Source organism: Methylomonas defluvii (assembly GCF_033949435.1).
In the GTDB taxonomy this organism is placed as follows: domain Bacteria; phylum Pseudomonadota; class Gammaproteobacteria; order Methylococcales; family Methylomonadaceae; genus Methylomonas; species Methylomonas defluvii.
This window is the reverse complement of record NZ_JAXARY010000008.1, coordinates 1-57,671: the sequence shown is the minus strand read 5'-3', so window position 1 is coordinate 57,671 and position 57,671 is coordinate 1. Positions and strand designations below refer to the sequence as shown.

Sequence of the window (57,671 nt, the reverse complement as noted above, 5' to 3'; positions counted from 1 at the left end):
TGATGACAATTTCGTCACCCGCGCCAATGTTTTGCTTGCCCCAACTTTTGGCAACCAGGTTGATGGCTTCGGTAGCGCCACGCACGAACACCACTTCATCGGCGGACGAGGCATTGATAAAACGCGCGACGATTTGTCGTGCGCCTTCATAGGCATCGGTAGCTCGTGCCGCTAATTCATGCGCGGCCCGGTGGATGTTGGAGTTTTCGTGCTGATAAAACTCGGAAATCCGATCAATCACTACCTGCGGCTTTTGCGTGGTCGCGGCGTTATCCAGCCAGGCCAGCCGATAACCGTTTACGCGCTCTTGCAAAATCGGAAAGTCTCGCCGCACTGCATGCACATCAAATGGCGGATGCGCAGAACCTAAACCCGGTATTTGCGCCGCGCGAGCCAATGCCGATACGTCGTTTAAAAAATAAAACGATGAAGCGCTGGGCGTGGTGGGTTGGCTTTTACCAAACGGTGTGGCAAGGGCCGTTTGCAAATCCGCTGTACCAGGCAAAGCAAAACTGCGTTGCACCAGGGCTGAGATAGCCGTGTCGTCAATGCCGGGCCGGGAGTCGAAACCGGAGCTGACGTTATTAAACGGTACGGCAGTTGCCGCCGAGACCGGCACGGTATCGATGGCTTCGCCAGCATTAGGCACTTCCAGGAAAATCTGATTGGCCAAGCGCGTCAATTCGGCGGCATCCGGCAAGCCCGCGGGCACGGTGCCGCCGCTCAGCGCTTGTTGCGCCAGGCCAGCCAGATCACTGTTATTGGTAGTCATAGTAGTTGCCTATTTCGACGTTCTCCAATACGCCGATGGCGTCCTCGGTCAACACCGCCAGCGAGCAATACAGCGATACCAGATAGGAGGCGATAGCTTTGTGGTTGATGCCCATGAAACGCACGGACAGGCCCATGCTCAGTTCGTCGGTCAGATTGGGTTGATACAAACCGACTACGCCTTGACGGCTTTCGCCGGTGCGCAACAGCAGGATATTGGTTTTGCCGTTGGTGATTTTTAGCTTGTCGGTCGGAATCAAAGGCAGGCCGCGCCAAGTTAAAAATTGCGAACCGAACATGGAGATGGTTGGCGGTGGTGTGCCGCGGCGGGTAGCTTCGCGGCCGAAGGCGGCGATGGCGCGTGGGTGGGCCAGGAAGAAGGCGGGTTCTTTCCAGACTCGGGCAATCAACTCGTCCAGATCGTCAGGAGTTGGCGAGCCTTTACGGGTTTGTACTTTTTGCGCGGGCGCGACGTTGTTTAACAAGCCGTATTCGGCATTGTTGATCAGCTCGCTTTCTTGACGCTCTTTGACGGTTTCGATAGTCAAACGCAACTGTTCGTGGATTTGGTTGTAAGGGCTGCTGTACAAATCAGCGACGCGGGTGTGAACGTCCAGTACGGTGTTGACGGCGTTCAAGCGATATTCGCGGCCCCATTCTTCGTAATCCACATAGGTTTGCGGCAGCACTTTTTCATCGAGGCTGGAGCAGTCGACGGCGATGCTGGTTTCGCTTTTAACTTTGTTGACCCGGTAAATACCCGCTTCGACTGGTACCCAGTGCATCAAATGCACCAGCCAGCGAGGCGTGATCGTACCCATCATGGGCACGGTTTTGGTGGCGTTGGATAAGGTGCGCGCAGCGACGTCGCCTAACGCGGTATGGGCTTGATGAATGTCTGACATGGTGATTTTCCTTTCTTAGTGGGTGGTGGTTGGTTAAAGTGTTTTTAGTGACGGATTAATGAATGTTGGTTTGAAAAAGTGCCGATTTGCCGTTGAGTCTTAAATCCCGCCGCCGCCGGCAAATACTTCGGTCCGATACTGGCCCTGGCTTACCAGGCTGTCCGGCGGCACGCTGTGGGTGAGCCAGACGTTGCCGCCTATCGTCGAACCCCGGCCTATCGTGATGCGGCCCAAAATTGTGGCACCGGCATAAATCACCACGTCGTCTTCGACGATGGGGTGGCGGGCGTTACCCTTAACCAGAATGCCGTTGTCGTCCTTGTCAAAGCGTTTGGCGCCCAGCGTGACTGCTTGATATAAACGCACCCGCCGGCCAATGACCGCGGTTTCGCCGATTACCACGCCGGTGCCGTGATCGATAAAAAAGCTTTCGCCGATTTGCGCGCCCGGATGGATGTCGATCCCAGTGGCGGAATGCGCAACTTCGCTGATCACGCGCGCCACCAACGGCAGACCCAATTGGTACAGCACATGCGCTAGTCGGTGATGAATCACCGCGGTGATGCCTGGATAGCAAACCAACACTTCATCGGCGCAACGCGCGGCGGGGTCGCCCTCGTAGGCAGCTTGAATATCTGTGTCGATCAATTGCCGCACAGCAGGCAACTGGGCCGCAAACTGCCGGGTGATGTCTGTCGCTTGGCTGCGAGTATCCAGGGATAGGCCTTGCTGTTCGGCGACAAATTGCAATTCCAGGCCGATTTGCCGTTGCAATTGCCGTAGCAGACTATCCAGCGTGTGGCCGACGAAATAATCGATGCCTTCGTCAGTCAGGTCGGGCATTCCTAGTCGGTTTGGGAACAGCGCCGCGCCCAAGTTGTCGACGATTTGGCTCAAAATCTTACGGGAAGGCAATTTGGGCGGATGCTCGCGGCGATGCCGGTTTTCCAGGGATTGCAGGCGCAGTTCGCGCAGTTCTGCAACCAGAGCATCGATTTCCCAGCGTTGGCCGTGTTCGCTTAAGGTCATAGCGCTACACCTTGCGGGTCAAACAGGCCTTCGAACAAGGCCGAGCTCAAATAGCGCTCGCCGGAGTCCGGCAAAATGACCACAATGGTTTTGCCTTCGTGTTCCGGACGCTTTGCCACCCGTACCGCGGCGGCCACTGCCGCACCGCAGGAAATGCCGGCCAAGATGCCTTCCTCGCGCGCCAGACGGCGGGCATAGGCTATGGCATCGTCGTTGCTCACCAGAGCGATTTCGTCAACCAGGGACAAATCCAGCACATCCGGCACGAAGCCGGCGCCTATGCCTTGAATCTTGTGTGGTGCCGGTTGTAGCGGTTCGCCGGCTCGGAATTGGCTCAGTACCGGGCTGGCCTCAGGTTCCACCGCAATGGAAACGATAGGTTTGCGCTGCTTGAATTTGATATAGCGCGAAACGCCGGTAATGGTGCCGCCGGTGCCGACGCCGGAGACTAAAATGTCGATGGCACCGTCACTGTCGGTCCAGATTTCCGGGCCAGTCGTGAGTTCGTGGATGCTGGGGTTGGCGGGATTTTTAAATTGTTGCAGCAGTACATAGCGGTCCGGATCGGACGCGGCAATTTCTTCGGCTTTGGCTATCGCGCCTTTCATGCCCTTGGCGCCTTCGGTGAGGACCAGTTTGGCGCCATAAGCCACCAATAATTTGCGCCGTTCCAGACTCATGGTTTCCGGCATGGTGAGCGTTAGTGGAATGCCGCGCGCGGCGGCTATGAAGGCTAGGGCGATGCCGGTATTGCCGCTGGTGGGTTCTATCAGTTCTTTGCCGTCGGTCAGCAAGCCGCGTTGCTGGGCGTCGTTAATCATCGCCGCGCCGATGCGGCATTTCACGGAATAGGCTGGATTGCGGCCTTCGATTTTAGCCAGCAAAGTCACCGGCGCGCCGTCGGTAATGCGGTTTAGCCGGACTAATGGGGTTTTGCCTATTGATTGCGAGTTATCTGGATACCAATGCGTCATGACGGTATTACTCCCTGTCGGATTTCTGCGGGCCAAAAAAAAAGCCAGCAGCCTGCTTATCAATTCAGGCGTACTGGCTTCCGGTGGTCCGGTCAGCGATTTTTTTTAAAGTACTTGGTTTAAACGAAGGCTGTCAATACAGGTTCGATTGGTTCGGTTATCTGTAATGCCTATTTGAGATATATAAATCTAAAAATATGATTTACCTCGGTGCAAGGAGCTTGCGGCGGTGGTTGGGCGGTTTGTAAGTCTTTGTTTTTGCGTGAAGGATCGCAAAGTCGAAATTTTTACGGCGGTTCTTATGATAAATATCGAAATCAAAACCGAAATTCGTGCCGGATTTTAATATTCATGCTCCTTGGCGGCTTTGGCAAGCAGCTCGTTAATGAAATATTGCAAATAAGTGGGTAGATATAATTGCTTCAAATAGGCGATTTTCGTCACCGAACGCGGGATCAGGTGCGATAAATCCCTGGCGACCAAATCATTGTCGTTGCGCGCTTCGTAAGACGTACCGGCGATAATCCCCACGCCTAAACCCAATCTGACATAGGTTTTGATAATGTCGGAATCGGCGGCGGACAGCGTTATGTCCAGTTCCTTGCCGGCGTTCTTAAAGGCTTTTTCGATGGTCGAACGGCCGGTATAGCCTTGCGAGTAAGTCAAAATCGGAAATGCGGCCAGCCGGCCCAAGGTCACATCGCCTTGCGCCAAGGGGTGATGGCGCGGCACTACGGCGATGTGTTGCCATTCGTAGCAGGATTTGACGACCAGTTTCTCGTCCTCGTCCAGCTTTTCGGTGCAGATGGCAATATCGGCCCGATGCTGATGGAGCTGCTCTATTAATTCTTGTGGCGAGGATTGCACCATGTAAATGGTGATGCCCGGATATTTCTCCCGGAATTTTTGCACTGGTTCCGGCAGCAAGTATTTTGCTTGAGTATGGGTGGTGGCGATATGCAAGGCGCCGTTGCGATTCTCCCGAAAGTCGTCGGCTATCGACAAGATGTTCTTTTTGGCTTGATTGATTCTGTCTACCTGCTCCATGACCTGCTCGCCCAGCGGTGTCAAACCCAGCAGTTTTTTGCCGTGGCGTTCGTAGAGCGGCGAGCCCAATTCCTCCTCCAATAATTGTAACTGTCGGCTGGCGGCCGACTGCACCACATGCATGATTTCCGCGGCTTTGGATTGGTTGAACTGGGTGTCTTTGAGGACGCGCAATAATTCAAGCTGATTTAGATTCATATCGGTCTTTCCATGGGGTGATTTGAGCGATGGGCAACAATCGCGAACCGGGTCAAATGCCGGTACCGGGCTATGTTTGGCATAGCCCGAACTATGAGGGGTGCTGTCAATTAAACCAATGCGCTTGTTTGATATGCACCGCCACGCGGTCGCCCTTGTTTAAATTCAGTTGTTTGAAGCGTTCGTTGGGCATCTCCGCAAACAGCGTCGCACCGGAACCGTTATGTTGCGGATTGAACAGTTCGATGCGTATCGTCGCGCCCAGATGTTGCCAGTCCTTCAAGGTTACCGGCGAGCCGGAGGCTTCTTCGGCTTTGACGATGTCGATATGATGCGGGCGGACGTGCGCGAAGATGCCTTGCGGTTTTTCCGCCAGAATCCCTGCACGTTGCAGCCAGTTGCTTTCGGTTTCCGATAGATCGAAGACGTTGGTTTGCCCGATGAATTTAGAGACAAAGGCATTGGCCGGGTGATCGTAAATATCCGCCGGGGCGCCTTGTTGCTCGATACGGCCTTGATTCAATACGACGACTTGGCTGGCCACTTCCATGGCTTCTTCCTGATCGTGGGTCACAAAAATACTGGTGACATGGAGTTCCTGATGCAGATTGCGCAGCCATTGCCGCAGATCTTTGCGCACGCTGGCATCCAATGCACCGAACGGTTCGTCCAGTAACAATACGCTGGGCTCTACCGCCAGGGCTCTAGCTAAAGCTATCCGCTGCCGTTGGCCACCTGACAATTGATCCGGGAAGCGGTCGGCCAGCCAATCCAGTTGTACCAACTCCAACAAAGAATGCACTTTTTTGCTGATAAAGGCTTCGGTAGGCCGTTCCTTGCGTGGCTTGACCCGCAAACCGAAGGCGATGTTGTCGAACACCGTCATATGCCGGAACAAGGCGTAATGTTGAAACACAAAACCAATCCCGCGCCGGCTGACATGTTGCTCGGTCTTATCTTCGCCGCTGAGCAGTACCCGGCCGAAATCCGGGGTTTCCAGGCCGGCGATGATCCGTAACAAGGTGGTTTTGCCGCAGCCGGATGGGCCCAGCAAGGCCACCAGCTCGCCTTCCGGAATTTCCAGGTTGACGTCGTATAAGGCGGCAAATTTGCCGAAGTTTTTGCTGATGTTGTTTAGCAGAATACTCATGTTTTTATCTCAATACCGGATGTTAAACGCCTCAGAATGTCGGCGTATTTTCGTCTTTAGGCTCTGGCCTGCTTCCATTCCAAAACGCTTTTCAAAACCAGCGTAACGATGGCCAGGCAGGCTAATATCGAGGCGCTGGAAAATGCGCCGATCACGTCGTAATCGTTGTAACTGACTTCCACATGCAAGGGCAGGGTGTTGGTCACGCCGCGAATATGGCCGGATACCACGGATACCGCGCCGAATTCGCCCATCGCCCTGGCATTGCAAAGCAACACGCCGTACAGCAAGGCCCATTTGATATTGGGTAAAGTCACTTTAAAGAATGTCTGCCAGCCGCTGGCACCCAGCGATAGCGCTGCTTCTTCTTCCTCGTTGCCCATTTCCTGCATCAGCGGAATCAGTTCGCGCGCCACAAAAGGAAAGGTGATAAAGATGGTTGCCAGCACGATGCCGGGCACCGCGAATATCACTTTAATGTCATGCTCGGAAAACCAATGTCCGAACCAGCCTTGGGCGCCGAACATCAGCACAAAAATCAGTCCCGAAATAACCGGCGATACCGAGAACGGCAAATCGATCAAGGTGGTCAATAAGCTTTTGCCCCAAAACTCGAAACGGGTGATGGCCCAGGCTGCGGCGACGCCGAATACGGTATTCAGCGGCACGGTGATCAATGCCACCAGCAAGGTCAGCTGCATCGCGGCGATGGCATCCGGTTGCGCCAGCGCTGTCCAATAGGCTTGCCAACCTTTGGAGAACGCCTGATACAACACCAAACCTAGCGGGACGCACAGAAACAACACAATAAAACCTACCGCGATGCCGACCAGGCCCCAGCGCACCCAAAATGGATCGTGCAGTGCTTTGAAGTGTGCTTGGCCGGTGGCGTCGCTAATCACATGAACATTGGCGTGCATGATGCCTCCTAAATTTGCCCGGAGCGGCGGCGCGCCCAGAGCTGCAATAAATTAACGATCAGTAGCAACAAAAACGACACTAGCAGCATCGTCAGTGCAATCGCCGTCGCCCCGGCATATTGGTACTGCTCCAGTTTGGTGATGATCAACAGCGGGACAATTTCCGAGACATAAGGCAGATTGCCGGCGATAAAGATTACCGAACCGTACTCACCCACCCCACGGGCAAACGCCAGCGACACGCCGGTCAACAGTGCCGGAAAAATGTTGGGAAAGATCACTTGGGCAAACACTTGCAAGCGAGTAGCACCCAGACTGGATGCGGCTTCTTCCATTGTGGTATCAAATTCTTGCAATACCGGCTCGATGGTCCGCACCACAAAAGGAATGCCGATAAAAATCAATGCCACCACTATGCCCAGCGGCTTGTAAGCCACTTGCACACCCAATGAACTCATCAACCATTTACCCAGCATGCCGCTGGGCTGAAAGATGGTCGCCAGGATGACGCCGGCCACCGCCGTCGGTAAGGCAAACGGTAGATCAATTAAAGCGTCCAAAAAACGCTTGCCGGGAAAGGGGTAACGCACCAATACCCAGGCGATGACAAATCCGAACACGCCCGCGACCAAGGCGGCAATCAGCGACGTACCGAAGCTGACCCGAAACGACGATACCACTCGATTATTGCTAATGATGTCTAGATACTCGCCCCAACCTAGTTGCAAGCTCTTAAATACCAGGGTGCTCAAGGGGATCAGTACCACCAGTCCGAGATAGAACAAGGTATAGGCCAGTGCCGGTCGAAAGCCCGGCATGATATTGCTTTGGGTCATGGTGTTTCTCTGGAAACAGTCAGTAGGTGCTGACAGGATAGAGAAACTTAAATGCCAACGGAAATGATATAAATTGAATTGATAATCTTTTATTTAGATAACAAGCGGGCGAATTTTGGCTATTGCGGCCAGGATGGGAGGGTAAATATTCGCCATGTCATATATCCAATTAACAGATATATATTTCTGTTTATATCGTTTTCAATCGCTTTGCGGTTTTTTTACCATTTGTCACACGGTCATTGGCGCTAATGCTGCCAAGACAAGGATTCATCAAACCACGATAACCCACCATACCTCAGGAGGCTATATGGCGATTGAACTTAACGGCCATGCATTGAAGCAAGGCGATAACAAGGAGATTGCATTGCAAATTGCGACGATTGTGCAGGATATTCGGTTTGGCTCGGTTGAAGTCGTGATTCACGACGGCCGCATCGTCCAGATCGACAAGCGCGAACGTTTTCGGCTGGGCCAGCAAAAAGATTCTGCATTAGCGGGTTCCAACTAGACTAAGGCTAACGCCGCTAAATAGTTGTTCGCTTGTTGCCACTCAGCCAAAGGACGGCGAGATGAGCAGAATCTTTTTGTGTACCGGTCATTAACTACTCTAAACCCACAGTTACCCACATGAAACGACCTTTAATTTATACAGTACGGGCAGCAGGTGCACTTGGCTTGTTGCTGGCTTGGCCGGTCCTGGTCAACGCCGAAGATTATTATGTCCCGACCAAAGGCTATCGCGTCGAACCTGCGCCAACCGATCCGCCTTTGTACGTGCGCAATATGAGTAAAACCCAGTTCGAGCAATTTCGCGATGTGAAATGGCTGGATGTTGGGCTGGATTTTCGGACCCGCTACGAATACCGCGAAAACGACTTTAGGCCGCAACGCTCGGGCACCTCAGAGTGGCGGCCCGATGCCGATAACCTGTGGCTGCTCAGGACCCGCGCCTACGTCGGCATCAAAGAAATCCTCGATCCGTTACGCTTTGCGGTCGAAATGGAGGATGCGCGCAGTTATAACGGTTTGTACCCGAAAACCGATGCCGATGTGAACGAGTTTGAGATGATCCAGGGCTATGGTGAGTTGTATTTCGCCAATGCCTTAGGCCATAACCGGCCCCTCAGTATTCGTGCCGGCCGTATGCACTTGGAATTGCTGGATAGGCGTTTGATTGGTAACAACGAGTTCCGTAACACCACCAACAACTTCGAAGGTTACCGAGTACACTTCGGCAAGAAGCAGAATGACTGGGATTTGGATACTTTTGCCTTGCAACCGGTGGAGCGCTACAAATACGAATTCGACCAACCGGATGAAGACACCTGGATCTACGGCGCCGTACTCAGCCTGAAACAATGGTCCGAGTTTGTCACCATCCAGCCTTATTTCTTGGGGCGCAAAACCGACGGTGATCCCGCCAACCGGGTGGCAGCCAATCGCAAGGCCAGTATGGATATTTATGCGCCGGGTCTTAGAGCTTACGGCTTTTTCGGCGGCGGCTTTGATTTCGATGCCGACATCAATAAGCAATTCGGGCGCTTCGGCTCCTTGTCCGGGACGCGGGAGACCTTACGCCAGCACGACGCCTTGGCCTACTCCTTGGAATTAGGTTACAGCTTCGACCACGATTGGAAACCCCGCGCCAGTCTCTATTACGGCTACGGCACGGGCGATAAAAACGCCGGCGACAATATCAACCAACGCTTTGATGCCTTCTACGGCTTTAACCAACCCTGGTCGCGGAATGATTATTTCTCCTGGGACAATATCATCGCGCCGAAGGCCAGACTGGAGTTTTCACCTTACAAAGACGTGCGTATCGATACCGGCTACAACGCTTACTGGGAGGAAAGTGCAGCCGGTGGCTGGAACCGGGCCGGTTTGCGCGACACCACGGGCCGCAGCGGGACTTTCCTGGGACACGAATTTGATATTCGCCTGCGCCATAAACTGAATGCCTATGTGGATTGGAGCATGAGCTATGCACGATTTACCCCTGGCGACTTCACCGAAGCCAGAGCCGTAGGCGTATCGCAAGGCGGGCAGGGCTCTTATACCAGCGAGCCGAGCAATTTCTTCTACTTCGAAGTATCTTTAAACGCCTTTGGCGATGGTAAGCCTACCTACAAATAAACACTCCCGCCGGCGCGGGTGCGACGACATTTAAGAACCCGGCCAATAAGTAGCCGGGCTATTTAAATTAGAAATCCCCCAGGCAGTCGCTATACTCTCAGCACGAGGAGGGTTTATGCGTGAAGCAATGGCGCCTGCATGGCTGAGATGGATAGCTGCTGCCGGGCTTTATATCGTAACGGCCAGATTGGCTTTGTTGTATTTCGCGCCCAATGGCAGTGCCAGTGTGTTTTTTATTGCCAGCGGGCTGGCATTGGCGGCCATTTTGCAGGGCGGCCGCCACTATGTCTGGGCAATATTCATCGGGGCCTTGGCGCTTAATCTGTGGCAAGGCAAAGCATTATTGAGCGCGACCAGCATATCAATCGGTAGCACCTTCGGCGCCTGGTCCGGCGCTTGGTTGCTGCAGCGCATCCGCGGCTTCGACCGTTCTCTGAAAACGCTGCGCGATTATCTGGTGCTGATAAGTGTAGGCGGCGTTGTCGCTTGTTCGTTGACTGCGGCAATCGGCACGTTGACTTTGTTTGTTGGCGGATTTATCGGCGAGGAGACGGTGCTTTCCTCGCTGTTACATTGGTGGATGGGCGATACGCTGGGCGTGATATTGGTTACGCCGCTGATTTTGGTCTGGACTAATAGTGCCTGCAAGCTGCAGGGGGCTAAAGCGTTCAGCGAAGCCATGATGATTATTGCGCTGAACTTTTTGGTGGGGCAGTTGGTGTTTCTCGACTGGTTTCACGACAGCCTCGGCGCTTACGCGAAAAGTTACTGGATATTTCTATTTGTCAGTTGGGCGGCTGTTCGGCTTGGCAGCCGCGCTACCACGCTGATTTTGGTCGTTACCGCCATACAGGCCATGTTCGGCTTGGTTTGGCGACGTTCCGGCCTGACCGATCCCAGCTTGGGGGATAGCCATGAGATCAACTACTGGTTTTTCATGGTGGTGCTATCGGTAGTGGGCATGGCATTAGCCTGCTATTTTTCCGAGCGGCAAAGGGCCTTGGAAACCTTGGCCGACAAAGAAGATTTGCTACGCACCCTGTTAAAGGCCATGCCCGATAAAATATGGCTGAAAGATCCCAACGGCGTTTACCTGCTGTGTAACCCGAGTTTCGAACCCCTTTTCGGCAAACCCGAACATGTTATCGTCGGCAAGACCGATTACGATTTTGTTAGCCGTGAACAAGCCGATACCTACCGCGAACAGGATTTTATAGCCATCGCTGCCGGCGAACCTATTCGCAATCAGGACTGGGTAACCCATGACGACGGCAAGCATAAAGTACTCTACGAAACCATTAAAACCCCGGTTAATTCCAGCGACGGCAAATTGATCGGCGTGCTGGGTATGGCCCGAGACATTACCCAACTGCATGCAACGCAGATCGCCTTAAACGAGCGCATCAAGGAACAAAAATGTCTGCACGCGGTTTTTCGCGCCACCGAGGATTTAGAAAAGCCGTTGCCGGAGGTGCTACAGCTTGTTGTTGACCTATTGCCTGCCGGCTGGCTTTGTCCCGAAGCAACTGCCGCCCGCATGGAATGGGAAGGCCAAAGCTATTTCAGCGGCAATTTCAAACATCCTACCGGCTTGCTGACCGCGCCCATTCAAATCGACGGTGTAGCCTCCGGCAGCATTTCGGTCGCTCATCCACAATCGCAGGCCGGACTGGACGATCAGTTTTTGGGCGAAGAACGACTCTTGCTCGATGCCGTGGCGGAGCGGGTGAGTAGCTTTATAAAACGCCGGATCATCGAGGAAAAAGCCAGAAATCGCGAGCGGATTTTCAGTGCCATCGTCTCGCAGGCCACCGACGCGATTACCCTGATCGATGCTGAAACTTTCGAATTCATCGAGTTCAACGATGCCGCCTGCCAACACTTGGGTTACAGCCGCGAGGAATTCGCTTGCTTGCGCCTGCCTGATATACAGGGGGAATTCGACGCCGCCCAGGTGCGCCAGATAGCGGACGATTTCATGCAAGTCGGCGGTGCGCAATTCGACACCTTACGCCGCCACAAGAACGGCACTTTGCTGAATGTCCATGTCAGCATAAAAGTGATTGAAATCAGAGGCCGTAATTATTTGTCCCTGATTTGGTCGGATATTACGGAACGCAAGCAGATCGAGCAACAATTCCGCCACCTCTTTGATCATAATCCGGCGCCGATGTTGGTCTACGAGCGCGGCACGCTGGCCATGGTGGCGGTGAATGATGCGTTTACCCAGTTATATGGCTACAGCCAAGCGGAAATCGTCGCACTCAAACTCACCGATCTGTTCCCGGAACAACAGCGACAAGCCATTGCAAGCTTGGCGGCCAGTCTGCGCGGTTTTGCCTATATCGGCGAGTGGCAGCATCTTCTTAAAGACGGCCGGGTAATCGACATCATCGTTCGCTCGCACGACATCCATTTTTCCGAGCGTGACTGTCGGGTAGCGGTGATTACCGACATTACCGAACTGAAACAGGCGGAAGCGGAACTGCGCAAACTGTGGCTTGCGGTGGAGCAAAGCCCCAACAGCATCGTCATCACCAATCTGCAAGCGGAAATCGAGTACGTCAATCAGCACTTTACGGCGGTCACCGGCTATAGCCGCGAAGAAGCCATCCGCCAAAATCCGCGGATCCTGCAATCCGGGCACACCGGTCAGGCCACTTATGACGAGATGTGGCATACCCTGACCCAAGGTAAAAGCTGGTCCGGCGAATTGATTAACCGCCGTAAGGACGGCAGCGAATACGTCGAATGGGCGCAGATCACGCCGGTAAGGCAAGCGGACGGTGCCGTCACTCACTATCTGGCCATTAAGGAAGACATTACCGAGAAAAAACGGGTGGAGAGCGAACTGGATTCTTATCGCCACCATCTGGAAGAGCTGGTGGCGGCGCGCACCGTAGAACTGGAACAAGCCCGGCAGGCTGCGGAAGCCGCTACGCTGGCGAAGAGCCAGTTTCTGGCCAATATGAGCCACGAAATCCGCACGCCGATGAATGCGATTCTGGGTATGTTGTATCTGGCGCTGAAGCAGGATTTACCCTCAACCTTGCACAACCATTTGACCAAGGCGCAGAGCGCCGCGCATTCGCTGTTGGGGATCATCAACGATATTCTGGACTTCTCTAAAATCGAAGCCGGTAAGCTGGAGTTTGAGTCTACCGAGTTTGCGCTGGACAGAGTGCTGGAGCAACTCACCGATGCTATCGGCCTACAGGCTGAGCAAAAAGGCGTGGAGTTTTTAATTCGCTACGATGTGAATATCCCCGCCACCTTAAGAGGCGATCCGCTACGCTTAAAACAGGTGCTGCTCAACCTGTGCGGCAATGCCATCAAATTCACCGAACGCGGGGAAGTGGAATTGGCGTTCCGGATGCTCAGCAAAAAGGCTGATGCGGTCATTTTGCAGATTTCGGTTCGCGATACCGGCATCGGCATGGATTGTGAGTTGCAAGGACGTTTATTTCAGAAGTTTACCCAGGCCGATCAGTCCACTACGCGGAAGTTTGGCGGCACCGGCTTAGGCTTGGCGATCAGTAAGCATCTGGTGGAACTGATGGGCGGCAGGATCTGGCTGGAAGATTCGCAACCCGGCCAGGGCACGACGATTTGTTGCACGGTGCAACTGCACATTGCCCAACAGGCCGAGGCGCGTCGCCGGGAATTGCTGGATCAGACCGGATCGTTACTGAAAGGCATCCGGGTGCTGGTGGTGGACGACAACGACATTTCCCGAGAAATACTCGCGGAAATGTTGCGATTTTTTCAGTTGGACGTCAGCGTGGCCGAGGATGGCGCCACTGCGATTCGTTTGCTGGAAACCGCTTCCGAGCATCCCTTCGATCTGGTGTTGATGGACTGGCGGATGCCCGGCATGAATGGTGACGAAGCGACCCGGCGGATTCATGCCGATGCGGCCATTGTGCTGCAGCCTAAGGTGATCATGGTCACCGCATACGGCCGCGAAGACGTGATGTTGCTGGCACACCAAGCCGGGGTGGACGGTTTTCTGATCAAGCCGGTTTCGCCGTCGTCACTGTTGGATAGCATGCTGTCGGCATTGGGGCGCAGCGACGTCCTAGACAGGCAGGAGTCGCCGTATGCCGCCGCTCAGGCGCCGCCGAATTTGCTTGGCCGCCACGTTTTATTGGTGGAAGATAACGCTATCAATCGCGAATTTGCTGTCGAATTGTTGCGCAGTATGAATATCGCGGCGGATGAGGCGGTAAACGGGGAAGAAGCGTTGGCGATGGTGCAGCGGTATCAGTACGATTGCATATTGATGGACATCCAGATGCCGGTGATGGACGGTCTGGAGGCCACGCGGCGGATTCGCGCTTTGGCCGGGCAGGCAGGGGGAGAACGCTTCGCCAGTTTGCCGATTATCGCTATGACCGCGTTGGCAATGGCTCGCGATGCCGAGGAAAGTCGGGCGGCGGGCATGAACGACCACATAACCAAACCAGTGGAACCGCAAAGCTTGTTTTCCTGTTTGGCAAAATGGCTGCCTGCCGCTTCTACCGATACGCTGGCAGAGACATATGCGGTCAATGAAGCGCCGGCACGGGTGGTTTGTTCTCCCGAGTTATTGGGCCTGCAAAGTTTGCAAGTCAGCGAGGGTATTCGCCGCATCGGCGGAAAGGAAGCGGCTTACCGCAAACAACTCAGACGGTTTCGCGAACATTACGCCAACGCAGTGGACGAATTACAGCGTATATTGCAAACCGATAATCTCACGGCCGCTGAAAATTATTGTCATTCCTTGAAAGGCGTAGCCGGCAATATCGGCGCCAATGCGTTTTACGAGTGCATTGCCGGCATCGATGCCGGGCTTAAACAACAGCAACGGCCTGCCGCGGAACACATTGAGCAGCTGCGCGACTTATTGCAACAAGTGATGACCGACATCGATAGTCTTACCCCGCCGCCGACGCCGGCCGAATTGCCGGCACAACCGCTATCGGTCGAGGCCATAAGCGCTAAAATTACCCGCTTAATGGCTGTGTTGGAAAGCGATTTAGGCGCAGCCGAAGCGTTAATCGGCGATTTACGCAAGGGTACGGCCGGAAGCGAGTTCGAAGCCGATTTCGAGGCGATTGCCGCCGAGGTCGATGCGTTTAACATAGATCAAGCCATCGCTATGTTGGTGGCGGTGCAACAACGCCTGCTGGCTGGGCCATCATTAGAGCAGCGAGATTAACATGTCCCAGACGAATAACAGCAAACCGAGTATTTTGATCGTCGATGACGTCAACGAAAATCTGCATGCTTTATTGAGCATTCTGCGCGAAGACTACGCCATTCTTGCCGCGACCAACGGCGAAAAAGCCCTGGAACTGGCGGTGCGCGCCCCAGGTCCGGACCTAGTATTGCTCGACATCAAAATGCCGGGCATGGACGGTTACGAAGTGTTGCGGCGGCTGAAGACCGATCCTATGACGGCCGACATTCCGGTAATCTTCGTCACGGCCCTGTCGGAATCGGCCGACGAGGCCGCCGGCCTTAAATTGGGCGCCGCCGATTACATCACCAAACCCATCAATCCCGATCTACTGAAACAGCGGATACTGACGCAACTGGAATTGCGCCAATATCGCCGCAAGCCGCTAATTTACTTGAACGAACAGATGTTGATCAGAGCGGAGCGGCCGGCACTGCTGCTGGTTGACGATATGCCGGAGAATATCCACGAATTAGCCGAGGCGCTAAAGGAGGAATACCGCATCCTGGTAGCCAACAACGGCCGCAAGGCGGTGGAAATAGTGCTGGGCTCCCATCCGCCCGACGTGGTGCTGCTGGACATTCTGATGCCGGAAATGGACGGGTATGAAGTGTGCCGACGTATCAAGGCCACAGCCGTAGGCACCCGGATTCCGGTGTTATTCGTCAGTGTGGTGGACAAAACGGTGGACAAAGTGCGCGGCTTCTCGATTGGTGCCGCCGACTACATCACCAAGCCCTTTGACATCGACGAAGTGCGGGCGCGGATACGCACGCATTTGGAACTTAGCCGCTTGAACCATCATTTCGAGCAGTTGATTGAGCTGCACACCGCCGAGTTACAACACTTGGATTCCATCGTCTGCCGGTCTCCGGTGGTCGCGATAACCTGGCGCAATGCCGAGGATTGGCCGGTGAGTTACGTCAGTGCCAATATCGCGGATTGGGGTTATCGTCCGGAGGATTTGCGCTTGGGCAAAGTGAAGTATCTGGATTTGCTGCCGCCCGAAGACCGGTTTCGGGTCGAAGCCGAAGTCGCTCAACACATTGCCCATGGTCCGGACGAATATCATCAGGAATACCGCTTATTGCACGGCGACGGCCATTGGATATGGATTGATGAATTTACCCGGCTAAGCCGCAACGAGCAGGGCGAAGTGGAGTCCTTCGACGGTTTGCTGAATAACATCACCGCCCGCGTCGAAGCCGAGCTGGCTTTGCGGGAGCGGGAACATCAATTGCGGGTGATGGGCGACAATCTGCCGGACGGCTATGTGTATCGTTACCGAATCTGGCAGGACGGGCGGACGGCTCTGCAATACATCAGCGCCGGAGTGGAGAAACTGCACGGCTTGAAGCCCGCGCAACTGATCGAAGACATCAATCCGTTCTTTGCGCAAATGGCGCCTGAGTCGCTTCAGCAATACCGGGAAGAGGAAGCCGAGTGCCTCAGGGAATTAAAAGTCTATAAAGGCAGCGTGTTATTCAATCCGCCCGGCGGCCGCCAGTGCTGGATTGCATTTCGGTCCAGCCCAAAACGGCAAGCCGATGGCAGCGTGGTTTGGGATGGTGTGGGCGTTGATGTCACTCAGCGCATAGAGAACGAACAAAAGCTGATTTTACAGGCCCGGCGTGCGCAAGCTTTGTTGGAACTGCCAAAGGCGTCGGAAGACTTGAACGAGGCGGAATTCATCCGGCGCGGCATGCTTCTGGCGGAAGAGCTGACCGCCAGCCAACTGGCTTTTGTATACTTTATCAATCCTGACGAAGACTGTATGGAACCGGTGGCCGAGTCTCGAGCGCCGCAGGAATCAAGCGGGAAAACCATCGCGGACAGCCGTATTCTTCTCAGCCAAGCCGGTATCTTGGGTGAGTCCGTCAAAAATCGCCAACCGGCGGTTTTCAATAATATACCGGTCCATCTCCCTAAAGAGTTTGTCGTAACGGCCAATACAGAAGCCTTTTCCCGGCTTCCTGCTGCTGGTTTTTCCGATGCGCAGCCTGAATTGCGTCGGCTGATTTCCGTGCCGGTGATCGAGAATGGCAAAGTGGTGATGCTAACCGGTGTGGCGAACAAAGCGACCGACTATACCGAGCTGGATGTCGAAACCGTTCAGCTCATCTCGAACGCCCTGTGGCGCATCGTCCAACGCCAGCGCGTCGAGAAAAAAGCCGCCCGTTTCAGCCAGGTGTTGGCGCGTTCCACGAATGAAATCCATATTTTCGATAGCCAGACCCTGCGGTTTATTGATGTGAACCAGGGTGGGCGGGACAATCTGGGTTATTCAACACAAGAGCTTGAACAGATGACGCCGTTGGATATTAACCCTGAGCTAAATGAGGAGGCCTTTGAACAGCTGTGCGCGCCTTTGCGGGCGGGTAGCAAGAGCCGTTGCGATTTCTCAACGATACACCGGCGTAAAGACGGTAGCGAGTACCCGGTTGAAGTTCATCTGGAATTAATCGATGACCAGCCCCCATTATTTGTGGCCATCATTAACGATATGACGGAAACTCGGCAAATGCAGGAGCGCATCGTGCAATTATCGCGGTACGATCCGGTTACCGGTTTGCCGAACCAATTTTTCTTCGAAGATTTGCTGGCCGCCGCCATCGCGCAAGCCGAGCATCAGCAGCACGATATTGCCGTATTGCGTTTGGATATTGAAAATTTCCATACGATTGATGACACCTACGGTTACGAAATCGGCGATCAAACGCTGAAAATCATTGCCAACCGCTTGGTCAAGGCTGCCGGCAGCGAGGGCATCGTCACCCGGATGGCCAAGGACAATTTTAATATTGCCTGTTCGGACATCGATAGCCCGTCGGCAGCCGAACAATTTGCTGAAGCCCTGCGGGCGGCTGTGACGGAATCGGTGGTGCTGGCCCAGCATGAAATTCATCTGGAAGCCAAGATCGGTATCAGTTTTTATCCTTCAGATGCGAAAACGGCCAGCGAGTTGGTGCAACGCGCCGGGATTGCTTTAAATCACGCCAAAGCCGACAAGGTGTCCAGTTTTCGTTTCTTCAAGCAAGACATGAATGAGCGGTTACTGGCCAGAATCGCACTAACCAACGACATGCGCCACGCCATAGAGCGGGAACAATTTGAGCTTCATTACCAGCCTCAGGTCGATCTTGCCAGCGGAAAAATCATTGGCCTGGAAGCCTTGGTACGCTGGAACCACCCAGTGCAAGGTTTTATGCCGCCGAATAAATTTATCCCTTTGGCGGAAGAATCCGGCTTGATCGTGCCTTTGGGGGATTGGATTCTCAAACGCGCCGTATCGCAAGCCAAGGAATGGCGGGATGCCGGGCTAATCCCTGAAGGCTTTACCGTCGCTGTGAACGTCTCTGCCATACAAATGCAGGCGGGTGGCTTGGTCGATTTGCTAAAGCAGTTATTTGCTGACACCGATTTGCCGGCCCGTTATATTGAATTAGAACTCACCGAAAGTTTGTTGATGACGAATGTAAGCGAGACCCTGACGCTGTTGAAACAGCTGAAGGACCTGAGCATTCAGCTGTCGATTGACGATTTCGGCACCGGCTATTCCTCGCTTTCCTACCTCAAACAATTCTCGGTGGACAAGCTCAAGATAGACAAAAGCTTTATCGACAATGTGGTCACCGATTCGAACGATGCGGTGATTGTCCAAGCCACTATCGCCATGGCGCACAGCTTGGGTCTGGCCGTCATCGCAGAAGGAGTGGAAAGCCAGGGGCAAACCAGTTACCTGAGAAGGCTGCGCTGCGATCAGATACAGGGTTATTATTTCAGTCGGCCGTTGCCCGGCGCTGAGATTCGGCAGCTATTGCAGGCCGGAACCCTACTACGTTTACCTTCGGATGAACAAAAACCGCAGGTTCTTATTGTGGACGACGAACCGTATATCATGTCGGCGCTGAAGCGCTGCTTGTGGCGGGATGATTATGAAATTTTGACGGCCGGCAGTGGCCAAGAAGCACTGGAGTTGTTGGCCAATCATCCGGTTATGGTGATTATTTGCGATCAACGTATGCCGGAAATGACCGGTACGGAGTTTTTGTCGCGCGTTAAAATCATGCATCCGCGGACGGTGCGAATGATTATTTCCGGCTATTCCGATTTAAACACTATCACTGAGGCCGTTAACAAAGGCGAAATATACAAATTCCACAAAAAGCCTTGGGACGACGATGAATTACGCAACGACGTTCGGGAAGGCATCGCGCGTTATTACGCCTCTGAAAACATCAGGTCATTGTAGCGGCTTGCAATCGGCGATTTTGTGTAATCCGGCAAAGGGAAATACGACATCTTTGCTGGGCAAGATGTTGTTTAAAACAAGGCCTTTCGCAAACCGGCCAAAACGCCAATAAGTAAGCTTAATTAGAATTTTGCGCACCAAGTTGGATCTGATTTTATTTTTGCTTGCACCACTAAAACGCAAAACGCTGGATTTTGCAGGCGGTGTTATTTTATATATTGTTGATTTATATATAAATTTATGTATGGCATACAGCTTGCTGTATAGAACTACAACACGTGAGGCGCGATCATAAAAGCGCCTTAACAAAATGGTGACTAGGGTTCCGGCTCGATTTCGAGCGTCAGCGACCGAGAGTTGCCGGCTTCTTTCGGGGAGCTACACGGCGGGATAAAAGCCCGGGAGGTCAGACGGTTTTATAAACCGGTCCGCCTCTACGTGTAGCTTTTCAACCCGACTGGAGCTACTCATGACATCTACTTCCTCCCACTGCCTGTCCCGATTAATTGCGCTTGTCCTTGCTGCGGCATTTTTTTGCTTGTCTAAACCGACTGCCGCCGAGGTAAAGGTCGGCGTCAGCGACTGGCCCGGCTGGGTGGCGTGGTATGTCGCCGAACACAACGGCTATTTCAAAAAATACGGCGCCAAGGTCAAACTGGTCTGGTTTGCCAATTACACCGACTCCATCTCGGCCCTGTCGGCCGGCCAACTGGATGCCAATTGCCAGACCTGGTCGGACACCATGGCGCCGCTCAGCAAGAACGTGCCGGTCAAAGCCATCCTGGTCAACGACAACTCCGACGGCAATGACGCCTTGATGGTCAATTCGGCCATCAAAAGCTTCGCCGATCTGAAAGGCAAAACCATCGCCCTCGAACAATATTCAATTTCCCACTTCGTGCTCGCCACCGCCTTGAGTAAAAACGGCCTGAGTTTCGACGACATCAAAACGGTAAACCTGTCGGCCGGCGACGCGGCGGCAGCTTTCTTGAGCGGTCGAGTCGATGCGACCGTGGTGTGGAATCCCTGGGTCAATAATATCCAGGCCAGCGGCAAGGGAGCGGCGCTGTTCACATCCAAAGATATGCCCGGCCTGATCCCGGATTTGCTGGTGGCTAGAGTCAAAGCCATCGAAACCCATCGTGCTGAGTTGGTCGGCATGATCAAAGCTTGGCAGGATACCCAACGCTTTATCCGCGAGCAGCCCGACCAAGCCGTTGCCGTCATGGCCAAAGTAGTCGGTATGAAACCGGACGCCTACAAAGTGTTTCTGCCCGGCACCCGCTTCTTCACATTGGAAGACAACCTGAAAGCCTTGGGACCGGCCAGTGAACCGGCGTCGTTGGCGGAGGTCGGCCCGACCATCGCCGCGTTTTTGAAGGACAACCGCTTGATCGACAGCGTGCCGGATTTAGCGGTCGGCGTCGATGCTTCATTGGTGGCCGAAGCGCTCGCCGCTCATTAGTTCGGGGTGGCGACGATGACTGGCAACTTAAATCCGCGCCGACCATTGTGGGCGATACGCGGCAGTTTGGAACGGCGTACGCATTGGCTGATTGCAATCAGCGGTTTGCTGTCGGCGCTGCTGGCTTGGTGGTGGGCCTCGGCCGGCGGCGCGATAGACCCGGTATTTCTGCCGACGCCGCCTTTGGTGTTGGACAGCGCCTGGGCATGGCTGCACGACGGCGATTTGCTCGGCGACGTGGCGATCAGCGTTTACCGGGTGGTGGCCGGGTTTTTATTGTCGGCGGTGCTCGCGCTGCCCTTGGGCGTGCTGGTCGGTACCTATGCGCCGGTCAAAGCCCTGTTCGAACCCTTGACCGACTTCATCCGCTACATGCCGGCCGCCGCCTTCATTCCACTGGTGATGCTGTGGGTCGGTATCGACGAGGGCGCCAAGATCGCGATTATCTTCATCGGCACCTTTTTTCAAATGCTGCTGATGATCGCCGAAGACGTAAGGCGGGTGCCAATGGAGCAAATCGAAGCGGCGCAGACCATGGGTGCCGACCGCGACGAAATCGTGATGCGGGTGATCATGCCGTCGGCCAAACCGGCGATTTTGGATACCTTGCGGGTGACGATGGGCTGGGCCTGGACGTATCTGGTGGTGGCCGAGCTGGTGGCGGCCAACTCCGGTTTGGGTTTTGCGGTGCTGAAGGCGCAACGCTTTTTGCAAACCGACAAAATCTTCGCCGGCATCATTCTGATCGGACTGTTCGGACTGGCTACCGACCAATGCTTCCGCTGGGCGCATCGCCGCAGCTTCCCTTGGCTGTACCGGAGATAGCAGCGATGACGAATCCCATCATTCAAATCCGCAACTTGCAAAAACGCTTTGCCGCTAACGGCGCGGACATCGTCGCCTTACAGGACGCCGATCTCGACATGGCGCCCGGCGAGTTCGTCACGCTGGTCGGCGCATCCGGCTGCGGTAAATCGACCTTGCTGCGCATCGTCGCCGGCCTGGAGCCGGCCAGCGGCGGTAGTGTCAATGTCGACGGCCTGCCTATCGCCGGCCCCGGCATCGACCGCGCCATGGTGTTCCAGCATTACAGCTTGTATCCGTGGTTGAGCGTGACCGACAACATCAAGTTCTGCCGGCAGTTGAAAGTGCACCGCGACGTATCGACGCTGAGCGATGTCGAGTCCGCCGAAGGCCGGGCCGACGCCCTGATCCGCTTGATGGGGCTAAGCCACGTCGCCAACGCCTATCCGAATCAGTTGTCCGGCGGCATGCAGCAGCGGGTGGCGATTGCCCGGGCTTTGATGGCGCGGCCGCGCATCCTGCTGATGGACGAGCCGTTCGGCGCGCTGGACGCCCAGACCCGCGAGGTGATGCACGATCTGATCCTGCACGTTTCCATCCTGGAAAAAACCACGGTGCTGTTCGTCACCCACGACGTGGAAGAAGCGATTTATCTGGCGCACCGGGTGGTGCTGATGGCGCCGCGACCGGGACGCATCGCCGCGGTGCACACGGTACCGCTGCCGGATCACCGCGACCAGGACATGAAGCAGAACCCGGAATTTATCGCTTTAAAAAAACAAATTTTGGCCGGCATCCGCGACACCTCCGGCATGCAGACCGACTACGAATTGCTTGAGCGCCTGGGCCAGGTTCCGGCGCCATAAACCTATTAGGAGACCAACATGACTTTAGCTGCAATCAATCCTGCAAACCTGCTTTGGAGCGAGACCTTGCCGGGCGGCGCCCATACTTCGTTCCGGATGCGGCGCGGCAACCGGCTGCGCTTGACCGACAGCGAAGGCGGCACCAACTTGTCGGCTTTGTTCGTCAACGACGACGAACGCACCGAACGCTACAACATGGCAGACACTTTAAAAGCGCAACATACGTTTCATCTGACCGAAGGCTTTGTCTGCTACTCGGACATGGGCCGGGTGTTGTGCTCGCTTACCGCCGACACATTGGGCTGGCACGACACGGTGTGCGGCGTATCCGACGCCGCGCAAGTTCTGACCAAATACGGCACGGCCAATTATCAAAGCCATAGAAATGCGATGTATCGCAACGGCCGCGACAGTTTGTTGATCGAACTGGAGAAATGGGGGCTGGGCAAGCGCGACTTGGTCGCCAACGTCAATTTCTTCAGCAAGATCGCGGCCGACGCGGACGGCAACCTGCAATTTCAAACCGGCTATTCAGTCCCCGGCAGCCAAGTCGAATTGCGCTTCGAAATGAATACCCTGGTGGTGCTGAGCAGTTGCCCGCATCCCTTGGACCCCAATCCGCATTACCAGCCCAAACCGGTGCGGTTAGAAGCTTATCGCGGCACCTTGCCGGACCAAGACGATAAATGCCGCAATTTCCGCCCGGAAAACGGCCGCGGCTTCAGCAATACCGAACGCTATTTTCTGTAATCACCGATCTAACGAGGACGAAACCATGCCCATCGTCGAGAGCACGCTCGATCCGAGCAACGCCATTTACGATTACACCTTGCCGGCCGGCGAACCCTGGCTGCATACCATCAAACAAGGTCAGACCTTCCGTATTCTAGACCTGGAAGGCAACCAGGCGGTCGATACTCTGTTTTACAGCGCGGCCGACCATGAAGAACGCTATAGCGCCAGCGACACGATACGCCACCAGGGCAATCTGTACCTGAGCGCCGGCACTGAACTGATGTCCGGCGAGGGTAACGTTCTATTGACTATCGTCGCCGACACCTGCGGCCGCCACGACACCTTGGGCGGCGCCTGTGCCGCAGAAAGCAACACGGTGCGCTATGCCCTGGACAAAAAGCACATGCACAGCTGCCGCGACAGCTTTCTATTGGCCATCGGTCACGCCGACTGCGGCCTGGCCAAGCGCGACATTGCCAGCAACATCAATTTTTTCATGAACGTGCCGGTCACGGCTGACGGCCAGCTGACCTTTGCCGACGGCATTTCCGCGCCGGGCAAGTACGTGGAAATGCGGGCGGAGATGGACGTCATCGCGCTGATTTCCAATTGTCCGCAGTTGAACAACCCGTGTAACGCCTACAACCCGACGCCGGTGCGCCTGCTGATCTGGGATTGAACCGTAATCCGCTCCGGGACGGCCCGGCGTTGGCAAAGCAAGGCGGGACGGCCCGCCAAACGAGGATTCATGTTTAACAAGGTATTGATCGCCAATCGCGGCGAAATCGCCTGCCGCATCATTCGGACCTTAAAGCAATTGGGCGTCGCCAGCGTCGCGGTATATTCCGAAGCCGACGCCCATGCTATGCACGTGCAACAAGCGGACGAAGCGGTCTGCGTCGGCGGCGCGGCAGCGGCCGACAGCTATTTGCGCGGCGAGCGGATTTTGGCAGCGGCTTTAAGCTCCGGCGCCCAGGCCATCCACCCCGGCTACGGCTTCTTGAGCGAGAATGCCGAATTCGCCGAGCAATGCGCCGCAGCCGGCATCGTCTTCATCGGCCCGACGCCGGAACAGTTGCGCCGCTTCGGTTTGAAACATACCGCCCGCGAAATCGCCCAAGCTTGCGGTGTGCCGCTGCTGCCCGGCACCGGTCTATTGGCGGACATAGAGCAGGCTTTGCAAGCGGCGGCCGACATCGGCTACCCGTTGATGCTGAAAAGCACGGCCGGCGGCGGCGGTATCGGTATGCGCTTGTGCCGCAACGACGCCGAACTGCAAGAGGCCTTTGCCGTGGTGCAGCGCTTAAGCGCGGCCAATTTTAAAGACAGCGGCCTGTATCTGGAGAAGTTCATCGAACGCGCCCGCCATATCGAGGTGCAGATTTTCGGCGACGGCGCGGGCCGGGTGATCCATTTAGGCGAACGCGATTGTTCGGTACAGCGCCGCAACCAGAAGGTGATCGAAGAAACCCCCGCACCGGGCCTCAACGAGGCGACGCGGGAGGCGCTCTATCGCCATGCCCTGGCACTGGGCGAGGCGGTAAATTACCGTTCCGCCGGCACCGTCGAATTCGTTTACGACCAGGACAGCGGCGAATTTTATTTCCTGGAGGTCAACACCCGGCTGCAAGTCGAACACGGCGTGACCGAGCAAGTCACCGGCACCGACTTGGTAGCCTGGATGCTGCGGCTGGCGGCCGGCGACAGCACGTTTCTGGATCAGTACCGGCACGCGCCGCAGGGCTGGGCTATGCAGGTCAGGGTTTACGCCGAAGACCCGAATAAGAACTTCCAGCCCTCGGCCGGTTTGTTGACCGATTGCCGTTTTCCGGCCGGCGTCCGGGTCGATCATTGGCTGGAGAACGGCCTGGAAGTCACGCCTTATTACGATCCGCTGCTGGCCAAAGTCATCGTCCACGCCGGCGACCGCGAACAGGCGCTGGCGCAAATGGATGCTGCTTTGGCCGATACCCGCTTGGCCGGCATCGAAACCAATCTGGCCTATTTGCGGCAGATCGTCGCCGACGAGGTATTCCGCGGCGGCCGCCAGATTACCGCTTATCTGGCCGGCCTGACTTACCTTCCGCGCACGCTGGACGTGCTGGAAGCCGGCACCCAAAGCATGATTCAGGATTATCCGGGCCGCCTGGGTTATTGGGACGTCGGTGTACCGCCGTCCGGGCCGATGGATATGTTGGCTTTTCGCTTGGCGAACCGGATTTTGGGGAACCCTGAGGATGCGGCCGGCCTGGAAATGGCGATCAACGGCCCCTGCCTACGCTTCAATTTCGCTACCCGCATCGTCTTGGCCGGCGCGGCGATGCAAGCCGAGTTGAACGGTCAAGCCGTACCCTATTGGCAGGCAATTGCGGTTGCGGCCGGCGACGTATTGAAACTGGGCACTATCGCCGGCCTGGGTTGCCGCGCTTATCTGGCGATCCAAGGCGGCTTCGACGTGCCGGAATATCTGGGTAGCCGCGCCACCTTTACCTTGGGCCAGTTCGGCGGCCACGGCGGTCGGGTGCTGCGGGTCGGCGACGTGTTGCCGGTCGTAGCGGAAGCCGCCATGGCCGAGGAAGTCGTACCGAATTCGGCCGCGCTACTGGTTTATTCCGAGCACTGGCAGATCGGTGTGTTGTACGGCCCGCACGGCGCGCCGGACTTTTTTACCGACGAGGACATAGACGAATTTTTCGCGACCGACTGGGAGGTGCATTACAACTCCAACCGCACCGGCATCCGCTTGACCGGCCCGAAGCCGCGTTGGGCCCGTAGCGACGGCGGCGAGGCCGGTTTGCACCCGTCGAACATTCACGATAATGCCTACGCCATCGGCGCGGTGGATTTTACCGGCGATATGCCCGTGATACTGGGTCCGGACGGTCCCAGCCTGGGCGGTTTCGTCTGCCCGGCCACCGTGGTTGCGGCCGAACTTTGGAAGCTGGGCCAATTGAAGCCCGGTAATACCGTGCGATTTATCCGTTTGAACCGCGAACAGGCCGCGAGTCTGGATGCCCAAGTCGAGCGGGCTTTAGCCGATCCGGCCCATGCCGTGTTACCGGATCTGCCGGTAACAACAAGCGTCGAGGAAAGCTGCATTCTTGCTCAGGTGCCGGCCAATATCGAGCAGGTTGCAGTGACCTATCGCCAAGCCGGCGACCGCAATCTGCTGGTCGAATACGGTCCGCTGGTACTGGACATCAATCTGCGCTTTCGGGTGCATGCCTTGATGACCTGGCTGCAACAACGCAGCATCGCCGGCATCGTCGATCTGACACCGGGCATCCGCTCCTTGCAAGTGCATTACGACCGCCGCCTGCCGCTGGACGAATTAATGCGGATTTTGGCGCAAGCCGAAGCCGAATTGCCGGCGATCGAAGATATGGCAGTGCCGACCCGCATCGTCCATCTGCCGCTGTCCTGGGACGACCCGTCCACCCAACTGGCCATCGAAAAATACATGCAATCGGTGCGCAAGGATGCGCCGTGGTGTCCGAGCAATATCGAGTTTATCCGCCGCATCAACGGCCTGGACAGCATAGAGCAGGTCAAGGACATCCTATTCAACGCCAGTTATCTGGTGATGGGCTTGGGCGACGTCTATCTCGGCGCGCCGGTGGCGACGCCTATCGATCCGCGCCACCGCTTGGTGACGACCAAATACAACCCGGCCCGCACCTGGACCCCGGAGAATGCGGTCGGCATCGGCGGCGCTTATATGTGCGTCTACGGCATGGAAGGTCCGGGCGGCTACCAGTTCGTCGGCCGCACCGTGCCGATGTGGAACCGCTACCGGCAAACCGCCGATTTTCGCGACGGCAAGCCGTGGCTGCTGCGCTTTTTCGATCAGATTCGCTTCTTCCCGGTATCCGCCGAGGAATTGCTGCGTTACCGGCAGGATGTAATCAGCGGCAAGCTCAAGCTGGACATACGTGATGAAACCTTTAGTTTGCGCCAGTACAACGACTTTCTGCGCAAACACGCCAACGAGATCACCGAATGCAAACAGCGCCAGCAAGCGGCCTTCGACGCCGAACGCGAACGCTGGGAACAAGCCGGGCAAGTGTATGCGGATGATCAGGCGGTCGCGGCGGCGGCCATCGATACCGAACTGGATTTGCCGGCCGGTGCCCGTGCGGTGGCCAGTCATATTGCCGGCAACGTCTGGCAGGTTTTGGTCCAGGCCGGCGATAGCGTCAAGCAAGGCGACACCTTGGTGGTAGTCGAGTCGATGAAAATGGAATTCCCGGTAACGGCACCGGCAGGCGGCACGGTCTGGAAAGTGTTTTGCAATGAAGGCGCTCAAATCAGCGCCGGCCAGGATTTGCTGGTGCTGCAGGCCGGGGAGGATGCATGAAGACCTGGAGCGAATTGCCGGAGGTACTCAGCATCGCCGGCCTTAGCCAGGCTTACCGGGAAGGCGCGCTAACGCCGACGGCGCTGGTGGACATGCTCTGGCAGCGTCTGGAATCCGCGCCGGCGCACGGCGTCTGGATCAGCCGTTTATCGCTGGCGCAGATGCGAGCTTACGCTGCGGCTTTAGTGGACAAATCGCCGGACGACTTGCCCTTATACGGCATTCCGTTTGCGATCAAGGACAACATCGATCTGGTCGATTTGCCGACGACCGCGGCTTGCCCGGCCTATGCCTACCAGCCCGAGCAATCGGCGTTCGTGGTGCGGCAATTGATCGCCGCCGGCGCGATTCCGGTCGGCAAGACCAATCTGGACCAGTTCGCGACCGGCTTGGTCGGTACCCGCTCGCCCTATGGTGTGTGCCGAAACAGTTTCGATCCGGCGTACATCGCCGGCGGCTCCAGCTCGGGTTCGGCGGTTGCGGTGGCGACCGGTCTGGCCAGCTTTGCCTTGGGCACCGACACCGCCGGCTCCGGCCGGGTGCCGGCCGCGTTCAATAATCTGGTCGGCGTCAAACCGACGCGGGGCTTGTTAAGCACATCCGGCGTGGTGCCGGCCTGCCGCAGCCTGGATTGCGTATCGATCTTCGCGTTGACGGCCGCCGACGCGGAACGGGTGCTGCGCGTCGCTAACGTTTACGACGTGGAAGACGCCTATAACCGCCCCGACCAAGCCTTGCCGGTGCCGCCGGGCTTTGCCGGCCGTTTCCGTTTCGGCGTGCCGAAACCGGAGCAACTGCAATTTTTCAGCGACGAAGCGGCCGAGGTCTTATTTAAGGAGGCCGTCGCGCAACTAGTCGAACAAGGCGGCAGCGCCGTCGAAGTGGACATCCAGCCCTTGCTGGATGCCGCCGGCTTGCTCTACGCCGGACCCTGGCTGGGCGAGCGTTATCTGGTGGCCGGCGAACTGTTGCAGACCAACCCCGAAGCCTTATTTCCGGTGACGCTAGGCATTCTTGCCAACGGCGCAAACTTGTCGGCCGCTGACGCCTGGCGCGCGTTTTACCGCTTGCAGGAATTGAAGCGGCAAAGCGACGCGCTCTGGCGGCAGATCGACGTATTGGTCACGCCGACTACCGGCACCATTTATCCGATTGCCGCCGTCGAAGCCGAACCGGTCGAATTGAACAGCCGGCTGGGCTATTACACCAATTTCATGAATCTACTCGACCTCAGCGCCATTGCGTTGCCGACGGGTTTTCGCGGCAATGGCCTGCCGTTCGGTATCACGCTGTGCGCGCCGGCCTTTGCCGACCGGGCTTTGCTGGCGTTGGCGAAACGGCGCGCGCAATCGGCGCCGCATACATTGGGCGTCTCCCAAATCTTAAGCACAGAATTTTCCGCAGTGGACAGCGACGACGCGGCTGGCTTTGTTCGGGTTGCAGTGTGCGGCGCGCATCTATCCGGCTTGCCGCTGAACCCTCTGTTGACCGGCCGCGGCGGCGTGTTGCTGCAAAGCACGCACACCGAGCCGAGCTACCGGCTTTACGCATTGCCGGACGGCAAGCGGCCGGGCATGGTGCGTGCCGAACCCGGCGCGGCGATTGCCGTCGAGGTGTGGGCTTTGCCGATTGGACGCTACGGCGAATTCGTCGCCGAAATCCCGTCGCCTTTGGGTATCGGCAGCGTGCAGTTGCAGGACGGCACTAGCGTGCAAGGCTTCGTTTGCGAAGCCGCCGCCGTGCGTGAGGCGCTGGACATTACCGATTACGGCGGCTGGCGCGCCTATCTTGCTCGTCCCGACTAAACCGCCGGTTTTAGCCGTTTAAATTTTCATAACCCCAACCAATTAAGCCGGATTTTCCGGCTGGCGGGAACGCTTGCGCCCGAAAAACTTCGACGATTCATTTTTCGACAGGAGAACACCATGTCACACTCATCTTTCCGAACCCGCGAATGGCTGTATGCCGCACCGTTACTGTTGGCGATGTCGCCGTTGCCGGCCGAGGAACGCGCCGGTTTATTGAACGGCTTGTCGCTGATTAACGACTTACCCTGGATGAAAGCCGCCGGCTTGCGCGTCCACAGTTGGGCCGATGCCGGTATCGTTTACAACGCCAACGACCCCGGCGACGGTTACAACGGCACCGTGGTGTTTGCCGACCGGGCCAACGAGTTCAATCTGCACCAACTGGGCGGCGAGTTGATCCGCGACGTCAATACCAGCGGCGACCATTGGGACGTCGGCGGCAAGCTGACTCTGATGTACGGCAGCGACGCCCGCTTCAATACCATCAACCCTTACGGCGGCGGCCATTGGGACAATCGCTTGATCGGTTCCGACGAGCGCTTCTACAAACTGGCGATCCCGAATGCCTATCTGGATATTTTTACGCCGATAGGCAAGGGCCTGACCACGCGCATCGGCCGGTTTTACACGATCATGGGTTACGAGACTGGATTGTCGCCGGATAATTTCTTCTACACCCATCCTTATACCTTTCAATACGGCGAGCCGTTTACCCATTTCGGCATGACCACCACCTATCCGGTCCATCAAAATCTGAGCGTGACACTGGGTGCGGTGACCGGCGGCCACACCAAACTAAACGGCGTGCTGGACGGCAACGGCGCTTGGGACGGGTTCGATAAAAACATGGAAAACTGGAATTTTCTGGGCGGTGCGACCTGGACCAGCGACGATGCGGCAACCTCGTTTACCGCGACGCTGATTACCGGCGACGTCAACAGCGACAACAATTTGCGCGAATTCCAGCGCCAGACCGGTATCAATAAGCGCGACGACCGCACGTTTTACAGTCTGGTTCTCCAACATAACTTTACCGAACGCTGGCATTACGTGCTGCAGCACGACCACGGCATCGAACAACAACACCCGCTGAATAATTTCGCCGACGCCGAATGGTACGGTATTCATTCGCAATTGAAATACGACGTATCCGATACGGTGGGCGTGGGCCTGCGCGGCGAATGGTTTAGGGATGACGACGGCGTTCGGGTGGGCCAAATGTGCCCCAGTTGCGCGGTGCTGGCGACCGGGCCGGCCAATTATTATGCGGCGACGCTAGGGGTAAACTGGAAGCCGGCGAAATGGTTGATGCTGCGGCCGGAAGCGCGTTACGACTGGTCGGAAGGCGTCGATGCTTACGACGAACGCAATAAAGACAGCCAGTTTATTTTCGGCGCCGATGTGGTGGTTACTTTTTAGGGGCTGTTGCCGTTTTTCAAACAACAGCTAAGCAAACGATGCCACGACGGTTGTTTACGGACGAATGTTGGAAGCAATTCAAAGCCAACCAGTGATTAACCCGGCCCTTGAGGGCATTATCGAAGGGCACACCACTCTGGGTTTCTGCGAACTCAGCCCCAACGGTGTAAGCTTGGTAAATAGGGTCGGGTTAATAATTTGCCAGCCTGGGCTTGTCGGCTGTTTTTCTAGGTCTCAAACGGCAATAAACGATAGCTCCCAGCGCGCCCAGGGCATGACCGTAGTAATCGATCTTAAATTGCAATTGCCCGTTTGCCTTTGATTCCATGCTGTGTCCAACGGACAGCCACACCAAAAATACGCTACAGATCAGTACCGCATACAGCCATTCTTTGCTGCTCAGACCCTCCTGGTCGGTGAAGTAAGCGGCAGCCAGACCGAATACGCCGCCGGAAATACCGCAGATTGCTATCGGCTCCGAGTAGAACAGGATTGAGGGGATAGAGGACAGGCTGGCTACCAGCAACACCATTAAAAATCGGCCAGAGCCGACTTGTCGTTCGTAAGCCGCAGCGATGCCCAAGCCGGCTACATTGGTCAGGACATGTGGAAAGTTAATGTGGATAAATAAATGCGTAATGGCTTGCAGCGGCCATAAAATCGCCGCTGCCGAAATATTGTTTAATGCCAATAAACGATAAAGCTGTTCATCAACCTCATTAAAACCAAAGTCGCTGGTCACTAGAAAAATACTAAAAAGCAACAAACCGGAAAACAACGACGCTTTAATTTGCTTAAAGTTTTCCAAGAAAGTCAGCGGGGCGTCTTTCAGGCTGCTCGGCGATGGTCTGTAAAACAGCAGCAGCGCGGTATAGGCTGCCGTCACAATAAAAAACAAAATCATTTAGCGACGGCAATGTGTTGTTCAATATGTTTTTGCGTGGCCTCATCAAGCTTGGCTACTTTTTCCACGCCTTTTAGTTGCGCTTTGATATAGATATTTCGGCCGTTTTTAAATGCAAATTTCATCGGCCTTTGCAGCATGCCCTTGCCGATTTTCACGGTGGCAATTTCATTGAAGGCAAAAAAGTCGTCGCTGGCGAATTTTCCCAATAAGTTTAAACGATGAAAATGGATACCTTTTTGGGTAACCGCAATGAAGTACTGCTTCATGCTGAATACAGCCAGCGGGCCGATTATAAAAAACAGCCACAGCTTGAAAGGTTGCTGGGCGATGAAAAATCCGACTAGAGAATCGCCCGACATTAAATTTTTCAGAATATGCGCCTTCGCCGCTTCTTTGTTCATGAAGGTTCCTTGTGGTCAATGACATAAATATTTGCGTGCATTCGGCTGATGCCCGCCGTGGCCGGTTCTTAAAAGCTTAACGGCTAAACCGAACTGCCGATAAATGTAGTCCAAGCAAGAAGGGTGTCAACGGATGGGCGGGTGTTTGGCGCAGGACGCGCCCCGCTTCGCCAGTTCAGCCCGAAGCGAGTACCCGTGTTAAATAAGGCCGGGTTGATAATTAATCCACCAGCGGCAAAATCAAATAGTCGGTCCATTTGCGGTCACCATCAGCTTCATCTTCAGAGGGAACCAAGGTTTCATTCCAGCCGCCGCCCAGGGCTTTGACCAATAACACGGAGGCCGACAAACGCTGCCCGAGCAATTGCACAGCGGTTTGTTGATTGGATAGCGCCGCGGTTTGCGCCGTTATCACGTTGATGTAGCTGACCGTGCCGGCTTGATATTGATTGTTGGTCAGGGCCAAAGCCTGTTTCGCAGCGGCGACGGCTTTGTCTTGCACTTGGGTTTCTTCATCCAGGATACGCAAGGCGGCCAGATTATCTTCCACCTCTTGAAAACCGGTCAGCACCGTTTGCCGATAGGCGGCGACGCTGGCGTCGTAGGCGTCTATCGCCTGTTTATACTGGGCATTCTTGGCACCGCCATCGAACAAGGTCAAAGCCAATCCGGCCGGTCCCAAGGACCAATAGCGGCGGGCCATCGTGAACAAGGTGTCTGCGGTAGGCGACTGAAAACCGTTGGTCGAAGCCAGATTCAGCGTCGGAAAATACGCCGCTTTGGCGACACCGATCTGGGCGTTGGCGGCGGCGATTTTACGTTCGGCGGCGGCGATGTCCGGGCGGCGTTCCAACAATTCCGACGGCAGGCTGACCGGAACGCCCGGCGGTTGCGCATTCAATGGCGACACCGCCAGTGCCAATTCCGCCGGCGTTTTGCCGATCAGCACCGCGATGGCATGTTCAAGTTTGGCGCGCTGTACGCCTAGATCGATGGACTGGGCGCGCACGGTTTCCAGTTGCGTTTCGGCTTGCACCACGTCAGCCTTGGCCACCACACCCACGGCATAGCGGTTTTTGGTAATCTCCAGGGTTTTCGTAAAAGCCGTCACTGTTTCATCCAGTAAGGCTTTTTGTGCGTCCAGGGTTTTCATTTGAAAATAACTGTCCGCCAACGCCGATTGGCTGGACAGAATCAAGGCATGCAAGGTCGCGGCGCTGGCCTGGGCGTTGCTGGTATTCGCTTCCACCTGGCGGCGCACGCTACCCCATAAATCCGGTTCCCAAGCCACGCCGACCGCCTGACCGAACAGGTTGCGCACACCGCCCACCGCGACGTTCTGGCCGGTAGCGGCACGGAAGCGGTTGAAGGTGCCGGTCAATGTCGCTACCGGCAGCAAGGAGGATTGCACCGATTGCACCAGATGCTGGGCTTGCCGGTATTGGGCTTCGGCTTGGATGATCGACTGGTTGGCGGCGGCAACCTGTTCTTCCAGTTCGTTTAGTTTGGGGTCGTTAAAAATCTCCCACCATTTGCCGGGCAAACCGGTATCGCGCGGTTGGGCCTGTTTCCAGCCTTTTACTTCTTTAAACTCTTCGGATACATTGGCTTGCGGACGGACATAATCCGGGCCTACCGTGCAGGCAGCCAAGGGCAAGGTCAGTAAGGAAGCAAGCAAAGGTGGGTTTATTCTTAAACGCATGACTATCGGTTTAGATGGAATGTGGCGCTGGGCTGGCGGCGCGGTTGGAAAAACGGCCGTGCAGCCACAGCCTGAACCGGTCGAGGTACAAATAAACGACCGGCGTCGTGTACAAAGTCAAAAGCTGGCTGAAAATCAGGCCGCCCACGATGGAAATCCCCAAGGGCTGGCGCAATTCTGCGCCGTAACCGCTGCCCAAAGCCAGCGGCAGGGCGCCGAACAGCGCGGCCAGCGTGGTCATCAGGATGGGCCTGAAGCGCAGCATGCAAGCCTGAAAGATCGCTTCCCGCGAATCCAGGCCGCGCTCGCGCTCGGCCAGCAGCGCAAAGTCTATCATCATGATCGCATTTTTCTTGACGATGCCGATCAGCAAAATCACCCCGATCAAGGCAATGATGCTGAACTCCTTGTCGCAAGCCATCAAGGCCAGCAAGGCGCCGACACCCGCCGAGGGCAGGGTGGATAGTATCGTCAACGGATGTATCAGGCTTTCGTAGAGTACGCCCAGCACGATGTAAATGCTGATCAACGCGGCCAAAACCAGCCAGGGCTGGCTGCGCAAGGCTTCCTGAAACGCCTTGCCCGAGCCTTGAAAACTGCCGGTAATGGCAGCCGGCAGGCCAATGTCGCGCAAGGCCTGGTTAATAGCGGCATCGGCCGTGGACATTGAAATGCCCGGTTTTAAATTAAACGACAATTCGGTCACGGCAAACTGGCCTTGATGATGCACCGATAGCGGCGCATTGCTCGGCGCGAAGCCGGCCAAGGCCGACAACGGCACTTGCTTGGGCTGTGCCAGCATGCCGTCGGTGCCGGTTCGGCCTGGCGCACTGATATACAGTTGTTTCAGGCTATCCGGCGATTGCCAGTACTGCGGTGCCAGTTCCATCACCACCCGGTATTGATTCAACGGATTGTAAATCACCGACACCTGGCGTTGCCCGAAGGCGCTGTTCAGGCTGTCGTCGATCAAGGCCTCACTGACGCCGTAACGCGCGGCCAGATCGCGGTTGACGGTCAGGCCGATTTGTTCGCCCTTGTCCTGCTGGCTGGTGCTGACATCGCTCAATTCCGGCAGCCGGGCCAAGGCGGCTTGTACCTTGGGCGTCCATTCCCGCAACAAATTCAGATCGTCGGCCTGCAAAGTGTAATCCAGCATCCCAAACGACATGCGTCCGCCAATCCGCAGCTCCTGGGCCGGAAACATATGCAAACTGGCGCCGGGCACCCGGCCCGCGGCCTTGCGCAAGCGCTCCATCACCACCTCGACGCCGTCGCGCTGTTCGTGCGGAATTAAGGTAACGAAAATCCTTGCGCTGTTGCTGCTTTGCGAACTGCCGGCAAAGCCCGCGACATTAGCGACCGCCGGATCTTTTTGCAAAATATCGGAGATTTGTGCGAACTGCTTTTGCAAGATTTGGAACGAAGTGTTTTGATCGGTTTGAATCTCGCCCAGCAAGCGGCCGCCGTCCTGGGTCGGGAAGAAGCCTTTGTCGATAGCGCCGTACAAATAAACGTTTAAAGCGATGGTCGCCAGCAACAAGCACAGCATGATGCGGCCGTGGCGCAAGGCCCAGCTCAGGCTGATCCGGTAGATGTTCTGTATCCAATCGAAAGCCGCGCCTATGCCGTGATAGACGGCGCCATGCTCTTTGGCTTCCTTACCCAGCCAGCGCGCGCACAGCATGGGGGTGATGGTCAACGAGATCAGCAAAGAAACCAGCACCGCCGCCGACAAAGTCACCGCAAATTCCCGAAACAGCCGGCCAGGCACGCCACCCATCAGTAAAATCGGCAGGAACACCGCCACCAGCGACACACTCATCGCCAATACGGTGAAGCCCACTTCCTTGGCGGCCAACAGCGCCGCACGGAACGGCGCCACGCCTTCCTCGATATGCCGGTTGGTGTTTTCCACCACCACAATCGCATCGTCCACTACAAAGCCGGTGGCGATGGTCAAGGCCATCAAGGTCAGGTTGTTGATACTAAAGCCGCACAAATAAATCACCGCGCAAGACCCCAGCAAAGAGGCCGGCACCGCGACGATGGGCACCGCTGCCGAGCGCGGATTGCGCAGGAACACCAGCACCACCAGAATCACCAGTAACACGGCGACGAACAAGCCGTGTTCGACTTCTGTAATGGATGCACGGATGGATAAGGATCTATCCACCACCACCGAGAGTTCGATATTGCTCGGCAGCGCCGCCCGTAAAGCTGGCATTACCGCCAGCACTTGATCGACGGTCTGAATCACATTCGCCAAGGGTTGTTTGCGGATAATCAACAGCACCGAAGGCTTGCCGTTTTTGGCACCGGTATTGCGCAAATCTTCCACAGAATCGACCGCTTCGCCCAGATCGGCAATCGTTACCGGGGCGCCGTTGCGATACGCAACAATCAGCGGCAGATATTCCTCGGCTTTGCGGGCCTGGTCGTTGGCTTGAATCTGCCAGCGGGTGGTGGCGCTTTCCAGTACGCCCTTGGGCCGGGTGACGTTGGTTTGGGCGATGGTGTTGCGCACGTCTTCCAAGCCAATGCCGTATTTACTCAAGGCGTTGGGGTTCAGTTCCACACGCACCGCCGGCAGCGCCGCGCCGCCGATTTGCACTTGGCCGATGCCGGGAATCTGGGAAATTTTTTGCAGCAAAATCGTCGAAGCCGAGTCGTACATTTGACCGCGCGTGAAACTGTCCGAGGTCAGCGCCAAAATCAGAATCGGCGAGTCCGACGGATTATCGCGCCGGTAGCTGGGCCGATTGGGCATATTGCTGGGCAACATGCTGGCGGCGGCGTTGATGGCGGCCTGTACGTCGCGGCAGGCGCCGTCGATGTCGCGATTTAAATCAAATTGCAGCGTGATCTGCGTTGAGCCCTGGGAACTGCTAGAGGTCATTTCCGTGACACCGGCGATGCGGCCCAGCGCGCGTTCCAATGGCGTGGCGACGGTCGCGGCCATGGTTTCGGCGCTGGCGCCGGGTATTTGCGCCTGCACCGATACGCTGGGAAAATCCACTTGCGGCAGCGAGGAGATAGGCAGGTTTAAAAACGCCAACACGCCGCATAAGGCAATGGCAATCGTCAATAAAGTGGTGGCTACCGGGCGGCGGATGAATAATTCGGACAGGTTCATGGCTGGCTTGGGTCCTCTGCTACGGGTTCCACTGGATTCAGCCCCAGACCTGCGTTAGCCCGCCTCGCCAGCCGGTCCATGGCCAGATAAATCACCGGCGTGGTGTACAGCGTCAACAATTGGCTGAGCAGCAAGCCGCCGACCATGGTGATACCCAGCGGATGGCGCAGCTCCGAGCCAACGCCGCTGCCCAGCATCAACGGCAAGGCACCCAATAGCGCGGCCAGGGTGGTCATCAGAATCGGCCGAAAGCGCAATAAGCACGCTTGAAAAATCGCTTGCTCGGGCGGCAGGTTTTGCTTGCGTTCGGCTTCCAAGGCAAAGTCGATCATCATGATCGCGTTCTTTTTGACGATGCCGATCAACAAAATGATGCCGATGATGCCGATGATGCCCAAGTCACCGCCGGAGACTTGCAAAGCCAGCAAGGCGCCGACGCCGGCCGAGGGCAGGGTGGACAAGATGGTGATGGGGTGGATGTAGCTTTCATAGAGCACGCCCAGCACGATATACACGGTAACAATCGCCGCCAGGATCAGCCACAAAGTATTGCCCAGCGAGGCTTTGAAGGCTTGCGCGGCGCCCTGGTATTCGCTGCGGATGGCTAGCGGCAAGTCGATCTCGCTTTTGGCGGCATCGACGGCGGCGACCGCGTCGCCCAGCGCATAACCAGGCGCCAAGTTGAAAGACACCGTGGTTACCGGGAATTGATCCAGATGGCTGATCGCCAGCGTGGTTGGCCGCTCCGATAGTTCGGCGATGGCCGACAACGGCACTTGCGTGCCATTGGTTGAAGGTATCCGCAATTCGTTCAAGGCTTGCGGACCGGTCTGTTCAGCCGGGTCGACTTCCAATACCACTCGGTACTGATTGGCCTGAGTGAAAATGGTCGAGACCAGGCGTTGGCCGTAGGCACTGTATAAGGCGTTGTCCACAGCAGCGGTAGTGACGCCGAGGCGGCTGGCGGTGGCGCGGTCGATCTTCACAAACACCTGGCGGCCTTGGTCCTGCACGTCGCTGACCACGTCGGCAAACTCCGGCCGGTCTTGTAAAGCCTCCACCAGCTTGCCGGTCCAGCGGTTCAAATCGTCGATGTCGGCGCCTTCCAGGGTAAATTGATATTGGGTGCGGCTGACCCGGTTTTCCATTGTCAAGTCCTGCACCGGTTGCAAATACAACACGCTGCCGGGCGATTCGGCCAGACGGGTTTTCAAGCGGGCGATAATTTCGTTAGCCGATGGGCGTTGATCGTGCGGCTTTAAGTTGATTAAAAACCGGCCGCTATTGGGCGTGGCGTTGACGCCATCGACGCCGATAAATGACGACAGACTTTCCACGGCCGGATCTTCCAGTATGAATTTAGCCAGCTTTTGCTGTTGTTCGGCCATGGCCGGAAACGAGACGCTTTGCGGCGCTTCGGAAAAGCCCTGAATGATGCCGGTATCCTGGCTGGGGAAAAAGCCTTTGGGTATCCACACGTACATCGCCGCAGTCAATGCCACGGTGACGAAAAACACCAGCAAGGTCGCCGTTTGCCGTTGCATCACCCAACTCAGGCTGCGGCCATAGGCCTTGATCAAACGGCCGAACCAGTCGTCGCCGATTTCGTCTTCGCTATGGTTGCCGGTGCCGGGGCGTAGCAGTTTGGCGCACATCATCGGCGTCAGGGTCAAGGACACCACCGCCGAAATCAAGATCGCCACGGCCAAGGTAATCGCAAATTCCCGGAATAAACGGCCCACCACATCCGACATGAACAGCAGTGGAATCAGTACCGCCACCAGCGAAAACGTCAGCGAGATAATGGTAAAGCCGATCTGCGAGGAACCTTTCAAAGCCGCTTGCAACGGCGCTTCGCCGCGTTCGATGTAGCGGGAGATGTTTTCGATGACCACGATGGCATCGTCGACCACGAAGCCGGTGGCGATGGTCAACGCCATCAGGGTTAAATTGTTGATGCTGAAATCGGCCAGATACATCGCCGCAAAGGTGCCCACTAAAGACAGCGGCACCGCGACGCCGGGGATGATGGTCGCTGGAATGTTGCGCAGAAATAGGAATATCACCATCACTACCAGCGCCACCGCCAGCAATAGCTCGAATTGCACATCATGCACCGAGGCGCGAATGGTGACGGTGCGGTCGGTTAATGCTTTGACGTCTATGCCGGGCGGTAGCGAGGCTTGCAGTTTGGGCAGCAATTCTTGGATGCTATCCACCACTTCGATCACATTGGCGCCGGGCTGACGCTGGATGTTGACGATGACCGCCGCGTTGTCGTTGGCCCAGGCGGCCAGACGCACGTTCTCGGCGCCATCGACAACTTCGGCGACGTCCGCCAGTTTGACCGGCGCGGCATTTTTGTAAGCCACCACCAACTCGCGGTATTCGGCCGGCGAACGCAATTGATCGTTGCTGTCTATCGTCGCGGCGCGGGTCGGGCCGTTGATCGAGCCCTTGGGTTGGTTGACGTTGGCGGCGGCAATCGCGCTGCGCAGGTCTTCCAGGCTGATGCCGTAAGCGGCCAGCGCTTTGTGGTTGGCCTGGATCCGCACCGCCGGCCTTTGGCCGCCGCTGATGCTGACCATGCCGACGCCGGGCAATTGGGCGATTTTTTGCGCCAGCCGGGTATCGACCAAATCCTCTACCTTAAATAAAGGCAGCGATTTGGCGCTGACCGCCAGGGTCATGATCGGCGTATCGGCCGGATTGACCTTGCTATAAATTGGCGCTTGCGGCAAATCGTCGGGTAAAAAGTTGGCGGCGGCGTTGATCGCGGCTTGCACGGTTTGCTCGGCAACGTCCAGGTCCAAGTGCAAGTTAAACTGCAAGGTAATCACCGACGCGCCACCAGAGCTGGTGGAGCTCATTTGCGTCAAGCCCGGCATTTGCCCGAACTGGCGTTCCAGCGGTGCGGTAACGATGGAGGTCATCACTTCCGGACTGGCGCCGGGATACAGAGTAGTAACCTGGATGGTCGGATAATCGACCTGCGGCAGTGCCGAGACCGGCAATAGCCGATAAGCCAGTATGCCCACCAGCAACAAAGCCACCATCAACAAAGAGGTGGCGACCGGCCGCAGGATGAATAAGCGCGAAGGATTGAAGCCGGCCTTACCCGGATCGCTGAGACTCATGGCTTATCCGCGCCGCCGGCGTCTGCCGGATTCGTCTTCCGGCTTGGGTTGCAATTCCGGTTTGGCGGCGACTGCTTGCCCATCTTTCTCGGCCACATCCACCACCGCGCCATCCTTGACCCGATCAATGCCGGTAAGGATGAGTTGTTCGCCCGCCGTCAGATTATGTTCGATAGCCACCTTTTCTCCTTCGCTGGGGCCGGGGGCCACGCGGCGCAGATGGGCGATGTTCTCGGCATCGACCACATACACAAACGCACCCTGGGTATCGTGCTGCAAGGCGCTGCTGGGTATCTGCGTGACGCCGTGCAAGGTATCCAGATGCATGCGCACGTTAACAAATTGATTGGCGAATAGGGTTTGTTCGAGATTGTCGAATTGAGCTTTCAGTTTAATGGTGCCTGTGGTCGGGTCGATTTGATTGTCAAGCGCGGTAAGCTTGCCTTCCGCCAGCTTCAGCTTGCCGCCTCTGTCATAGGCCTCTATGTTAATGACCTGGCCGCTGCGATAGCGCTTCACCACCTCCGGCAATTTGTCCTCGGGCAGCGTGAACACCACGCTGATCGGTTGTAACTGAGTGATGACGACGAGGCCGTTGGCGTCGTTAGCCCTGACGATATTGCCTTGGTCCACTTGCCGTAAGCCCACCCGTCCGGAAATCGGCGCGGTTAGCTTGGCGTAACCGAGTTGCAACTTGGCGCTATCGACCAGGGCCTGATCCATCTCGACATTGCCGCGATATTGTTTGACCTGCGATTCTTGGGTGACGGTTTGTTGGGCGGCAATCGAATCCTGTTCCAGCAGGGTTTGATAGCGGCTCCGGTCCAACTCGGCGTTTTGCAACAAGGCCTGGTCGCGGGTCAGCTGGCCTTGGGCTTGTTGTAATTGCACCTGAAACGGCCGCGGGTCGATTTCTGCCAGCAGATCGCCAGCTTTGACCATTTGCCCTTCGCTGAACGCCACGTTCACCAGTTCGCCGTCCACTCGCGGCTTGACGGTCACGGTACGTAGTGCGGTGACGGTGCCGAGCGCGTTCAGATAAACCGGAAAATCGCCGCTGCTGGCGGACTGGGTAGCCACGACCGCAGGAGCATCTGGTTGTTCAAAAAAGCGCCGGCCTTTACCGCCACCGCGCTCGGCTTTAGTATCCGGGGCGGCTTCGCTGTGCTGAAAATAGACGCCGGCGCCGGCCAGACTCACCACTAATAGCGCGCCGGTCCATAGCCAGGGCCGGCGCTTGCTCGACGAGGGGAAATCGGAAATTTGTGGGTTCATGCTTGGATACGCTTAGGTAAGGTTTGCGAGCGGATGGCACGGATGCCGGCCAGCGAAAAGTCCACCACGTGCTCGGCGAAGGCGCCGATGTCGTTCATGTCGCTGGGCAGGGCGCGTTGCGGCCGGGCTTGTTGTATCTGTTTCAGGCGTAGCAATTGAAAGCATTGGCCCATGATGCTGGCGTGGCAATATTGCAATTGTTGTTCGCTAGCGTCCTGCCCCAGGCATTCGCGCAGCAAGCCAAACATTTGCTGACGTTGCGGATTGATTTCCTTTTCCAGAATGTCGGCCAGCAAGCGCGTTGGTTGCGCCATTTCCTTGTGAATGATGGCAAACGAATAAGATTCGTCGTCGGCCAGGCGGCGGATTAGCGATTTGATACGGCCGGCCAGCCGTTGCTCAACCGGAGCCTGCCGAGACACGCCGCCGTCGGGCGGATGCTGGCCCAATTCCTGGTTGAAGGCATGCCGCCAAGCTTCCAGATATAGGGTTTGCTTGTCGCCAAAATGATAATTCACCGAGGCAATATTGGCTTGGGCCTGCTCGCAAATCTCGGCGATGGTCGCGTCCTGATAGCCTTTTTCGGCAAAGATGCGGCCGGCGGCATTCAACAATCGCTCGCGAGTTTTCTCCGACTTGGTTTTTAGGTCAGTCATGCGTAGTACTGGAACGATGAGAGGATAAATGTGAAATTGCTAATTAAAATACGCATTTAACAAAGCACGCTACATGCCAACTTTGGGAAGGTGGCGTTTTAAAGGGTCTAGCCGCGATTGCGGCGGGGGATTGCTTGAAATTCAGCAGCGATTGGTTGTGGGGTGTTGATGGCGGGGCAGAACCCACTTTTTGCTGAGGCGCCCGCTCAGCGCTCGCCAGCATCGAAAGTTTATTGGGATTTCTAAGTCAGGCCTGTTTGCGCTGAGATTGAGGCGCCGGCATTCAGCCGGTGCCTCAATTGTTGATCTGCTTATCGCGAAGCTTTGGTGATGCCGATGGCTTTACGCAGATCGCCTAAGGTCACCACACGCGGACCGTGCAAGGCAGCAATCTGTCCAACATCCAATTTAAGCCGTTGAACATTTTCATACAGATTCAACGAATAAGGGTTCACAGATGTGGGCGCCGGCGCGTTTGCGGCTTGCGGGGTGTAGGCGTCGGCCTCGATCAATATCTTTTCCTTGGGCAAATACACTGCAACGAAGGCATCGTTGTGGCTATTCCCGGATAAAGCATGAATTTCGATATTACGTTTGCCGTCAGAAATCACCTGTTTGCCGGCAAAGCTGAGGAAGTTTGGCGCTTTTTTGGATTTCTCCAGATTGTCGGGGTTAATGCTATGCGGTGCAGCCCAGACTTTCTCGTAATAAGCCTGATTGGGCTGATGGGTGACGATAGTGGCGCCGGCATCGACGAAGGTGCGCAAGCCGCCGCTGTGGTCAAAGTGCGCGTGAGTATTGATCACGTATTTGATCGGCTTGTTGGGGATCGTTTCCTTGAGTTTTTCGATCAGCGCCAAGGAGCGTTCTTCGTTTTGCGGTGCTTCTACCAGCACGATATGGTTTAGCTGCTCGATAGCCACGCTATGGTGAGTACCGCCGGTCAAATAATACACGCCGTCCGCGAGCTTATTGGCTGCGACGATAATGTTCGGTTTCTTGGCGGCTTCGGCAGGTACCGCAATGTCTACGGGCGGGTTGGCTTTTACCGTGGTGACGTTCAAGTCCAATACCGGATATCCGCCTTGCAGACGCACGATATGGCTGGGAAACAGGCCGCCGTCAAATTCCTTGTAGTCGCTGTATTGGGTTTCCAGCAAGGTGTCGCCAAGTACCGGGTTGTCAATCCAGGTTTTGACCTTGGTTAATTGATGGCGGGCATTCAGTGTGCCTTGGTAGCGGTATTTGCCGTCCAAAGTAAAGCTGACTTCGGTGTCGGTTCCTTTGTCTTCAGTTTTGGCCTGATGGCTCTGCGCTGCCCTTAAAAAGCCCTGTGGCGTGGCCCATATTTCGGCGGCGCGTTCTTCGCTAGCGGTGGGTTGCGTGGTGACGACGGGGTTAGCACTGGTGGCGCCGGCCGCAGGCGGGGCAATATTCCAGGCATAAGCGCCGCTGACGTATTGATCAACCTTTTGCTCGGTGGGTTGTGGCCGATTCCGCCCCGGCTCAATCTCTTGCAAACGGCTGATTTGCACGCGGGCGCTGGCGGTTTCGTAATTGATGTCGGCGGTGTAGTTTTTGACGGCAAACGGCGGCCAGGGCAGGTCGGGATTCGGCGCCTGGCCAAATTGGTACCAACGGCCGGTGCCGCTAAATTCGATGGATTTGAGGTTTGTGACGCCCGCGGCATCGCTGGCTAATTGGATGCTGTTTTGCTGCAGCGAACTACAGCCAGTGAAAATAAGCGCGGTTAAACCGGCCGTTCGGTATAGCAATTTGTGCATGTCAACTCCTGTTGGTTTGAAATAGGTGTAGGGTTCGGTACGGGTCAAAATAGGCTGTCTGCCGCCAATGCTGGCCGGTTGGCCAATGTCGCTACTGGGATTTTCTGCGCTGATTGATTTCAATTGGAGCTGAGCTCAGCAAGAGCTGTGCCGTTTAACGGTAGGCCGCAAACCCGGCGCAACCAGGGGGATGGCTTATGTTGATAGGAAGGGCGATATGCTGCTCAACTAGCAGAGTTTGCTGCTTAGGTGTTTATGCAGAATCAGCTCGGTGTGCCGTGTCTGGCCTTAATATAAAAACAACATGCAGTGCGTCTTACGCATCTTGTCTTTATGCCTATATCTGAAATAGACATCGAAATATATCGTTTTTAAAGAGAGTCTGGCGCTGGATAGAATTTCCCTAAGCTTGTCACACAGGGAAACCTTTTATGTCGTTTGCAAAAATATCATGGGCCATGTTGGGATCTTTTACCGCGTTGGCCGTGTGCGTGCCCGCCGCGAATGCCACCAACGGCTATTTTGCCCACAGCTACGGCACCCGGAGTAAAGCCTTGGCCGGGGCCAGTACCGGTTTTGCGCAGGATGCCATTGTCTCGGCGATAAACCCGGCGGGCCTAGCCTATGTGGGTGATCGCCTGGATTTGGAATTTGAACTATTCAGCCCGCATCGTGAATACCGCGTCAATGGCGCAGGCATGTTGGCTACCGGATCGGTGGAAAGCGACAGTGAGTATTTTCCGGTGCCGACCCTGGGTTGGAGTTATAAATTGGATGCCGAGCAAACCTTGGGTTTAGCCATGTACGGCAATGGCGGGATGAACACCGATTACAAACCATTGGTCAACGGTAATGGCTTGTTTAGCGGCGCGAACGGCACGTTCGGCGCCGGCCGCACCGGTATCGATATGGCGCAGGCCTTTATCGTCGGCACCTACGCGCATTCGTTTGCCAAAGGCCGTTATGCATTGGGAATTTCGCCGATTTTCGCGGCGCAGACTTTCAAGGCCAGAGGCCTGAATACATTCGGTCAATTCGGTTTTTCCAGTGAACCGGATCATTTATCGGATCAGGGACGCGATTATTCTTTCGGCGCCGGCTTCCGGGTAGGCGGATTGGCTGAGTTAACGCCGGGTTTGCGATTGGGTGCGTCTTACAAAAGCCGCATCTATATGTCCAAGTTCGAACGCTACTCCGGCTTATTTGCCCAGGGCGGTGGTTTTGATATTCCGGACAGCTTTAATGTTGGATTGTCCTGGGATGTTAGCAAAGCGCTGACCGCCAATTTTGACGTCGAGCATATCCGCTACAGTGAAATTAAATCGGTCGGCAACACCTTTCAGGGCAATTTGCTGGGACACGCCGACGGCCGAGGTTTTGGCTGGAACGATATGACGATTTATAAAGCCGGGGTGCAGTGGCAGCAAAGCCCGGATTGGATTTGGCGCGGTGGCCTGAGTTATGGGCAGCAACCCATTGAAGGCTCCGAGGTGCTGTTCAATATTCTGGCGCCCGGCGTCCAGGAATGGCACTTGACCGGCGGCTTAAGTCACGCGCTTAGCAAACAGGACGAACTCAGTTTTGCGTTTATGTATTCGCCGCAGAAAACCATTACCGGCCCGAATCCATTGAGTCCGGGCCAATCCATCGATTTGTCGATGAGCCAGTTTTCGCTGCAATTTGGTTGGACGCGGCGGTTTTAATTCATTCAGGGCTCTCCTCCCTCTCAAGCGCCGTCAAGGCGCTTCTTTTTAAACGACTGTTACAACATATGCCGATGACTTTTCCCGCTGCTAACCGGATTGCCAATCTTAAACCGTCCGATATCCGTCTGATGACTCGCGAGTGCGAACGCATCGGCGGGATCAATCTGGGGCAGGGCTTAGGCGATTTGCCGGCGCCGGCTCTGGTGCGGGATGGTGCGATAAAGGCTATTCAAGACGGCCTCAATACCTACACTGCCTCGGAAGGTGTGCCGCCGCTACGGCAGGCGATTGCCGCCAAACTGAAGCGGGACAATGGTTTGGAAGTTGATGCAGATACCCAGATCGTGATTAGCGGCGGCACAACGGGGGCGTTTGCAGCCACCTTGACGGCGCTATTAAACCCGGGCGACGGCATTCTGCTGATGGAGCCTTACTACGGTTACCATCTGAATACGATTCTGCTCAACGGCCTGGAGCCGCAGTTTTTAACCTTGGCGCCGCCGACTTTTGCGCTTGACGAAGCGGCGTTGCGTGCCGCCCTAAAACCCAATACCCGGGCAATCGTGGTTTGCACACCCAGTAATCCCAGCGGCAAACTCTTCAGTGCCGCCGAGTTGGCAATCATCGAGCGCGTGGCCGAGCAGCACAATTTGCTGGTCATTTCCGACGAAATCTACGAATACATCACCTACGACGGCGTGCCGCATATTTCCCCGGCCAGTGTCGGCAATCTGGCCAAGCGTACGGTCAGTATCATGGGCTTTTCCAAAACCTTCAGCATTACCGGTTGGCGGCTGGGTTATGCGGTCGCCGAACCGGCATTGGCGCAGGCGATAAATTTGGTTAACGATTTACTTTATGTTTGCGCGCCGTCGCCTTTGCAATACGGTGCGGCCGCCGGTTTGCAGGCGCCGCCGGACTATTTTCAGCAGCTCAGGGCGCAGTATCAACGCAAGCGCGACATCATTTGCGCCGGCTTGCATGCGGCCGGTTTGACGCCGCTAGTGCCGCAAGGCGCCTACTACGTGTTAGCCGACATCGGCCATTTTGGTTATCCGACCGCCAAAGCCGCCGCATTAGCTATTCTGGAACAGACCGGTGTCGCCAGCATTCCGGGCAGTTCGTTTTATCAAAGCGCTGCCGGCGAGGGTTTGATTCGGTTTTGCTTTGCTAAAGATGACGCGACCTTACATGAAGCGGTTAAGCGTTTGAGTAACTTCCACCCTTGATCAATTTGCTAAAGGCTTTTAAGCAAAATAATGTGTGGCTTGTGCTTTCTGGTAGTTGTTTAAACAACAGGTAGTCAACAATGGCTGCGCGTGAGGCAGCAGTGTAGAGATGGCTAATTTGCTAAATACTATGTCAAACAAGCACTTGAAAGCTGGCACGTAAGTTGATCTATGAAAGGAATTAAGCATTTATCGAACACCATGTCCAAATCTACCGTTTCCCGACTCGCCAGCACCCGAATTCCCACGGCTTATGGCGACTTTCAACTCTGCTATTACAGCAACACCCTGGATAACAAAGAACATCTGGCGTTTGTGATGGGTAGCGTCAGCGATGCCGACAATGTCTTGGTGCGTATCCACTCCGAATGTTTTACCGGCGACGTGCTGGGTTCCAGACGTTGCGACTGTGGCGAACAACTGGATCGCTCGCTGCAATTGATCGCCAGCCAAGGTTCCGGCGTTTTAGTCTACCTACGCCAGGAAGGGCGCGGCATTGGATTATTGCAAAAAATGCGCGCCTACAATCTGCAAGACCAGGGCTACGATACCGTAGACGCCAATCTGTTGTTAGGCCATGGCGCGGATGAAAGAGACTATTCCTTGGCGGCCCGTATTCTGGAAGAGCTGGGTGTCTATTCGATACGCCTGATGACCAACAATCCGTTAAAGATTCAAGCTTTGGAAAGCGAGGGTATGCTTGTCAAAGCTCGTATTCCTTTGGAAGCCGCGGTTAATGCCGACAATCAAGGCTATTTGCTGACTAAAGTTAGGCGTATGGATCATCTATTGCAGGTTAAACCTGCCGCTATCAGGGTAAGCGAGCGAGCCGCACATGATTGTGAACCAGCAGATTGAGCGCTGGCTGACCGCCCAACAAGCGTTTTCCGAATCAGCGCAGCGGCCGTTTGTCACGCTAAGTTATGCGCAAAGTTGGGATGGCAGCATTACCACGCGCGTTGGCGAAACCTTGGGCTTGAGCGGTTCCGAATCGCGGCGTTTGACCCACCAACTCCGTAGCCTGCATGACGGCATCCTGGTCGGTATCGGCACGGTGCTGACCGATGACCCGCAATTGACGGTACGGGAATGGGATGGGCACAACCCGCAACCCATCGTCTTGGATAGCGGCTTACGCACGCCGCCGACCGCTCGCCTCTGCCAGCGCACCGACAAAGAATGTTGGCTGTTAACCTGTTTAAAGCCCCACGGGACATTCGGCGGCAACGCCGAAATTATCACTTTAGCCGGCGATGACGATGGGCGTGTTGATCTGTCGGCAGCCCTGCAACGGCTTTGGGAAAAAGGCATACGGACGCTGATGGTGGAAGGCGGCAGTCAAGTCATCACCGCCTTTTTAAAAGCCCAATTGGCGGATGCCTTGGTATTGACCATAGCGCCGACTTTGGTCGGCGGTTACAAAGGCGTCGGCAATCTGGATTTAGGTTGTAAAAGCCAGTTACCGCAAATTCGTCCATTACATTCGCAGATGCTGGGACAAGATTTGATCATGTGGGGCAATCTGCATTACCGGGAGATGGCGGTAGCATGAAGGCCCGCCAGCTTTGGTTTACCAAGCCCGGAGAGGTGGAAATCCGCGAGCAGCTCTTGCCGCCGTTGCAGCCTGGGCAAATATTGGTGAAGAGTCTTTGCTCCGCGATAAGCGCCGGCACGGAAATGCTGGTTTATCGAGGACAGTTACCCACCGATATTGCGTTGGATGCCTCGCTGGTGGCCTTGCAGCAGCAAAATACTTATCCTTTGCAATATGGTTATGCCTGTGTCGGCCACGTTGAACAGCTCGGCTCTGGCGTTGATGCGGCCTGGTTAAATAAGCGCGTGTTTTCATTTCAGCCGCACGCCAGCCATTTTATTGCCACGGCAGAGCAACTGATCGTATTGCCGGATGATGTCGAAGCCGAGGCGGCGGTATTCTTAGCCAACATGGAAACAGCCGTCAATCTGGCGCTGGATGGTGGGCCAGCGCTAGGGGAGCGGGTGGTCGTTTTAGGGCAGGGCATCGTTGGCTTGCTGCTATCCTGCGTGCTGTCACGTTTTCCGTTGGCGCAATTGCTGGCTTTTGATGAAATCGGCAAACGCCGCAACTACGCCGAGTGGCTGGGCGTGCATCACGCTTTCGATCCAACGTCAGAAAGCCAAATAACCAAATTGAAAGACACTTTGCGCTTGCCGGTCGATTTGTCGGCAACCCCACATTCAGGCTGCGATTTGATCTTTGAAGTCAGTGGTTCGCCGGAGGCATTGAATCTGGCTATCGAGTTATGCAGCTATTCCGGACGCATCGTGATCGGCAGTTGGTACGGTAACAAATCCACTGCGGTGCAACTGGGCGGCGTGGCCCATCGCAATCGAATCAAATTCATCAGCAGCCAAGTCAGCAGCATTGCGCCGGAACTATCCGGGCGCTGGGATAAAGCCCGACGCTTCCAACAGGCTTGGCAGATGATTCGACGGGTGAAGCCGCAAGCACTGATTAGTCATCGCATTCCCATCGACCAAGCCGCAGACATTTACCAGCTGCTGGATCAAGCGCCGGAACAAGTTTTACAAGCCATTTTTATTTATTAATAGACCATAGCTTTAGCCAATCGCCGTGAATTTAGCCCCTCTCCTCGCGGGAGAGGGCTGGGGTGAGGGGGGATAACACCCTGGTCTAACCTTCGCCTAAATGACATGTTAGTACCAGAGAAGGAACAATACATTGGCATTGGCCGCCCGTAACAAAATAACTACCAAAACCCAAGGAAAACCAACATGTACAGCGTAGCCGTCAGCCGAGACTTTATCGCCAACCATTATTTGATCGGCGGCGACTGGGGCAGCGAAAACCAGCCGCACGCCCACCATTACATCGCCGAAGTGCGTATCGACGGCGAGGAACTCGACCGGCACGGCTACCTGGTGGACATCGTTGCCATCGAAGCGGCTTTGGACGATATTGTCGCCGGCTTTCGCGATCAAATGCTCAACGACAAGCCGGAGTTTACTGGTTTAAACCCCAGCATCGAACACTTCAGCCGCATCATCTGTGAAAAAATCGCCGCAGTCATTTGTCCACCCGGTTCCGGCAGATTGCGGGTAAAACTCTGGGAAAACGCCACCTGTTGGGCGGCTTACCGCTTGGCGTTCTAAACCGATAAAAATCATGCACATTGGCTTGCTGGTCGTTGGCGACATGAATAGCGTCAGCGGCGGCTATTTGTATAACCGCAAGCTGGTGGCTTACCTGCGAAGCAGGGGCGATCAAGTCAGCATCATCAGCTTGCCGCCGCGCAATTATTGGCGGCTGTTGGCGGAAAATATTACCGGCGATTTGCTGGATAAAATCGCCGCAGCCAAGCCGGATATTCTGATTCAAGACGCCATGGCGCATCCGGCCGTGTTTTATTTGAATCGGCGCATCAGTAAACAACTCGACATCCCGATAATTGCCCTGGTGCATCTGCTAGCCAGCATCGACCAAGCACCTTGGTATAGCCGCTGGCTGTACAGAATTGTCGAGCGCCGCTATTTACAAACGGTGAACGGCATCATCGCCAACAGCCAGACCACGCTTAGCCAAATCCAACAGCTACTTACCGGCGAATTGCCGCCACACTGTATTGCTGTACCGGCCGGCGATAATTTTGCCGAAGTAAACGTTGATTACACAGCCGTGTTAAACCGCGCGCTGGAGCCAGGACCGCTGAGGATATTGCTGGTGGGCAACGTCATCCGCCGCAAGGGTTTGCATGTGTTGCTCAAAGCCCTTAGCCAACTGCCTGCACAGGACTATCAGCTCAGCGTGGCCGGACGGTTGGATATGGAGCCGGGCTATGTATCGCAGATTAAAACCCTGATTCGCGATGCCGGATTGACGCGAAGCGTGTCCTTGCTAGGCCCAGTGCATGGTGAAGCGTTGGCCGATTTGTACCGGCAACATCATCTATTAGTCATGCCGTCCGCGTACGAAAGTTACGGCATTGTCTATGTCGAAGCCCAGCAATTTGGCTTGCCGGTGATCGGCACCACGGCGGGCGCGGCTTGGGAGATTATTCGCGAAGGGGAAAACGGTTATTTGATCGAACCCGAAGATCATGCCGCCTTAGGCAATTTGTTAAAGACCTTGCATCATGATCGGCGGCTGCTGGCTCGATTGGGCGCCAACGCCTTGCAAGCCTACGCCGGCCATCCCAAATGGGAGGCAAGTTGCGCCGGCATCCGCGCATTTTTATCCGGTCAAGTAACCGGGCAAAGCCAATAAATGCTCAGCCGTTGGCCAACAATCGCGTGCGCCGGCTGGCAAGTCCCTGTCGAGCACAGCTATCGATGTAGTGGTGCAGCGCCACCTGAGCATTGGTTTTAGAGGAAAACGGCCCTTTGCGGCCTTCCCGAGTCAAAAAATACCAGGCCGGCAAGCCTGTACCAGGATTAATCACGGACAAAAATCGTTCGGTACGAAACATAGTATTTTCTTTGTAAAGTCTTGATATAAGAAAACTCATACCATTATTTGTGCCATGTTTTTAAGCCTTGCCAAGCCTGACTTTATTGCGCCGGATTAGAAAAAAATTGTTGCTGGGGATGCTGATACTGTTGGTGGGGTGTTTGGAAAACAAAGTGTCGTGGTTTTAAAGCGTTTGATGGGGTTCGCTTCGCTCTACCCATCCTGCTGTGTTAGGTGGCACTCAGGTACTCCAGAACCTGAGATTCTGAGCAAAGCCTGAGGCGCTGCCCTTTGAATGATTCGAATAAGGCAAGATGTGCAGCATGGCCACTCGAACCCTGCCGTGAGGAATAGTTTTCCGCCCACTGAACAAGTTCGCGGAGACCCGCTTCGGACTGTTTACGATCCATGTGTGCTTTGCTTTCTGAGCCGCGTAGTTCCAGCCTCTGCTGACAAACAACCCAAGGCAGCTCAAGCCAAATCAGCGTGTTGGCGGACTGTAAAAACTGGTGCGCCAAGTTGCCGTAGACGCCTTCGACAATCCAGTCACTCGCTGCTCTCGCGGTATCAATAATGCGCGAAACTTCTGCCGTATCACGCTTTTCGTTGAAGCCGCCAGGAAGCCAAAAGATGTCGTCGAGGTGCAGCACTGGCGTTGCCTTTTTTTCGGCGAGACGCTTTGCCAACCAGGTTTTACCGCTCCCGCTATTTCCGACTATGACTGCTCGCATGCACGCCCTAACGCTCGACATAAGCAGTGCCATAGATGTGCTGAACAGCGTGAAGCGCATCAATCACTCGCAAACGACGGGCTTCGTTTCGGAAGCCCACCCTCTCAAACCAACCTAATCTGCCGCAAAGCAATAAAAATAACCCGCGCCGCCGGTGCTGACCAGGTTTTCCTGGCTGCAGCCCTTGCTGTCGTGGGTGGAATTCCAGGAGACGTTGCCGCCGGTGGCGCCGCGGTTGGTGCGGTCGGAGTGGCCGACGCGAACGCTGCCTTCGCCGCTGCTGGTGTAGTTTTTACAGGTGTGGTCGGCAGCATCGGTGTAGGCGCGGCCGTCCGGTTTGGAGCCGGTGATTAGGTCGTGCTGGTTAGGTGTAGCGCCAACACCATTGATCTGCGCGCCTTTTTCGGTGAGGTTGGTGGTGCGATGCACGTTGTTGCCCAACTGGCCTAACTCCACGGTGTCGCCATGCAGATGGGCAACATCGTTGGCAACGATCGCGCCGTTAGCGTTGGCCCAGGGGCCGTTGCCGATCCGGTCTCGGGCGTTGACGGCGGGTTGGTCTGCCGTGGCCTGGGTGCTCAAATAGGCGCGCCAGGTACGGTTGCCGGCACCGACGTCACTCGCCAGTTTTTGGCAATGTGCATCCGCGCCCGCCAAGCCGCCCAAATCCGCGCCTTTGCCGGAGCCAACACTGGTAACGAAAAAGCCAAGCGGCGGTTTGGGGGCGTCGCTGGGTGCTTGTTGAGCGAAGGCAGTGTTGGCGCTCAGAACGAGCAGGCCGGCAACAAAGCTAGTTTTTTTCATGCATTTTCTCTCTGGTTATGGGTTATCAAAACGGATTCCTTGAGCAAGGTTCCCGCTCCCAAAACAGCACTAATCGTGCCGTATTTAATCGCCAGGGAATTCCGTTGTTGAACGGAGTCAATGCCCGCCAGCTGTTGCGATACAGACAGGGTGTGCTGGCTGGCTGTCTTTAGAGAAGCACTTGGCTACCGGCTTGCCTGTAACAGGCGCAAGCAACCCAGGCCGCCGATCAGCATAACCGCATCGCGCAAACGCATTAACGCAATCAAGCCAACAGCAGCCTCGGCGGGCCAACTCAAATATGAAAACGCCCAAAACAGCGCCGCTTCCAACGATCCGACGCCGCCCGGCAGCGGTAACAAAAATGACAGGCGCATCGCCACCAACACCACCAGAAACGCCGACAAATCCAGGGTAAAATCGAACACACCGAGCAGCAGCCATAACTCCAATAGCAAGCCGGCCCAGCCGCACAGAGAAAATATAAAGGCTTTGCATAAAGCCGGCTTACCTGCCGTTACGGCATCCTTTAAGTCGCTACCCAGACGCTGCCAATATGTTTCGATGTTTTGTAGGCGCGGATGATGCTGCCAACGTCGGGCCAGGCGCGTTAGCCAAGCCAATATCCGTTCCGGCTGCTTTAAAATAAACCAGCCAAATAGCGACAAGATCAGCAAGATAGCGATCAGACTCAGCAAGGTTTCTCGCCAATTGGCAACGGCGCCGCCCGGCGAAGCCAGCAACATCAACACCGCCAGAACCAAGATGCTGAAGTTGATCCACACCTCGTAAAACCTATCCAGACCCAAACTCAGCAGCGCCCCGTACAGTGGCAAATGGCAGCGTTTGTATAGCCAAAAAATCTGCAAAGGCTCGCCGCCGAACTGCGGGCCAGGCGTGATGAAACTGACGGCTTGGCCGGCTTGGCGAATCATCAATAACTGACCAACGCCGACCGGCAAATTCAGCAAATCACTCAGCACCCACCAACGCTGGGCAGCCAGAAAAATAATCGCAAGATTCAGTGCTATCCAGGCCAGCCATTGGCTGATAGATAATGTGGCTATGCTTCGGGTAACAACGCCAAGCGGCAATTGGCTAAACACCGTGCCAGCCAGCAGCAATGCCGGCAACCACAATAAAATCGGCAGTGCCTTAAACCAGTTCATCAGGCCCCGTCATAGCGTTGAATCCAGTCGTCGCCCCATCGCCACAGGCTGTAACGGCCGGTGCCCAACAGCAAAATCCAGCTGGCAGAGAAGATCAAACAATAAGACACAACAGGATCGCTATCGTGCGGATAATGCCAACCCAAGGCGACGATCACGATCAACGCTCCCAAGCGTCCGGCCAGACCAAGCAAAACCAGCGCAGCGCCTAGCACCAGCAGTTTGCCCGCTGTGTCAATGGCATCCGGTATCAGTAAAACCAGCAGCAACGGCAGTAATAATCTCAGTCCTGGCTGAAAATACTGTTCGCTCCAATTTGCCAAACGCTCATAGGCCAGGGGCGTTAACCGACCGCACACCACCCACCAATCCGCAGCAAATCCGAACAGAACCGGCAACATGAAGGCTATGCCGGCGATAGCGGTCAACTCGGGGTCAAGCAGCGGCCAGAGCGCTACGGCAACAAACGCCATTTGAAAGCCCGCCAAAGACCGACGCAAAGGATTCCCCGGCAAGTCGTATAAGGGCAAGCCCAGTAAACGACGGCGCTGCAAGCCCCAGCGATAAACATAGTAAGCCACGCTCAACAGCAAATAAGAGCCGTGCAGTTTGCCCAAACCGATTGCCAATAGCGGTGCGATCACCAATCCCAGCGCATCAAAGGTAATATCCAATTCATTACCCAACAGGCTCACCTGTCCGCTGCGGCGAGCGGCGAAGCCGTCCAACCTATCGAGGATAGCCGCCAGCGTGTAAAACAAAGCCGGTAGCCAAAGATAAGCGGCAAGCGTTTGCTGCATAAACAAAAAGCCGCCGGTCAGCGCGATGAATCCGCCGCGCAAGATAGTTAAACGGTTGCCCCAGCCGAGACTACCGTAAAGTGGCGCTTCCAAACTGGCGCGGTTCAACGGTAAACGCCGCCATACGCATAGGCAGACATAAGCCCAGATTAGACTGGCGCGAAACAGCCAGAGACCGGCAAGCTGCCAATCTTCCGCAACGCTGAATACACCAAAACCGATCAGCAACACGCCCAAGCCCAGTTGGGCGATTACGCGCAATTCCTGCTGCAGAAAATTTAAGTTGGCATTCTCGGTTGCTTGCATGTGTTTCTGTTGCTGAGTCGGATTGACCGATAAGCGCAAGCAGATGCCGTGCCAGTTTGGCGTTGTTTTTGCTTGCAAGCAGCATCAACCTTAAATATCCAACAGCACATTCGACTTAGCATGCCCGGTCTCAGCAAACTTAAATTCACTTTATCGGCAACGGTTTTACCGCCCAAATTTAACCGTCTTGCGGGGCTATAGATGCTAGGCGATAACAGGATTTTCAATTCTCACCGGTCTGCCCACCTCGCAACCGGTTTGAATGGTTTCGCGGTGATTTATGTATTGGCGGCGTTGCTTATCCCCAATCGCCTGAGCGCAATCACGTTGGCGGCGTTTGCTTACCTGCCGTTGGAAGCGCTATTGCTTGGACTGGCGCTGCTGGCGCCGGGCCGGGTCGGCTCACTGATTCGATTATGCGCCGCCGGCCTGCTGGCGACGGGGATCATCTTTAAAATGGCCGATCTCGCGGCATACCAGGTTTTCGACCGGCCGTTCAACCCGGTACTCGATTCCCGCTTTCCGGCGGACGGCATGAATCTGTTGCAAGGCGCCATTGGCCAAATTGGCGCCATCTTCGTCGCCGGTTTGCTGATCGCCTTGTTGCTGAGTATTTTTTGGTTGAGCAACACCTTGCTGCGCCGGGTACAAACGCTGCTGCAAAGTTCGGCGCAAATTAGCGGCACAGGCTTAGTAGCCGGCCTTTTGGTGTGGAGCGCTTCAGCCTTCGCGGATTGGTCATACGCCGGTAAACCGTTTTACGACCTAATGGCCCAGCACCTTGCCAGCATCCGTAGCGGCATGGCCGATCTGGAAAGTTTCAACAACGTCGTCGATAGCGACCCTTATGCCGCCGCGCCGGACAGTGCATTGTTCGAGAAATTGAAAGGCAAGGATGTGCTGGTGGTGTTCATCGAATCGTATGGCCGGACCGTGCTGGACAGGGCAGACTACGCCGCGCATATTCGGCCATTGCTCCAACAAAGCAGCGTCGATCTTGCGGCAAACGGTTTATCGGCGCGCAGCGCTTACTTGACCTCGCCGACGTACGGCGGCATCAGCTGGCTGGCGCATGGCACCCTGATGTCGGGATTATGGATCAATAGCCAGACCCGCTACGACCGTTTGGTGATGAGCCAACGCCCGTCGTTGAATCGCCTGTTCCACCGGGCCGGCTGGCGCACTGTGGCGGTACAACCGGCACATACGATGGCTTGGCCGCAAGGCGAATACTTCGGTTACGACCGCATCTATGCCGCACAGGATTTGGGCTACAAAGGCCAAACCTTCAACTGGATCACCATGCCTGACCAATACACGCTGTCGGCTCTGCAAGCCTTGGAGCGAAAACCCGGCATGCGTCAACCGTTGATGGCCGAGCTGGCCTTGATTTCGTCGCACGCCCCCTGGACGCCGTTGCCGGAACTGGTGGACTGGGACCAGGTCGGCGACGGCAGCATTTTCAATCAAGCCCGCATCGGCGATACCCCGGAAGTGGTTTGGCAGAACACCGAGCGCATCCGTGAACAATATCGAAAATCCATCGAATATGCGCTGGCTAATATCGTCTCCTACGCGATTAATTATGGTGATGACAGCCTGGTACTGCTGGTGCTGGGCGACCACCAACCGGCACCGTTTGTGACCGGCGAATCGGATAGCCACGACGTGCTGGTGCATCTGATCAGCCGGGATAGCAAGGTGATGGATGCAATAAAGGATTGGCAATGGACGGACGGCATGCTGCCGGCCAACGATGCGCCCGTGCTGGGCATGGATAAATTACGGGAGCGATTTATCGCGGCGTTTTCCCGATAAATCCGTCATCGACCATTCTAAGCTTCGTGCCTGTTCCGCCATCCAAACCTCTGTCGGGTGCAAGAAACGTGGAAAATTCCGGATTTTGTGCCACTGATATTGAAAAATTTAGCCCATCATTCCGATAGGGCAAGTTCGGCCAATTCCCGCCGAATGGAACAAATATGCCTATGACAAATGCCCAGTCAAAGCAGAAGTAGGGTTTGGTGAGTTTACGAACCGCAACAATCGCGACAGTAGCGGTACACGCTGTTTGCCACATTATACGTGCTACTCCGCATCTCCTTCCAAGTTGGCATCTTTCGGTTTTAAGAGGTTGTTCCACTTCTCCTGTGTCTCGTTTCTTTGCTTGATGGCGTCATCGGCAACACGCCTAGAAGACTTAATAAATTTCTCTGCTTGATTAACGGCTATACCGCTTCTCTTCAACTTACCAGCAACCTTGAAGGGTTCACTATTTTTAACCTGATCCTCATCCTTTAGCTTCTTGAGTTCATCTTCAAGGTAGTCCCAAAAGTCTTGGGACGTGTAATGCGTTTCTGCCTTAGTAATCGTTTCCTGTGCAGCATAGAAATCGGGAATAACCACCGATTTACGCAGGTCGAGCCATTCCATAAGCTTCTTGTTATTTCCGTTGCTGGCTTCCTTAGGATTTCGCCAAAAATAACTTCCCTGTATTGATACTGTCCCTAACTGGATTTGTAATGGAGAATACAACGACTTGAACCGTGGAAGATGAAAAAGTGACTGGCTACGAACCCGCGATA

General features: G+C 55.6%; 42 protein-coding genes and 1 riboswitch (1 of these 43 running past the window's edge). Of the genes, 20 read left to right on the top strand and 22 right to left on the bottom strand.

Translation table 11 applies throughout. From position 1 onward, the window contains the following. From QLH52_RS10190 to cysT, 8 genes are all read right to left on the bottom strand, one after another. A protein-coding gene (locus QLH52_RS10190) for a family 2A encapsulin nanocompartment cargo protein cysteine desulfurase (protein ID WP_033156398.1) crosses the window boundary here: on the bottom strand, positions 1-772 show its 5' portion. The gene continues 872 nt to the left of window position 1, outside the view; only the first 772 of its 1,644 coding nucleotides appear in the window; its start codon is at positions 770-772; the stop codon falls past the left edge of the window. Further along, entirely contained in the window at positions 759-1,676 is a 918-nt protein-coding gene (locus QLH52_RS10185; RefSeq protein WP_020481377.1) for a family 2A encapsulin nanocompartment shell protein, read from the bottom strand. The genes QLH52_RS10190 and QLH52_RS10185 overlap by 14 nt, the downstream gene beginning before the upstream one ends. 99 nt (positions 1,677-1,775) lie before the next feature. After that, a complete protein-coding gene (gene epsC, locus QLH52_RS10180) occupies positions 1,776-2,705 on the bottom strand; it encodes a serine O-acetyltransferase EpsC (protein WP_033156397.1) in 930 nt (309 codons plus the stop codon). After that, on the bottom strand, positions 2,702-3,679 hold the full coding sequence (gene cysK, locus QLH52_RS10175; RefSeq protein WP_033156396.1) for a cysteine synthase A: 978 nt from the start codon (positions 3,677-3,679) through the stop codon (positions 2,702-2,704). The genes epsC and cysK overlap by 4 nt, the downstream gene beginning before the upstream one ends. 342 nt (positions 3,680-4,021) lie before the next feature. After that, positions 4,022-4,924, bottom strand: coding sequence for a LysR substrate-binding domain-containing protein (locus QLH52_RS10170; protein ID WP_033156395.1), 903 nt, complete (start codon positions 4,922-4,924; stop codon positions 4,022-4,024). 106 nt (positions 4,925-5,030) lie between these two features. After that, the gene (locus QLH52_RS10165; protein ID WP_033156394.1) at positions 5,031-6,074 is read right to left on the bottom strand and encodes a sulfate/molybdate ABC transporter ATP-binding protein; all 1,044 of its coding nucleotides are present in this window, start codon (positions 6,072-6,074) and stop codon (positions 5,031-5,033) included. Positions 6,075-6,130: 56 nt separating this feature from the next. Then, positions 6,131-6,994: a sulfate ABC transporter permease subunit CysW gene (cysW, locus tag QLH52_RS10160; RefSeq protein WP_033156393.1), complete on the bottom strand. Its 864-nt coding sequence runs from the start codon at positions 6,992-6,994 to the stop codon at positions 6,131-6,133. A gap of 8 nt (positions 6,995-7,002) precedes the next feature. Further along, positions 7,003-7,830: a sulfate ABC transporter permease subunit CysT gene (cysT, locus tag QLH52_RS10155; RefSeq protein WP_101052230.1), complete on the bottom strand. Its 828-nt coding sequence runs from the start codon at positions 7,828-7,830 to the stop codon at positions 7,003-7,005. 310 nt (positions 7,831-8,140) lie between these two features. On the opposite strand from cysT, the gene QLH52_RS10150 reads away from it, so the two are divergent. The 12 genes from QLH52_RS10150 (at position 8,141) to QLH52_RS10095 (ending at position 30,896) form a co-directional block, all read left to right on the top strand. After that, complete coding sequence (locus QLH52_RS10150) at positions 8,141-8,341, top strand: YezD family protein (protein ID WP_171695615.1); 201 nt, start codon at positions 8,141-8,143, stop codon at positions 8,339-8,341. A gap of 119 nt (positions 8,342-8,460) precedes the next feature. Next, positions 8,461-9,969, top strand: coding sequence for an alginate export family protein (locus tag QLH52_RS10145; protein ID WP_101052231.1), 1,509 nt, complete (start codon positions 8,461-8,463; stop codon positions 9,967-9,969). A gap of 115 nt (positions 9,970-10,084) precedes the next feature. Next, the gene (locus tag QLH52_RS10140; protein ID WP_319961458.1) at positions 10,085-15,169 is read left to right on the top strand and encodes a PAS domain S-box protein; all 5,085 of its coding nucleotides are present in this window, start codon (positions 10,085-10,087) and stop codon (positions 15,167-15,169) included. A gap of 1 nt (position 15,170) precedes the next feature. Continuing rightward, positions 15,171-19,442 carry a response regulator gene (locus tag QLH52_RS10135; RefSeq protein ID WP_319961457.1) on the top strand — a complete coding sequence of 1,424 codons (4,272 nt, stop codon included), beginning with the start codon at positions 15,171-15,173 and terminating at the stop codon, positions 19,440-19,442. Between the two features lie 306 nt (positions 19,443-19,748). Beyond that, positions 19,749-19,849, top strand: a riboswitch (guanidine-I (ykkC/yxkD leader). Between the two features lie 131 nt (positions 19,850-19,980). Further along, the gene (locus QLH52_RS10130) at positions 19,981-20,907 is read left to right on the top strand and encodes an ABC transporter substrate-binding protein (RefSeq protein WP_319961456.1); all 927 of its coding nucleotides are present in this window, start codon (positions 19,981-19,983) and stop codon (positions 20,905-20,907) included. Between the two features lie 15 nt (positions 20,908-20,922). Continuing rightward, on the top strand, positions 20,923-21,732 hold the full coding sequence (locus QLH52_RS10125; RefSeq protein WP_319961455.1) for an ABC transporter permease: 810 nt from the start codon (positions 20,923-20,925) through the stop codon (positions 21,730-21,732). A 5-nt stretch (positions 21,733-21,737) separates the two neighbouring features. Beyond that, a complete protein-coding gene (locus QLH52_RS10120; RefSeq protein WP_319961454.1) occupies positions 21,738-22,577 on the top strand; it encodes an ABC transporter ATP-binding protein in 840 nt (279 codons plus the stop codon). Between the two features lie 18 nt (positions 22,578-22,595). Further along, positions 22,596-23,327: an urea amidolyase associated protein UAAP1 gene (locus QLH52_RS10115; RefSeq protein WP_319961453.1), complete on the top strand. Its 732-nt coding sequence runs from the start codon at positions 22,596-22,598 to the stop codon at positions 23,325-23,327. Between the two features lie 25 nt (positions 23,328-23,352). Then, on the top strand, positions 23,353-23,991 hold the full coding sequence (locus tag QLH52_RS10110) for an urea amidolyase associated protein UAAP2 (protein WP_319961452.1): 639 nt from the start codon (positions 23,353-23,355) through the stop codon (positions 23,989-23,991). A gap of 69 nt (positions 23,992-24,060) precedes the next feature. Beyond that, positions 24,061-27,669 (top strand): urea carboxylase, encoded by a 3,609-nt coding sequence (gene uca, locus QLH52_RS10105; RefSeq protein WP_319961451.1) that lies wholly within the window; start codon positions 24,061-24,063, stop codon positions 27,667-27,669. After that, the gene (gene atzF / locus QLH52_RS10100; protein ID WP_319961449.1) at positions 27,666-29,474 is read left to right on the top strand and encodes an allophanate hydrolase; all 1,809 of its coding nucleotides are present in this window, start codon (positions 27,666-27,668) and stop codon (positions 29,472-29,474) included. The genes uca and atzF overlap by 4 nt, the downstream gene beginning before the upstream one ends. A gap of 120 nt (positions 29,475-29,594) precedes the next feature. Then, positions 29,595-30,896 (top strand): porin, encoded by a 1,302-nt coding sequence (locus QLH52_RS10095; protein WP_319961448.1) that lies wholly within the window; start codon positions 29,595-29,597, stop codon positions 30,894-30,896. Positions 30,897-31,086: 190 nt separating this feature from the next. Here the strand turns inward: QLH52_RS10095 and QLH52_RS10090 are convergent, their stop codons facing one another. The 8 genes from QLH52_RS10090 to QLH52_RS10055 form a co-directional block, all read right to left on the bottom strand. Beyond that, complete coding sequence (locus QLH52_RS10090; RefSeq protein ID WP_319961447.1) at positions 31,087-31,800, bottom strand: rhomboid family intramembrane serine protease; 714 nt, start codon at positions 31,798-31,800, stop codon at positions 31,087-31,089. Then, positions 31,797-32,204 (bottom strand): hypothetical protein, encoded by a 408-nt coding sequence (locus QLH52_RS10085; RefSeq protein WP_319961446.1) that lies wholly within the window; start codon positions 32,202-32,204, stop codon positions 31,797-31,799. Before QLH52_RS10085 ends, QLH52_RS10090 begins: the two co-directional genes overlap by 4 nt. 220 nt (positions 32,205-32,424) lie before the next feature. After that, positions 32,425-33,906 (bottom strand): efflux transporter outer membrane subunit, encoded by a 1,482-nt coding sequence (locus QLH52_RS10080; protein WP_319961445.1) that lies wholly within the window; start codon positions 33,904-33,906, stop codon positions 32,425-32,427. A 10-nt stretch (positions 33,907-33,916) separates the two neighbouring features. Then, positions 33,917-37,042, bottom strand: a complete 3,126-nt coding sequence (locus QLH52_RS10075; RefSeq protein ID WP_319961444.1) for an efflux RND transporter permease subunit — start codon at positions 37,040-37,042, stop codon at positions 33,917-33,919. Further along, positions 37,039-40,179 carry an MdtB/MuxB family multidrug efflux RND transporter permease subunit gene (locus QLH52_RS10070; protein ID WP_319961442.1) on the bottom strand — a complete coding sequence of 1,047 codons (3,141 nt, stop codon included), beginning with the start codon at positions 40,177-40,179 and terminating at the stop codon, positions 37,039-37,041. The genes QLH52_RS10075 and QLH52_RS10070 overlap by 4 nt, the downstream gene beginning before the upstream one ends. 3 nt (positions 40,180-40,182) lie before the next feature. Beyond that, positions 40,183-41,454, bottom strand: coding sequence for an MdtA/MuxA family multidrug efflux RND transporter periplasmic adaptor subunit (locus tag QLH52_RS10065; RefSeq protein ID WP_319961441.1), 1,272 nt, complete (start codon positions 41,452-41,454; stop codon positions 40,183-40,185). Then, the gene (locus tag QLH52_RS10060) at positions 41,451-42,110 is read right to left on the bottom strand and encodes a TetR/AcrR family transcriptional regulator (RefSeq protein WP_319961440.1); all 660 of its coding nucleotides are present in this window, start codon (positions 42,108-42,110) and stop codon (positions 41,451-41,453) included. The genes QLH52_RS10065 and QLH52_RS10060 overlap by 4 nt, the downstream gene beginning before the upstream one ends. Before the next feature lie 311 nt (positions 42,111-42,421). Continuing rightward, positions 42,422-43,894: an MBL fold metallo-hydrolase gene (locus tag QLH52_RS10055; protein ID WP_319961439.1), complete on the bottom strand. Its 1,473-nt coding sequence runs from the start codon at positions 43,892-43,894 to the stop codon at positions 42,422-42,424. Positions 43,895-44,325: 431 nt separating this feature from the next. On the opposite strand from QLH52_RS10055, the gene QLH52_RS10050 reads away from it, so the two are divergent. From QLH52_RS10050 to QLH52_RS10020, 7 genes are all read left to right on the top strand, one after another. Next, positions 44,326-45,597 (top strand): OmpP1/FadL family transporter, encoded by a 1,272-nt coding sequence (locus tag QLH52_RS10050; RefSeq protein ID WP_319961438.1) that lies wholly within the window; start codon positions 44,326-44,328, stop codon positions 45,595-45,597. 74 nt (positions 45,598-45,671) lie between these two features. Continuing rightward, positions 45,672-46,829 carry a pyridoxal phosphate-dependent aminotransferase gene (locus QLH52_RS10045; protein ID WP_319961437.1) on the top strand — a complete coding sequence of 386 codons (1,158 nt, stop codon included), beginning with the start codon at positions 45,672-45,674 and terminating at the stop codon, positions 46,827-46,829. A 201-nt stretch (positions 46,830-47,030) separates the two neighbouring features. Next, positions 47,031-47,687 (top strand): GTP cyclohydrolase II, encoded by a 657-nt coding sequence (gene ribA, locus QLH52_RS10040; protein WP_319961436.1) that lies wholly within the window; start codon positions 47,031-47,033, stop codon positions 47,685-47,687. Continuing rightward, complete coding sequence (locus QLH52_RS10035) at positions 47,665-48,381, top strand: RibD family protein (protein WP_319961435.1); 717 nt, start codon at positions 47,665-47,667, stop codon at positions 48,379-48,381. Before ribA ends, QLH52_RS10035 begins: the two co-directional genes overlap by 23 nt. Further along, positions 48,378-49,418, top strand: a complete 1,041-nt coding sequence (locus QLH52_RS10030) for a zinc-binding dehydrogenase (protein ID WP_319961434.1) — start codon at positions 48,378-48,380, stop codon at positions 49,416-49,418. Before QLH52_RS10035 ends, QLH52_RS10030 begins: the two co-directional genes overlap by 4 nt. 186 nt (positions 49,419-49,604) lie before the next feature. Beyond that, positions 49,605-49,982, top strand: a complete 378-nt coding sequence (locus QLH52_RS10025; RefSeq protein WP_319961433.1) for a 6-pyruvoyl trahydropterin synthase family protein — start codon at positions 49,605-49,607, stop codon at positions 49,980-49,982. A 13-nt stretch (positions 49,983-49,995) separates the two neighbouring features. Continuing rightward, positions 49,996-51,093 carry a glycosyltransferase family 4 protein gene (locus QLH52_RS10020; protein WP_319961432.1) on the top strand — a complete coding sequence of 366 codons (1,098 nt, stop codon included), beginning with the start codon at positions 49,996-49,998 and terminating at the stop codon, positions 51,091-51,093. Positions 51,094-51,097: 4 nt separating this feature from the next. On the opposite strand, the gene QLH52_RS10015 is transcribed toward QLH52_RS10020, so the two are convergent. The 5 genes from QLH52_RS10015 to QLH52_RS09995 form a co-directional block, all read right to left on the bottom strand. Continuing rightward, positions 51,098-51,295 carry a DUF6316 family protein gene (locus QLH52_RS10015; protein WP_319961431.1) on the bottom strand — a complete coding sequence of 66 codons (198 nt, stop codon included), beginning with the start codon at positions 51,293-51,295 and terminating at the stop codon, positions 51,098-51,100. A gap of 211 nt (positions 51,296-51,506) precedes the next feature. Continuing rightward, a complete protein-coding gene (locus tag QLH52_RS10010) occupies positions 51,507-52,067 on the bottom strand; it encodes a P-loop NTPase family protein (protein WP_319961429.1) in 561 nt (186 codons plus the stop codon). Between the two features lie 54 nt (positions 52,068-52,121). Then, positions 52,122-52,811, bottom strand: a complete 690-nt coding sequence (locus QLH52_RS10005) for a hypothetical protein (protein WP_062327261.1) — start codon at positions 52,809-52,811, stop codon at positions 52,122-52,124. Between the two features lie 185 nt (positions 52,812-52,996). Then, the gene (locus QLH52_RS10000) at positions 52,997-53,980 is read right to left on the bottom strand and encodes a lysylphosphatidylglycerol synthase transmembrane domain-containing protein (RefSeq protein WP_319961428.1); all 984 of its coding nucleotides are present in this window, start codon (positions 53,978-53,980) and stop codon (positions 52,997-52,999) included. After that, positions 53,980-55,164: a CDP-alcohol phosphatidyltransferase family protein gene (locus QLH52_RS09995; RefSeq protein WP_319961427.1), complete on the bottom strand. Its 1,185-nt coding sequence runs from the start codon at positions 55,162-55,164 to the stop codon at positions 53,980-53,982. Before QLH52_RS09995 ends, QLH52_RS10000 begins: the two co-directional genes overlap by 1 nt. A gap of 180 nt (positions 55,165-55,344) precedes the next feature. Here QLH52_RS09995 and QLH52_RS09990 point away from each other — a divergent pair, with 180 nt between their 5' ends. Then, entirely contained in the window at positions 55,345-56,904 is a 1,560-nt protein-coding gene (locus QLH52_RS09990; RefSeq protein WP_319961426.1) for a sulfatase-like hydrolase/transferase, read from the top strand. A 270-nt stretch (positions 56,905-57,174) separates the two neighbouring features. Here the strand turns inward: QLH52_RS09990 and QLH52_RS09985 are convergent. Beyond that, on the bottom strand, positions 57,175-57,671 hold a 497-nt coding region (locus QLH52_RS09985; protein WP_319961425.1), incomplete at its 5' end, for a hypothetical protein.

Bases quoted from the DNA above. Each gene is read 5' to 3' on its own strand.
- QLH52_RS10070 (WP_319961442.1), bottom strand. From the start codon at position 40,179: ATGAGTCTCAGCGATCCGGGTAAGGCCGGCTTCAATCCTTCGCGCTTA.
- QLH52_RS10075 (WP_319961444.1), bottom strand. From the start codon at position 37,042: ATGAACCTGTCCGAATTATTCATCCGCCGCCCGGTAGCCACCACTTTA.
- QLH52_RS10095 (WP_319961448.1), top strand. From the start codon at position 29,595: ATGTCACACTCATCTTTCCGAACCCGCGAATGGCTGTATGCCGCACCG.
- QLH52_RS10080 (WP_319961445.1), bottom strand. From the start codon at position 33,906: ATGCGTTTAAGAATAAACCCACCTTTGCTTGCTTCCTTACTGACCTTG.
- cysK (WP_033156396.1), bottom strand. From the start codon at position 3,679: ATGACGCATTGGTATCCAGATAACTCGCAATCAATAGGCAAAACCCCA.
- QLH52_RS10025 (WP_319961433.1), top strand. From the start codon at position 49,605: ATGTACAGCGTAGCCGTCAGCCGAGACTTTATCGCCAACCATTATTTG.
- cysW (WP_033156393.1), bottom strand. From the start codon at position 6,994: ATGCACGCCAATGTTCATGTGATTAGCGACGCCACCGGCCAAGCACAC.
- QLH52_RS10170 (WP_033156395.1), bottom strand. From the start codon at position 4,924: ATGAATCTAAATCAGCTTGAATTATTGCGCGTCCTCAAAGACACCCAG.
- QLH52_RS10185 (WP_020481377.1), bottom strand. From the start codon at position 1,676: ATGTCAGACATTCATCAAGCCCATACCGCGTTAGGCGACGTCGCTGCG.
- epsC (WP_033156397.1), bottom strand. From the start codon at position 2,705: ATGACCTTAAGCGAACACGGCCAACGCTGGGAAATCGATGCTCTGGTT.
- QLH52_RS10000 (WP_319961428.1), bottom strand. From the start codon at position 53,980: ATGAACTGGTTTAAGGCACTGCCGATTTTATTGTGGTTGCCGGCATTG.
- QLH52_RS10140 (WP_319961458.1), top strand. From the start codon at position 10,085: ATGCGTGAAGCAATGGCGCCTGCATGGCTGAGATGGATAGCTGCTGCC.
- cysT (WP_101052230.1), bottom strand. From the start codon at position 7,830: ATGACCCAAAGCAATATCATGCCGGGCTTTCGACCGGCACTGGCCTAT.
- QLH52_RS10165 (WP_033156394.1), bottom strand. From the start codon at position 6,074: ATGAGTATTCTGCTAAACAACATCAGCAAAAACTTCGGCAAATTTGCC.
- QLH52_RS10090 (WP_319961447.1), bottom strand. From the start codon at position 31,800: ATGATTTTGTTTTTTATTGTGACGGCAGCCTATACCGCGCTGCTGCTG.
- ribA (WP_319961436.1), top strand. From the start codon at position 47,031: ATGTCCAAATCTACCGTTTCCCGACTCGCCAGCACCCGAATTCCCACG.
- QLH52_RS10150 (WP_171695615.1), top strand. From the start codon at position 8,141: ATGGCGATTGAACTTAACGGCCATGCATTGAAGCAAGGCGATAACAAG.
- QLH52_RS10115 (WP_319961453.1), top strand. From the start codon at position 22,596: ATGACTTTAGCTGCAATCAATCCTGCAAACCTGCTTTGGAGCGAGACC.
- QLH52_RS10125 (WP_319961455.1), top strand. From the start codon at position 20,923: ATGACTGGCAACTTAAATCCGCGCCGACCATTGTGGGCGATACGCGGC.
- QLH52_RS10060 (WP_319961440.1), bottom strand. From the start codon at position 42,110: ATGACTGACCTAAAAACCAAGTCGGAGAAAACTCGCGAGCGATTGTTG.
- QLH52_RS10145 (WP_101052231.1), top strand. From the start codon at position 8,461: ATGAAACGACCTTTAATTTATACAGTACGGGCAGCAGGTGCACTTGGC.
- QLH52_RS10005 (WP_062327261.1), bottom strand. From the start codon at position 52,811: ATGAAAAAAACTAGCTTTGTTGCCGGCCTGCTCGTTCTGAGCGCCAAC.
- QLH52_RS10085 (WP_319961446.1), bottom strand. From the start codon at position 32,204: ATGAACAAAGAAGCGGCGAAGGCGCATATTCTGAAAAATTTAATGTCG.
- QLH52_RS10020 (WP_319961432.1), top strand. From the start codon at position 49,996: ATGCACATTGGCTTGCTGGTCGTTGGCGACATGAATAGCGTCAGCGGC.
- QLH52_RS10045 (WP_319961437.1), top strand. From the start codon at position 45,672: ATGACTTTTCCCGCTGCTAACCGGATTGCCAATCTTAAACCGTCCGAT.
- QLH52_RS10135 (WP_319961457.1), top strand. From the start codon at position 15,171: ATGTCCCAGACGAATAACAGCAAACCGAGTATTTTGATCGTCGATGAC.
- QLH52_RS10010 (WP_319961429.1), bottom strand. From the start codon at position 52,067: ATGCGCTTCACGCTGTTCAGCACATCTATGGCACTGCTTATGTCGAGC.
- QLH52_RS10120 (WP_319961454.1), top strand. From the start codon at position 21,738: ATGACGAATCCCATCATTCAAATCCGCAACTTGCAAAAACGCTTTGCC.
- QLH52_RS10015 (WP_319961431.1), bottom strand. From the start codon at position 51,295: ATGTTTCGTACCGAACGATTTTTGTCCGTGATTAATCCTGGTACAGGC.
- atzF (WP_319961449.1), top strand. From the start codon at position 27,666: ATGAAGACCTGGAGCGAATTGCCGGAGGTACTCAGCATCGCCGGCCTT.
- uca (WP_319961451.1), top strand. From the start codon at position 24,061: ATGTTTAACAAGGTATTGATCGCCAATCGCGGCGAAATCGCCTGCCGC.
- QLH52_RS10110 (WP_319961452.1), top strand. From the start codon at position 23,353: ATGCCCATCGTCGAGAGCACGCTCGATCCGAGCAACGCCATTTACGAT.
- QLH52_RS10055 (WP_319961439.1), bottom strand. From the start codon at position 43,894: ATGCACAAATTGCTATACCGAACGGCCGGTTTAACCGCGCTTATTTTC.
- QLH52_RS10065 (WP_319961441.1), bottom strand. From the start codon at position 41,454: ATGAACCCACAAATTTCCGATTTCCCCTCGTCGAGCAAGCGCCGGCCC.
- QLH52_RS10035 (WP_319961435.1), top strand. From the start codon at position 47,665: ATGATTGTGAACCAGCAGATTGAGCGCTGGCTGACCGCCCAACAAGCG.
- QLH52_RS10050 (WP_319961438.1), top strand. From the start codon at position 44,326: ATGTCGTTTGCAAAAATATCATGGGCCATGTTGGGATCTTTTACCGCG.
- QLH52_RS10030 (WP_319961434.1), top strand. From the start codon at position 48,378: ATGAAGGCCCGCCAGCTTTGGTTTACCAAGCCCGGAGAGGTGGAAATC.